Genomic DNA, 54,296 nt, shown 5'->3' on the forward strand with positions numbered 1-54,296 from the left:
GGCGATCCGGCACCCGGGCAGGGCGGCCCGCAGGTCGTGCACCGTCTGCGCGGGCAGGGCCTCCCCGGCCAGGACGACGGTGTCCGCGGTCACGGGGGCCGTGCCGCCCGCGAGCAGCCGGGAGACGACGGACGGCACGCCGCTGAGCAGACCGGCGCGCCGCGGGCCGGATCCGTCGGCGAGGGCCGGCAGGTCGGCGACCACCTCGACGGTGCCGCCGATCGCGGGCGGGCAGAGCAGTTCGAACACCGAGACGTCGAAGTTGAGGGAAGTGGAGGCGATCACGTGGGCGAGCCCCTCGGCACCGAACCGCTCCCCCGCCCAGCGGGCCAGGGCGGTGGCGCTGCGGTGGGTGACGACGACGCCCTTGGGACGGCCGGTGGACCCCGAGGTGTAGATGACGTACGCGGGGTGGTCGGGCAGCAGCGGCCGGAGCCGGTCCGCGTCGGTCAGGACGGTGTCGGCGACGGACGCGTCGGCGCACTCCTCCAGCAGCAGCGGCGTGTGGTCCGCCGGCAGCGCGGAGGCGGTCTCCCGAGTGGCCACGACGAGGGCCGGGCGGGCGTCGTCGAGCATGAGGCGGACGCGTTCGGCGGGATAGGCGGGGTCGACGGGGAGGTAGCCGGCGCCCGTGGAGAGCACCGCGAACAGCACGGGCACGAGGTCGGCGGAGCGCGGCAGGCACAGCGCGACGAGCCGCTCGGGGCCGGCGCCGTGCGCGACGAGCTGCCGGGCCAGCCGGTTCGCGCGCCGGGCGGTCTCGGCGTAGGTCAGCCGGTCCGGGCCGCAGATCACGGCGGTGCGGTCGGGGGTCCGGGCGGCCTGCGCGTGGAACAGCGCGGGCAGCGTGGCGGGACCGGTGTCGCGGGCCCGGTGGGCGGGCGGGTTCCAGGTGTCGACCAGGGTGCGCTGTTCCGCGGCCGAGAGCATGGGCAGTTCGGCGAGCCTGCGGCCGGGGCCGTCCGCCATGCCCTGGAGCAGGCGGTGCAGGTGGGCGGTGAGCCGGGCCACGGTGGCGGTGTGGAAGAGGTCGGTGTTGAACTCGGCGGTCAGCACGCAGTCGCCGTCGGCGCCGGGCGTGAACTCCAGGACCAGGTCGAAGCGGGCGGCCGGGCGGGGCAGGGGGTGGTCGGTGACGCGCAGCCCGCCGGAGAGCGGCGGCGCGGGCGGGGCGGTCTGCTGCACCACCAGCGCCTGCACCAGCGGGGTGCGGCTGGGGTCGCGGGGCGGGGCCAGTTCCTCCACCACGCGGTCGAACGGCACGCCGTCGTGGGCGAAGGCGTCCAGCACCGTCGTCCGCATCCGCTCCACGAATCCGTCCACGGTGGTCCGTTCGTCCACCTCGCCGCGGAGCACGACCGTGTTGGCGAAGAAGCCCGGCACGTCCTCCAGGTCCCGCCGGCCGCGCCCGGTGGTGACGGTGCCGAACGCGACGTCCCGCTGCCCCGAGTAGCGGGAGAACAGCAGCGCGGCGGCCCCCGCGAAGAGGGTGAACACCGTGGTGCCGCGCCCGGCCGCGAGCTGTCGCAGCCGGGTCACCAGCTCCGCGGGGAGGGTGTGCCGGTGGGCCGCTCCGGCGGTGGTGCGCACCGCGGGCCGCGGCCGGTCGGTCGGCAGCTCCAGGGTCTGCGCGCCCGTCAGGTGCCGTTTCCAGTAGGCCAGGTCGCGGGCGTCGCCGCCGGCGTCGCGCTGCCGGCGCTCCCACACCGCGAAGTCCGGGTACTGCACGGCGGGCTGCGGCAGCCCGTCCGGTTCGCCGGTGGCCTCCGCGTGGTAGAGGGCGGCGAGTTCGCGGGTGAGGATGCCCACGGACCAGCCGTCCGTGACGATGTGGTGCTGGGCGAGGAGCAGCAGGTGGTCCGCCTCGGCCAGCCGGACGAGCAGGGCCCGGGTGAGCGGACCGGCCGCCAGGTCGTGGGGGCGGCCCAGTTCCTCGGTGAGCAGCGCCTCGGCGGCCTCGGCGCGGCGCGTCTCCGCGACACCGGTGAGGTCCGCCGTGCGCAGGGGCAGGTCCGGTTCCGCCGCGACGCGCTGCACGCCCTGGCCGTCGGCCGTGGTGAACGTGGTGCGCAGGGAGGCGTGGCGGGCCGCGAGGCGGTGCAGGGACCGGCGCAGCGCGTCGGGGTCCAGCGGGCCGCGCAGCCGCAGGGCCACGCCGGTGTTGTACTCGGTGCCGCCGCCGGTGAGGTCGTCGAGGTACCAGAGCCGCCGCTGCGCGCTGGACAGCGGCAGGGCGCCCTCGCGCGGGGCGGGCGGGATCGGCTCCGGCGGCGCGGCGGCCGAGGGGTCGTCGAGCAGGGGGGCGAGGGCGGCGACGGTGCGCGCGGTGAACACGTCCCGCACGGTCAGCCGTACGCCCAGCTCCTCCCGGATCCGGGACAGGGCGCGGGCGGCGAGGATCGACTCCCCGCCGAGTTCGAAGAAGTCGTCCGTCACCCCGACCGCGCCGACGCCGAGGACGTCCGCCCAGATGCCGGCGAGGTCCCGCTCCCGCGCCGACCGCGGCGGTACGTGACCGGCGGCGGCCGTGCGCTGGGGGGCGGGCAGGGCCCGCCGGTCGATCTTGTTCTGGGGGGTGAGCGGCATCCGGTCCAGGACCATGACCGCGGACGGCACCATGTGCGCGGGCAACACGGCGGCCACGGCGGCACGCAGCGCCAGGGGGTCCAGTGCGGGGGCGGGGGCGGACCGGGGCTCGGGCGTCCGCGCGGGGGCGTCCACGGGAGCGACCGCAGCGCCCGAGGCCGCCGCACCCTCAGGCGCGGCCGAATCGTCGGACGGGACCGCACCGGCGGGGGCGGCCGGCCCTGCGGAGGCGGGCGCGGCCGGGCCCCCGGCCGGGGTGACGTAGCCGACGAGCCGCTGGTGGCCCGGCTCGTCCTCGCGGACCACGACCACGGCCTCGCCGACCCCGCCGGCCCGGCGCAGGGCCGCCTCGATCTCGCCCGGCTCGATGCGGAAGCCGCGGATCTTCACCTGCCGGTCCAGCCGGCCCAGGAACTCCAGCTCCCCGTCGGCGGTCCGGCGCGCCCGGTCCCCGGTGCGGTACAGGCGGGCGCCGGGCGGGCCGAAGGGGTCCGCGACGAACCGGGCGGCGGTCAGGCCCGGACGGCCCAGGTAGCCGCGGGCCACCGCGTCGCCGCCCACGAACAACTCGCCGTCCGCGCCGGGCGCCACGGGCCGCATCGCCGGGTCGAGGACGTACACCCGGGTGTGCGGCAGGGCGCTGCCGATCGTCGGCGTGCCGTGGCCGGCGGTGAGCGGCCCGGTCCAGGTGGCGACGATGGTGGCCTCGGTCGGACCGTAGGAGTTGATCATGCGGCGGCCCGGTGCCCAGCGGTCCACGAGCCCGGCCGGGCAGGCCTCGGCGCCCACGATCAGCGTGCGCAGGTGGCGCCCGGCCCCCTCCGCCGGGTCGGGCAGGGTGGCCAGCGCGGCGGGCGGTATGAGGGTGTGGGTGATGCGGTGTTCGTCCAGCACCGCGGCGAGTTCGTCGCCCAGCCAGGGACCGTCGGGCGGTACGACGAGCGTGGCGCCCGCCAGGACCGAGACGAACAGCTCCAGGACGGAGGCGTCGAAGCTCGGCGAGGAGAACTGGAGCACCCGGTCGCCGGGGCCGACCGCGTACCGCTCGGCGGCGGCCGCGGTGAATCCGCCGATGCCCCGGTGGGTGACCGTCACACCTTTGGGTGTACCGGTGGAACCGGAGGTGTAGATGACGTAGGCGGCGTTGTCGGGGCCGGCGTCGGCCGGGTGCGGCGCCGCGGTGCCCGGGGCCGGCTCCTCCTCCAGTACGGCGGCGAGCGCGACCGGATCGTCCAGGGTGACCGCGGGCGCGGCGTCGGCGAGCATCAGCGCGCGGCGCTCGGCGGGGTAGGCGGGGTCCACGGGCAGGAAAGCGGCGCCCGCGCGGGCCACGGCCAGTTCCGCCGCGATCAGCTCCATGGAACGCGGCAGCACCAGGGCCACCACCCGGTCGGGCCCGGCCCCGCGCGCCGCCAGGTGGGCGGCCAGCCGGTCGGCGCGGTCGGCCAGTTGGCGGTAGGACCAGGTGCGCCGGCCGTCGGTGAGGGCCGGCGCGTCCGGCGTGCGGGCCACCCAGGCGGTGAACAGCCCGCCGAGCGTCGGATACGCCGGGGCCGCGCCGCTCTCCGGCGTGCCGGCGGGGCCGGCCTGCGGCAGGGAGGACGCCGGTGCGGGCTTGTCGTGCAGGTCCGTCATGGGTGAAGTCCTTTGGAGAGCGGGACGATGCGGCGCGGAGGACCCCGGCCACCGCGGACGCGGTGCTCTGGACGGGGAGGGCGCACCGGGCGTGCGCGACGGTGCGGCGGTGCTTCTCGGGTGGGCCGGCCGGAGCCCCCGGGCCCCTGGGGTGCGGGGCGGCCGGGGGTGGTCCCGTCGGGCAGGGCGGCCGCGCCGGGCGGCGCTCCGGAAGTGGCGGTCCGCCGGGGGCGGTCGGCGTCTCCCGGGTCCGGGACCGGCGCGGGCCGTCACCCGGGCGGCGTCCGCCGGGGCCGGGCCCGGCGCGCCCCCGCCCCGGGCGGGGCCGGCGGGGGCCGTGGATCAGCCGTCGTCGGTACGGCGTGCCGTGCGCCCGGAGATCTGCACGCGGTCGATCCTGCCGGTGGCCGGATCCCGGTGGAACCGGCCGCCGGGTTCGGGGCGCCCGGTGGCCGGATCGAGCAGGTCGCAGGAGAGGTCCGGGTAGCAGACCAGCGGCAGGGCCAGGTCACCGTCGACGGAGAGGGACGGCGCGCCGTCCGGTCCGAGCGCGACGCGGTACGTCATCGAGCCGTTGCGGTAGGTCCCGGCGCAGTCGGGCACGGCGACGGGCCGGCCCCGGTCCGCGCCGGGCGTGTCGGCGGGTACCCGCAGGCCGGTGAGCCGGGCCAGTTCCTCGGTGAGGTCGCGCCAGAGGGCGGTGGCGCCCCCGGCGTTGCCCGTGAAGGCGACCACGGTCCCGCTCTCCGGGTCGGCCCGCAGGTGGCAGGAGGTGCCCTGGGCGTTGCCGTCGTGCCCGCACCACACGCGGCCGTCCCGCTGGTACAGGGCGAGGCCGAGGCCCCAGCCGTCGGCCAGCGTGCCCGGCCGGGCGGCGGGCTCGGGGCGGCGCATCTCCTTGGCGACGGCGGGCGGCAGCACGTCCGAGCGGCCGATCAGCGCGTTGCCGAACGCGGCCAGGTCCAGGGCACTGGCGAGCAGGGCGCCGGCCGGCGCCTCCAGCGGCGCGAGGTTCTGCCGGGCCGGAACGGCCCTGCCGGTCGCGGTGTTGACGGCGTGGCCAACGGCCAGGGGACGCACGGGTGCGGTGTCGCCGATGAACGCGGGCAGCACGCCGAGGGGTTCGAGGAGCAGCGCCCGGACGGCCTCCGCCCAGGGCAGTCCGGTGATCGCCTCCACCAGCCGGCCGGCCGCGACGTAGCCGGCGTTGGAGTACGAGAAGTCGGTCCCGGGCGTGAACAGCGCGTCGGAGGCGGTGCAGACGGTCGCGAGGTAGCGGGCGGCGCTCGTCGCGGCTGCGGTGTCCGAGTCGGGGCCGGTGGGCAGGCCGCCGGTGTGGCTGAGGAGGTGACGGATCGTCACCCCGGGTATGCCGCGCAGCTCCGGCAGGTGCTCGGCGGCGGGTTCGTCCGGGTCGAGGTCGCCGTCGTCGGCCAGGAGCATGACGAGGGCGGCGGTGTAGGGCTTGGTGAGCGACCCCAGGGGGACCGCGGTCCGGGCGGTGAAGGGGGCGCCGGTCGTGACGTCGGCGGTGCCGGTGTGCACGGAGACGGCCTCCGTGCCGGTGTCCAGAACCAGTTGGGCGCCGGGCACCCGGTGGGTCCGGGCGAGGGCGGCGAGCAGGTCCTCCAGCTCCCGGCGTAACAGGGACGGTGTGCGGGCGGCGGCCGGAGCGGCGGGGATGGTGTACGGCATGAGAAGGGGACTCCCGTTGGATGGGTCTCATGTGCGGGTGTGCCGGTCCGGTCCGTGAGCGGGCGGTGCGGGGCCGGCCGGGTGCGCTGGGCGCGCTGGGACTACGGTCTGCGGACCTCGACGGGCAGGTGCCGTACGCCGACGATGACGGCCGGGTTCTGGTATACGACCTCGTCGTAGGAGGGGACCGCCAGGATGCGGAATCGTTCATGCAACTTCCGCAGGGCGATCCGCGCCTCCAGCCGGGCCAGGGGTGCCCCGAAGCAGAAGTGGATGCCGTGCCCGAAGGTCAGATGGGGGTTCGGGGTGCGGGTGACGTCGAAGACGTCCGGCGCGGCGAAGCGGGCGGGGTCCCGGTTGGCGGCGCCCAGATGGGCCATGATCATGCTGTCCGCCGGGATGTCGTGACCGCCGAGGGTCACGGGCCGGGTGACGCGGCGGCCGAGCTCGGGGAAGGGCGGCAGCCAGCGCAGCACCTCCTCGACGGCGGCCGGTATGCCCGCGGGGTCGGCACGCAGCGCGGCGTCCGTGCCGGGGTGCCGCCCGAAGGTGACGACGGCGTTGCCCAGCAGAGCGGTGGTGGTGATGTGCCCGGCGACCAGCAGCAGGGCGACGAAGCCCACCATCTCCTGGTCGGCGAGCCGGACCCCGTCCACCTCGGCGGCGATGAGCCTGCTGGTGAGGTCGTCGCCGGGGTCGGCGCGGCGGGCGCGGATGTACTCCAGCATGTAGCCGTTCATCTCGCGCACCGTGGGGGCGATGGCTTCCAGCGCCCGCTCCAGGTCGGCCATGTCGGGCGCCTCGCCGAGCTGGTCGCCGCCGAACAGGACGCCGGCCCACTCCTGGAAGAGCCGGTGCTCCTCGGCGGGGATGCCGAGCAGTTCGGCGATCACGATGATGGGCAGCGGGTAGGCGAGCGCGTCGACCAGGTCGAACCGGTCCCGGTCGGCGACGTCGTCGAGCAGCCGGTCGCAGACGGCCTCGATGCGGGGGCCGAGCCCCTGGACGACCCGGGGGGTGAACGCCTGGCTCACGAGGGTGCGCAGTTTGCGGTGCTCCGGGGGGTCCATACCCACGAAGTTGCCCTGGGTGAAGGTCTCGAAGTCGGGCTGGGTGGGGGCCAGCGCCGAGAGGTCGGAGGAGTACGTCGCCGGGTCGGCGAGCACGGCGGCGACGGTCTCGTGGTCCAGCACCCGCCAGACGCCCTGCTCGTCGTCGTGACGCACCGGCCCGCCGTCGCGTAACTGCCGCCAGCGGTCGGGTAATTCGTCCAGGAGGGGCCGCGAGCCCGTCGCCTGTCTGCTGTTCACCTTGTCTCCTCGTTAGCGCGTGCGGGCATCCGGGAGTCACGCACGGGGGTTTGCCGGGGACCGGGGCCGTCGGGCCGCGGGGGTCCCGCGCACGGCGGTGTCGCACTGCCGGTGCGGGTGGACGGGAACGACGCGTGACCCGCGTAGCCCCGTGTGCGTGGCGGGCGTCAGCCGCCGCGGGACTGCCGTCGGGGAGGGCCGGGGGCCCTCAACGCATGCGGTGCGGGACGCCTCGGCCGCGCGGCCGACCCCGGCCCCGCGGCGAGCCCGGTCGTGTGGCGCGCCTACCCGACATAACCCCTCCCCCTCGGCGATACCTCCCGCGCGGCGAACGCGCGGGACCCTCCCGGCTCGTGAACGGACGGCGGGGTCCACGGACCCGACCGACCGAAACGCGGTGCGAAAATACGCAGTCTCAGGCCGTACCACCCCATGATTGGCATGATGCGTACCTCGCCACACCTTCGTTTCGATGGAACTCGGCCACAGTCTTCACGGTGAGTCACCCGCAAGCAACCCCCAGAAGCTTAACGGAGAGTACTCACCCGGTGCTTTTGCGTCACCATCCGGCCAATCCGCCAGGCCCCGCGGGCAGATGAGGCAGCGGCTGAACGGTCGCCACCGCGTGTGCCCCGAACCCTCGACCACAAACCGAGCGGCCGGGAAAAACACCCGGAAGAAACAGCCCCCGGGCGGCCGTCCGGTGCCACGCCGGTCCCCCGCGGCCCCGGTCCGGAGCCTCACCACACCCTTCGGCGAGCTCCCCGCGGCACCCCTGATCTGGGACGATTCCCGGGCTGCGGATGCGTCCGGATGCGGGGCCCGCGGCGTTCGTGCGACACGCCCGGGGTGCTTCCGGACCGGCCGCCGACACGCCCGGCCGCACCGCCCGCCCCTCCCCCGGTCTTTCGGCCACTCCGGGGCCCGGAGACCGCCGGCTCCCCACCGTGCGAACGGTTTCGGCCATCCTGACGCGAGGGGGCGCACGAGGTGCGGCCGCGCACCACCCGGGCCCCGCCGCCGGCCCGGCGCCCCGGCCGACCTGCGCGGCACCGCCCGGCGGAGAGCGCTCCCGGCACCTGCCGCGCGGGCCCACGAAACCGGCCGCCGCCCGCACCGGGCCGGACGACCGTCCGGGACCGGTCGCGGCCGGAGGAGCAGGCGAGTCGACCCGGCACGGGCGGGCCGACCAAGCCCACGCAGGGCGCCCGGCCAAGTGGACACGGCCCGCGGCCCCGGACGCGGGCCGCGCCCCCGCCCGGGGCCGGGCGCACGGCCGGAATTCCACGGCGGGCCGACGGGAACCGAGCCACGCGTCGCGCCGTGTAGGACCACCTCGTCCGCCAGCCGCTCCAGCGGCAGGTCGCCGAGGCCGGCCGGCGCGTCCTCGATGTCGACGCCGGGCGATTCCACCAGGCCGTCGGCGTACAGGACGAGCACCGAGCCGGGGCATGGGTCACCTCGGTCGTCGGGCGGACGGCCGAGGCGTCGATCCCGAGGAGCGGGCCCCCGGCCGGGTCCCGCCCCCGCGCCCGGCCGTCCGGGTGGCGCGGCAGCGGCGGCGGATGGCCCGCCCGCGCCCCCACCGCCCGCCCGCGGGCCGGGCGGCAAGTCCCCGCTGCTGCGCCTGCTCATCGGCTTCGACCCGCCGGTCTCCGGCGGTGTCCTGTACGACGGCTGGTCCGCCGCCCGCGCATCCTCTTCTTCGACGAGGCCACCAGCGCCCTGGACAACGACACCCAGCGCACCGTCATGGACAGCACCCGCAAGCTGAACGCCACCCGGATCGTCATCGCCCACCGGCTGTCGACGGTCCTGGACGCCGACCGGGTGATCGTGATGGAGGACGGCAGGATCGTCCAGCAGGGCCCCCCGGCCGACCTCCTCGCCGACACCCGGGGCCGCCTGCACGAACTGGTGCGCCGCCAGCTCGCCTAGAGCGCGTCCCCTCGACCGGGGGGCTTGGTCGGGGGTGCTCGGTCGCCGAGAGCGAGCCGGATGCCGAGGGCGGCGGTGACGGCCCCGGTGATCCGGTCGAGCGCGGTGTCGAGACCGGGGGTCAGCGCGCGGTGCCCGGGCCCCGGCCCGGTTCGGTGCCGCCTCCGTCCGGCTCGTCGTCGTGGTGGGACGGCATCCAGTGGTGCTCGGTGAACCAGCGGCCGAAGAGGGCTCCGCCGTAGATGACGAACCCGACGCCGATGAGCCAGGACTCGACGACGAGCACGGTGCCGACGGCGCCGTAGCTCAGGGCGTTGGTGACGATGAGCGGGGTGAAGACCAGGTAGGAGAAGGCCCGCAGGCCGACCAGGCCGATGACGGTGGCCAGGGCGCCGGGCAGCAGCGCGCGCCAGCGGACCTGGCCGCCGAGCAGGAAGCGCTGGCCCCACCAGAAGAAGAGCACACCGCTGACGGCGGACAGCGTGATCCGCTGGCCGCCGTGCAGCGTGGTCTTCGTCGCCGCCTCCTGGTACAGGTAGGCCGTCAGCACCACCAGCCAGGTCGCCTGCCGCCACACCCGGTGCCAGGGCCCGGCCGCCAGGCCCCAGATGCGCTCGTAGGCGTTCTGCACGCTGCCGCCGAAGGCCACGCCGAAGACGGCCAGCAGCACGGCGCTGAAGACGCTGGTGGTGCCGATGACCTTGCGCGGCGCGCTGATGATGTCCGTGAGGACGCGCGCGGAGCGGCCGGACAGCCCCATGCCGTCGGTGAGCCAGGAGGCGAAGCCGCCGCGCGCCAGGGGGTCGGCCGCGGCCACCACGATCAGCAGCGGCGCCAGCGTCACCAGGGCCAGGGTGGCGAACCCCATGGCCCGGTGCATCAGCTCCAGCTCCCGACCGTGCGTGAACAGGGCCCGAACGCGCAGCCACACCCACGCGCGGTGCAGGCCGTGCCGCAACCGCTCCACGGGTCCTCCGCTGCTCGCCGCCACACACCGTCCCGTACCGACTCGGCTCTTCCCGACCCGTCCAGCGTGGCACGCGCCGGGGGGCTCGCAGCCGGAGCGCGGGCACCGGCACGCGGCCGTGCCACGCACGGGTGATCGCCCGGCCGGGCGACACGGCCGGTGGCCAATCCGCCGTCCGGACGCCGCACCGGCGGAGAATCGGAGGCCGTGCACACCACCGACCACGCGGTCCCGGGCCGCCGGCGCCGAACCCTGATCGTGAGCGCGAGCATGGGAGCCGGTCACGACACCGTGGCCGCCGAACTCGCGCGCCGGGCGGCGGCCCAGGGGCACGAGGCCCATGTGACCGACGTCCTGCGGCTGCTGCCGTACGGCCTGGGCACGGGGCTGCGCCGCGGCTACCAGGCGTCCGTCCGGCACCTGCCCTGGGCGTACGCCGGGGTCTACGGCGCGCTGCTGCGCGAGGGGCGCGGTCCGCGGCCGAGCGGGGTGCCGCTGGCCCGGCTCGCCGGGGAGCGGCTGACGGAGCTGGTGGACCGGCTGGACGCCGACGTGGTGGTGCCCGTCTTCCACCTGGCGGCACAGCTCACCGGGCACCTGCGGGCCCGGGGCCGCCTGCGGGTGCCGAGCTCGGTGTTCCTGCTCGACTTCGCGGTGCACCGGCAGTGGCTGCACCCGGGCAACGACCGGTACCTGTGCCTCACCGACGCGGCGGCGGCCCAGGTCCGCCGGGCCGTCGCGGGGCCCGTGGTCACGACCGGGCCGGTGGTGGCGCCCGCCTTCCGCGCGCCGGCCCCCGGCGCGGACCGGTGGCGGGAGCGGTTCGCCGCGGTGGCCGCGGGCCGTCCCCCGGTGCTGCTGTCCGCGGGCGCCTGGGGCGCGGCGTCCCGGCCGGCCGCGACCGCGCGGCTGCTGGCGGCGGGCGGCTGGCTGCCGGTGGTGCTGTGCGGCCGCAACGAGCGGCTGCGCACGCGGATGGCGCGGGAGCCCGCGGCCCTCGCCCTGGGCTGGGTCGACGACATGCCCGGGCTGCTGGCCGCGTGCTACGCGCTGGTCGACAACGCCGCCGGGCAGACGGCCGTCCAGGCGCTCGCCGCGGGTCTGCCCGTGGTCGGCCACCGTCCGCTGCCCGGCCACGGCGCGGACGGCGTACGGCGGATGGCCGGCCTCGGCCTGTCCGAGCTGGCCCCGGACAGCCGCGCGCTGCTGACGGCGCTGGACGCGCTCCGGGAGGGCGGCCGGGAGCGCGCGGACCGGGTGGCCCGGGGCCGGGCGCTGTTCCGCCGGGACGCGCTGGAGTGCGCGACCACCTGGTGACCCACCCGCACGGTCCCCCGCCGACCAGACGGCACGGACCGGGCAGCCCCCGCGCCCGCCTCCCGGCACCGGGCGCAGCCGGCCGCGGGGCGGGCCCCGGCTCCCCGCACACGCCGGAACCGGACACCGGCCACGCGACACGGACCGGGCACACCCCCGCACCCACCTCCCGGCACCCGATGCGGGACGACCGCCGACCGGGCCCCGGGGCATCCCGCGAGCGCCCGCCCCGACTCCCCCGCCCGCACCGGAACCGGACACCGACCCCGCCACACGGACCGGGGGCGGGCGCCTCGGCTCCGGGTCATTCCGTGAGTGTTCGCTCCGGCTGCGCCGTTCGGGTGGGGGCCGGGGGGCGGTCGTGTTCGGCCAGCGGGCCCACCGTGAGGCCCGCCTCGCGGCAGTCGCGGACCAGGGCCGGCAGGGCGCCCAGCGCCGCGTGCCAGCAGCCGGGGGCCGCGTACCGGTCGGAGTCGTGCAGCAGGACCGTGCCGCCGCCGCGCAGGTCCGCGGCGACCCGTGCCCGTACGGACGCGGGCGTGGCGTCGGCCGCCCAGTCCCGGCCCCAGGCCGACCAGAGCACCGTCCGCAGCCCGGCCCGCCGGGCGGCCCGCAGGCGGCTCGTGGTGAGGATGCCATACGGCGGTCGGTACCACCGGGGCCGCCGGCCGGTGAGGTCGTGCACGGCGCGGACGGTCCGGGCGACCTCCTCGGCGTCACGGGCGAACGCGGGGAGCCAGGGCCGCTCGTGGCGCCAGCCGTGCACTCCCAGCTCGTGCCCGCGGCGCACGGTCTCGCGGACCACGGCCGGGTGGCGCGCCACGTGCTCGCCGACGACGAAGAAGGTGGCCCGCACCCCGAGAGCGTCCAGCGCGTCCAGGAAGCGCGGGGTCGACACCGGGTCCGGGCCGTCGTCGAAGGTGAGCGCGACGTGCCGGCGGTGCCCGGTGCCGGCGATCCGGGGGAAGAGCAGGGGCCGGGGGCCCGGGAGCCAGGTGGCCGCCGGGCCGATGTGGGCCGCGGCGGCACCCGCCGACAGCAGGACGGCGGCCGTCCGCCAGGAACGGCCGGACACGGGGGACATCGGTGGTCTACCTCCTCTGTGAGCGCGGGCCGGCGGTGCCTGAGCGGGGGGAGTCCGCCGGGTCCGTGGCGTCCCAGGCGCCGCCGGCCGACGACGCCTGGGCCAGGCCGATGCTGCCCGCCCCGATCAGGGCGACGCCCACCGCCTCCGGCAGCAGGCTCAGGCCCAAGTGGATCTCCTCGTCGAACAGCACCCAGCCGAGGACGACGCTGGTGAGCGCGTCGCCGAGGGTGAGCGCGGGTTGCGAGGCGGTCAGCGATCCGGCGGCGAGCGCGCCCTGGAGCAGCAGGAAGGCGACGAGTCCTGCGCCCCCCGTGGCGTACAGGGACCAGTGCGTGAACATCGCCGCGGGGCTCTCCTGGAACCGCCCCACCGCCTCCTTGAGCAGCGCCGCGGTGGTGGCGAAGGCGACCGCCGAGGCGAGACCGAGCAGCGCGGCCCGGGAGGCCCCCCGCACCGGACGCGCGGCCAGCACGAGCAGGACGACCAGCCCGAGCGCGCCGCAGCCGCCCAGCAGCCAGGCACCCGGCCGCGCGGTGGTGCGGCCGGCGGTCGGCGCCGCCGCCAGCAGGAACAGCGACAGCCCGCAGGCGAGGGCGGCGAACGCGAGCCAGGTCCGGGGGTCGGGGCGGCGCCGGAACACGACGCTGCCCACGGCCAGGGTGAACAGCAGCTCGGCGGCGAGCAGCGGCTGGACCAGGGACAGGCTGCCGGTGGCCAGCGCGCCCGCCTGGAGGACGCTGGACAGGGCCAGCAGCCCGGCGCCGGTCAGCCAGGACGGCCGCCGCAGCAGACCGGTGAACCGGCGCACGACCGATCCCGCTCCGTCGCCCCGGTCCGGCTCCTCCACCGCCGCCCGGCGCTGCAGCACCGAGGCGGACGCGTTGGACAGGGCCGCGAGCAGGGCGAGCAGGACCGTGACGGCGGTCATGACCGGCTCACCCGAAGCGGGCGGCGAGCCGCCGGTAGAGTCCGGGCGCGGCGCCGCGCACCAGGGCGGGCAGGCGCAGCCACCCGGGGACGTACACCTCGTCCCTGCCGTGCAGTACGGCGGCGTGGACCGCGTCCGCGACGCGCTCGGCGGGCACGGGCCGCGGCCAGGACCGCGTGTAGGGGATGCCCCGCCGGTCGAAGAAGGGGGTGTCGACCACGCCGGGGACGACGAGGCTGACGCCCACCCCGCTACCGCTCAGTTCGTAGCGCAGGGAGTCGGCGAAGGTGGCCAGGGCGGCCTTCGCGGCGGAGTAGACGGCCTCGCCGCGCACGCCCACGCTGCCGGCCAGGGACCCGATGAGCACGACACGTCCCGAGCCGGCCGCCACCATGTGGGGCAGCACGGCGTGCACCAGGCGCACGGTGGCCAGCAGGTCGACGCCGACGATCTCGTCGATGCGGGCGGCGGGCATGCCGGTGAAGTCCCCGGCCCAGCCCACGCCCGCGCCCGCCACGAGCAGGTCCAGCCGGCCGAGGTGGTCCAGGGCGAGGCCGGTGAGCCTGCGGTCGGCGCCCGGCCGGGTCAGGTCCGCCGGCAGCGCGACCGCGCCGGACTCCGCGGCCACCTGCTCCAGTCGGGTGACGTCGCGTCCGTTCAGGGCCAGTCGCCAGCCTCCCTCGGCGGCGAGCCGGCGGGCCACGGCCGCACCGATGCCGGAGGAGGCTCCCGTCACCAGGGCGGCGCCGCCGCGGCCCTGGCCGGGGCCGGTACGGAGGTCGGCACGGCGCTCCCGGGCCGGGGCCGGGGCCTGCCGGACGCCGTTCGACGGTCCTGCGCGGAACGGGGCATGGGACATGGTGGCGACCTCACTGCGGCGGCGTGCACGGGCTCGCGAAGTCCGGGACCGAACCCTCGCGGTGTATCCAGGGCGCCACACACTGAAACACCCCGCACGGCGGACCCCCGGCACCACACCCCGTCCCGACCGCGGCCGAGGGGGCCCGGCCGGGGGCCCGCGGGCGGCGAGGGCCGGCAAGGGACCGACCGGGAACGGCAGGGGCCCGCCACGCTTGGGAACGCCCCGACGGGTAACCCGCAGGGGAGATGATCACGACGGCGGAAGGAGACGTCATGCCGGGTGGGAAGGACCGTGAGGACCAGCCGCGTACGGCCCTGGAGGAAGTGTTCCACGAGGCCGAGGAGGCCGAGAAGCACGACGAGGACCGTACCGCCTCGGGCGAGGCCGGCGACGCCATCACCCCCAACACCGGGGCGCAGGAGCAGGCGAAGGGCGACTGAGCCGCCCGGGCGGCCCGCCCGCGGAACGCTCCGCGGGGCCCGGCACCGATCCGCGCCGTACGGGCCGGGCACCCCTCACGGGCGGCCCGGCCCCGCTGCGGCACCCGCACGCCTCCCGACCGGGTGCGCTCCGGCCCGATGGCCCCCCGGGGCGGTGTGACTCCCCCCGCACGGCCGGGACCACTGCTTTCGTACCGGCCGGGTACCCGAGCCCCATGAACGACCACCTGCGAGGACCCCAGCTACCCCCGTCCCGCGGCCCGCTCTCCGCGGCGGTCACCGCGTACCTGCGCGGCACGGGCGCCCTCCCCCGCCCGGCGGACGCGGACACCGCCGACCCCTACGGCGACGACCTCCAGCTCGCCCTCTACCTCTGCTACGAGCTGCACTACCGCGGTTTCGCCGGCGTCCCCGCGCGGACCGAGTGGGACCCGGACCTGCTCCGTGTCCGCGCCGCGCTGGAGGACCGCTTCCACGGCGCGCTGCGCGCCGACACCCCGGTCCACGACAGCCTGGACGACGCGCTCGCCGCCCTCCTGGTCGAGCCCGTCGAGGGCACGGGCGTCAGCCACTTCCTGCGCGCGCAGGGCGAGCTGTGGCAGGTGCGGGAGTACGCGGCCCTGCGCTCGCTGTACCACCTGAAGGAGGCCGACCCGCACGCCTGGGTGCTGCCGCGGCTGTGGGGCCGGGCGAAGGCCGGTATGGCGGCGGTGGAGTTCGACGAGTTCGGCGGCGGCCGGGCCGACCGGGTGCACGCGCGCCTGTTCGCCGACCTGATGACCGACCTCGGCCTGGACACCGCGTACGGCCGCCACCTGGACGCGGCCCCGGCCGAGATGCTGGCCGTGGTCAACCTGATGTCCCTGTTCGGGCTGCACCGGGAGCTGCGCGGCGCGCTGGTGGGCCACTTCGCCGAGGTGGAGATCACCTCCTCGCCCGGTTCCCGCCGGCTGGCCGAGGCGATGCGCCGCACCGGCGCGGGACCGGCCGCGGAGTTCTTCTACGACGAGCACGTCGAGGCGGACGCGGTGCACGAACAGGTGGTCCGGCACGAGGTGATCGGCGGACTGCTCGACGAGGAGCCGGAGCTGGCGCCGGACATCGCCTTCGGGATCGACGCGACCGAGTACCTGGAGGACCGGCTGGGCCGGCGGCTGCTGGCCGGCTGGCGGGCGGGGCGCTCGGTCCTGCGGACCCCCCTGGCACCGCCGCCGCGGCCGGCCGGGGACACGCCTCCGCGGTCTCCGGCGCCCCAGGAGATGTCCCATACATCCTGAATACCGGGGTACTCGCGGGCCGTGATCCCTTTCTTGCTACCGGGCGTGTACGCCCCTCAGGACGACACCGAGCTGCTGGCGGAGGTGCTCCGCGAGGAGACCTGGCCGGCCGGGGCGCGCGTGCTGGACGTCGGCACCGGGAGCGGTGCGCTGGCTCTGGAGGCGGCCCGGCGGGGCGCCCGGGTCACCGCCGTGGACGTGTCCCGGCGGGCGGTGTGGACCGCCCGGCTGAACGCGTGGCGGTCGCGGCTCCCCGTCCGCGCCCGGCGCGGGAACCTGTTCACCCCGGCCATGGACGGGACGACGTACGACCTCATCCTGACGAACCCGCCCTACGTGCCGGCGCCGGACGCCGGGCGGAGGCCGCGCGGCCGGGCCCGGGCCTGGGACGCGGGGACCGACGGGCGGCTGCTGCTGGACCGGATCTGCCGGGACGCGCCGCCGCTGCTCCGCCCCGGCGGGCAACTGCTGATCGTGCACTCGGCGCTGAGCGGGACCGACCGCACCCTGGAGCTGCTGCGGGCGGCGGGCCTGAAGGCGGCGGTGGTCCGGCGGCGCTGGATAGCCTTCGGCCCGGTGCTGCGCTCCCGGCAGGACTGGCTGCGCCGGCACGGTCTGCTCGCGCCGGCCGACGACAGGGAAGAGCTGGTGGTCATCCGTGCCGAACGACCCTGCTGACACCGTGCCGGGCGAGCCGCGGGACTCCGCGGCGCCCGAGCCGGGCGGCCCGGCCGCACCCGCGCCCGGCGAGCCCGGCGGCGCCGCGGCGGACGCCGCCGGGCGGGCCCGCCGGATCACCGTGCAACGGAACGGGCCCCTCCTCGTGGAGGGGCCCGTGGAAGTCGAACTGGAGGACGGGACCACGGTCTCCTCGGACCGGTTCCGCGTCGCTCTGTGTACCTGCCGGCGCAGCCGCCGCTTTCCGTGGTGCGACACCAGCCACCGGCGCAGGAGCTGAAGGCCGCACCGAAACCGCTTGTTTTCCGCCGCTCCCCGGAAGGCCCCCCACGGGCCTGTCCGGGGAGCGGCTGTGTGCCCGGGACGACGGGCGGCCCCACTCCGCCCGCCCGCCCCGGTGCGGGGTCGCAGGTCCCCGAACCAGGAGGCCGCACTCCCCAGTAACGGACCTGATCCGGTGTTCGCGGGGACCGTGCGACCCCGGTCTAGAACGCGAAGAGGCTGCCGCCGGCGGCATCCCTCGCGCACGCGTTGCCGAAGGAGCGCTCGTAGGAGACGCGCTTGCCCTGCCAGACGCCCTGGACGGTGACGACCACGGGGTCGTGGACCTTGGTGCACGCCACGTCGCCGGCGGCCTCGAGGGCGTCGAGGTCGCCGTCCAGACCGCGCAGTTCGGCGCAGGCCTCGGGTGCGGCCGGATGGGTGCCGGAGACCGTGGGGGCGCAGCTCAGGGTGACGGCGCGCTCCGGGACGGCCGTGGCCGCGTCACCGCCGTGGCCGGTGGTGAGGACCAGGGCCGAGGGGGCGTAGAGCGACGCCGGTGCGGCGCCCGGTGCGGCGACGGCCCCGGTCAGGGGTCCGCAGACGGCGGCGGCCGTGAGGCCGAGGGCCGCTGCCCAGCGCGCGGTGTTCCGCATTGTGTGCATCCTTCCGCTCGAACGGACGAGGTGCCGGCCCGGGCCCGGTCGGGGCGCGGCGGCGGCGATCGCCACTCTGCCGAGTCGGCGGCAGAAACTCACCTCGCACCCATGCGTTTGAGTAACCTTGCGTGTTGAATCAGTGGCGCGAAGTGACGGAACGCGCGTACGGCGCCCCCGCAACAGAGCGGTTGCCGCACCCCTGGAGCGGCGGGATGGCCGAAAATCAGCGCTTTGTTAATCGTCCTGAAACATTCACGATCCGCTCATGGAAGATCCCTTCATGACTCCCCGTGTTCATGAATTGATCACGAGGAGCGGGTGCCTCCGCCATCCGGCCGGGCGGGCGGCTCCCCCCGCGAGCTCCGCACGGCGGGTCCCGCCCGCACCCCCGTGTGCGGCGGGCACCCGCACCGGCCGTGCGCACACGCTGCCGGAGCGCGCGGACCGGTGGTGCACTGTGGGCCGGCCCTCCCCCAGGGCACCTCCCCCCGGCCGGCGTCCCCGGCGGCTTCCCCCGCCGGCCGGGGCGGGGCGTACCCCGGGCAGACGGTACCGGCGCCGCGCCGGGACCGGGGCCGGTGCGTCGGATCCGCCGGTCCCGCAGCCGGTCGGCGGCGTCGTCCACGTCGGCCGTCCCGGAGACCAGGCCGCGGGCGAGGCCGGCGGGCGCGCCGGGGGCGGATCGATGCCGGCCCCGCCGGCGGACAGGTGGGCCACGGCGGCCGCACAGGCGAAGCGGGCGTCGGCCGCGGGCAGCGGCCCGAGCACGGCGAGGGTGTGCGGCAGCACGGCGGCGCGCCAGGCGGCGCCGGACGCCACGCCCGGCCGGGGCGGGTCCACCCGGTGCCGGGCGACGGCGGCGGCCGGCGCGGAGAGGTCGCCCGCCGCGGGCTGTCCGGGCAGCGCTTCCCCGGACCGCCGGAGCAGCCACGGGACGTGGACGGGGAGGGCGGCGGGCATGCGCCCAGGCGGCCTCGCCCTCAGCGAGGGGTTCGTCGTCCGGAAAGGCCACCGCGCACTCCTCGGCGTGGCCGGCGAAGAAGCGGCGGAACACCTCGGCGCCCTCCTCCAGGGCCCGGTGCCGGGCGATGCCGGCGGCGGCCTCGCGCACCAGCGCCTTCCTCGACGTGCCGCGCTCCTCGGCGATCCGGCGCAGGCCGGCTGGTTCCCGCTCGACTCCACGTTGACGCCCGGCCTGCGGCACACGGTGGCGCCCGGGTGCTCACGCGTGAACATCCCCAGGTGGGGCCGTGTTCATGGCGGTACCCGCGGGAAGGAGGGCCGCGTCCGATTCCCGCCGGTGACGCGGGCCGCGCGGCAGCAGACTCGACGGCGGGGAACGAGCCGAGGAGGACCCATGGCCACGCACACCGCCCACCCCGACCACGACGTCCGGACCGACCGCGACGTCCACACCGTCCACGCGAGCCCGCTGGGCGAGCTGCTGCTGACCGGCGCCCTGTCCCCGTCCGGCGGCCTCGTCCTGACCTCGCTGTCCCTGCCCGGGCAGCGCGGCGCGCCCGGGCTCGGCGCCGGTGACCGGCAGGACGCGCCCTTCGCCGCCGCGCACCGCTGGCTGGACGCGTACTTCGCGGGCCGGCGCCCCCCGTCCGTACCACCCCTCTCGGCCGCCGGGAGCCCCTTCCAGCGGGCCGTGTGGCAGGCCCTGGAGGCCGTCCCGTACGGCACGACGACCACGTACGGCCGGCTCGCCGCACGGCTCGGCCTGCCCCGCTCCGCGCTCCGCCCGGTGGGCCGGGCGCTCGGCGCCAACCCGCTGCTGCTGGTCCGCCCGTGCCACCGGGTGATCGGCGCGGACGGCTCGCCGCGCGGGTACGCGGGCGGGGTGGAGCGGAAGCGGTGGCTGCTCGCCCACGAGGGCGCGCTGCGGTGAGGGCCGGGACCACGGCACCCGCCCCTGCCGAGGTCCGCCGCCGGGCGGACCGCACCGACTGGACCGCGCTGGCGGCCGAACTGGACGCGCACGGCAGCGCGTCCACCGGCGCGCTGCTGACCCCCGGCGAGTGCGCGGAGCTGGCCGCCCGCTACGACGAGCCCGGACTGTTCCGCACCACGGTCGACATGGCCCGGCACCGGTTCGGCGCCGGCGAGTACCGCTACTTCACCCACGACCTGCCCGCGCCCGTCGCCGCGCTGCGGGCCGCGCTCTACCCGCGCCTGCTGCCGGTCGCCCGCGACTGTGCGGCCCGGCTGGGACGCCCGGCCCCCTGGCCGGACTCGCTGGACGAGTGGCTGGCGCGCTGCCACGCGGCCGGCCAGGACCGGTCGGCGCAGATCCTGCTCAGCTACGGGCCGGGCGACTGGAACGCCCTGCACCGGGACGTGTTCGGCGAGCTGGTCTTCCCGCTCCAGGTGGTGATCGCGCTGGACGCGTACGGCACCGACTACACCGGCGGCGAGTTCCTCATGGTCGAGCAGCGCCCGCGGGCCCAGTCCCGGGGCTCGGCGAGCGTCCTGCGGCAGGGGCACGGCCTGGTGTTCACCACCCGGGACCGCCCGGTGCGCACGCGCCGCGGCTGGTCGGCCGGGTCCGTGCGGCACGGGGTGAGCACGGTGCGGTCCGGGCGGCGGCGGACGCTGGGCCTGGTCTTCCACGACGCCGTGTGAGCGGGGGCGCGTGCCCCGCTCACCGGGGCGCGAACGGACCGCCGGCCGTGCTCCGGCCCGTGTCCGCGCGCTGCGCCGTGTGCCGCGCGACGGCGCTCACGGAAGGGCCTGGGGCACTACGCTGGGGCGCGGGTGGTGTCACCCGTTCACTGTGAGTGTGTGCTGGGGAGCGGCGACGATGAGCCGGGTCTATCCGTTCGACGACGCATCGACGGCCCGGGCTGTCATCGACGACGACGGCACGCTGACGGAGTGGAACGAGGGCGCCCGCCGCCTGCTCGGCCATCCGGCCGACGCGGTCCTGGGCCGCCCCGCCGCCACGCTGCTGGCCGGCACCGGTCCCCCGGCGCCGCCCGCGGGCTCGCGCTGGCAGGGCACCGTCGGGCTGCGCCACCGGGACGGCCGCACCCTGTCGGTGTGGCTGCTGGCCCACCGCCGCCCGCCGCACGACGGCAGGCCCGGCCACTGGCTCGTCGTCACCCCGCTCGCCGGCCCGGAGCCGTCCGCCGGCGGCGACCCGCTGACCGAGGCGGGGCTGCTCCAGTCGCCCTGCGCGATCGCCGTGTACGACGACCGGCTGCGGCTGCGCCGGATGAACGAGGCGATGGCCGCCGTGGTCGGACTGCCGGAGGAGCGGCTCCGGGGCCTCAGGCTCGCGGAGATCGGCGGCCGGGCGCAGAGCGAGGAGCTGGAGCAGGGACTGCTCCGGGTGCTGACCTCCGGCCGGCCCCTGGACGTGCAGACCACGCTGCGCACCGGCGCCGAGGACCGGACCCACGCCTGGCTCGCCCGGATGGCACCGGTGCGGGACGGGACGGGCCGGGTGCGGGGCGTGTGCATGGCCGCCCACGACGTCACCGACAGCCAGCGGGCCCGGCAGCGGCTCCACCTGGTCAACGAGGCCGGCGCGCGCATCGGGACCACGCTCGACGTGACCCGCACCGCGCAGGAGCTGGCGGACCTGTGCGTGCCCGTGCTCGCCGACTTCGTCACCATCGACCTGCTGGACCCGCAGGAGTACGGCGGTGAGCCCCCGGCCCGGGTCACCGCGCCGGTGCGCCTGCGCCGGGCCGCCCACCAGTCGGTGCTGGCCGGGGCGCCGGAGGCGGTGGTCGGCCCCGGGCAGGCCGAGGAGTACCCGGACTTCTCCCCGCAGGCCGACGCGGTGACCGCGGGCCGCACCATCGCCACCTCCCTGGCGACCGGGGACATGGACCGGTGGCTGTCCTGGCACGGCGGGCGCGGCGGCCGGGTGCGGGACTTCGGCGTCCACTCCTCGATGTCGGTCCCGATCCGGGCGCGCGGGCTGACCCTCGGGGTCGCGGTGCTCACCCGGCACCGGCGCCAGGACGCGTTCACCGCGGACGACGTGCTGCTGGCCGAGGAGATCACCGCCCGGGCCGCCGTCTGCATCGACAACGCCCGCCGCTACTCCCGGGAGCGGGAGACGGCGCTCGCGCTGCAACGCAGCCTGCTGCCCCGCTCGCTGCCGCGCACGGCCGCGCTGGAGGCGTCCTCCCGCTATCTGCCGGCCGCGCGCGCCGGGGTCGGCGGGGACTGGTTCGACGTGATCCCGCTGTCCGGTATGCGGGTCGCGATGGTCGTCGGGGACGTGGTCGGGCACGGCATCCAGGCCTCGGCCACCATGGGCCGGCTGCGCACCGCCGTCCGCACCCTGGCGGACATCGACCTGGCCCCGGACGAACTGCTGACCCACCTGGACGATCTGGTGCTGCGCCTGTCGGACGAGTCCGGCGGCGAGGGCAGTCCCGGCGAGGTCGGCGCGACCTGCCTGTACGCCGTGTACGACCCGGTCTCCCGCCGCTGCACGATGGCCCGCGCGGGGCACCCGGCGCCCGTGCTGGTCCGCCCAGGCGGCCGGCCGCGCATGCTGGACCTGCCCGCCGGTCCCCCGCTGGGCCTGGGCGGCCTGCCGTTCGAGTCCGCCGAGGTGGACCTGCCCGAGGGCACCGTGCTCGCCCTGTACACCGACGGCCTGGTGCTGTCCCGGGAGCGGGACGGGGAGACCAGCCGCGAACTGTTGTACCGGGCGCTCGGCGAGCACGCGGGGTCGCTGGACACGACCTGCGACCGCGTGCTGCACGCCCTGCTGCCCACCGGCGGGGCCGCCGACGACGTGGCCCTGCTGGTCGCCCGCACCCAGGGCCTGCCCGCCTCCCAGGTGGCGACCTGGGACGTCCCCGCCGACCCGGCACTGGTCGCGCCGATCCGCAAGCAGGTCGCGGAGCAACTGGCCGCCTGGTCGCTGAGCGAGGTGTCGTTCACGGCCGAGCTGGTGGTCAGCGAACTGGTCACCAACGCGATCCGGTACGGCGCCCACCCGATCCGGCTCCGGCTGATCCACGACACGGCCACGCTGATCTGCGAGGTGTCCGACTCCAGTCACACCGCCCCGCACCTGCGCCGGGCCAAGGTCTTCGACGAGGGCGGCCGGGGCCTGCTGCTGGTCGCCCAGCTCACCCAGCGCTGGGGCAGCCGGCACACGCCCGAGGGCAAGACGATCTGGGCCGAACTGCCGGTGTACGGCGAGGACTCGGGCGGTTAGGGGGCCGCGGGCGGACCGGCGCCGCGGGCTGGTCTCAGGACGCCGTCAGCCAGGGCCGTATCCGTCTGCGGGCCTCGTGCAGACGGGACTTGAGCGTGCCGAGCGGGATGCCGGCGCGCTCGGCGGCCTCGGCGTAGTCCAGTTGGCAGATGTCCCGGTACACCAGTGGCGCGACCAGGTGCGGACGCTCCCGCTCCAGCCGTTCCAGGGCCTCCAGCAGATCCACCCGGGAGCCGGCGATCACGCTGGTGGTGCGCGGGTCGACGGCGTGCGCGGGCTCGATGGCGACGGGCTGCTCGACGGCCCGCCGCCTCAGCTCGCGGTACTTCTGCCGGCAGCAGTTCGCGACGACCGTGTACAGCCAGGTGCCGAAGCGGCTGCGGCCCTCGAAACCGGTGATGTGCCGGGCGACCTGGAGCAGCACGTCCTGGGCGGCCTCCTCGGCGTCCTCCCGGCACGGCAGGAAGCGCGCGCAGCGGCGCACGGCCTCGGGCCGTATCTCGGTCAGCAGCCGGTCCAGGGCCGCGCTGTCGCCGGCGGCGGCACGCCGGGCGAGGTCTTCGATCGGCGCCTGGTCCTGCACGGGCGGGCCCCCTCCGCGTCGGTCCGAGGCCAGGCATGATAGTCGTATGCAGCCCCCGGAGCGGATCGGCCGCCACCGCCTCGAACGGCACCTGGGCAGCGGCGCCTTCGCCACGGTGTGGCTCGCCCACGACCCCGAACTCCAGGCTCCGGTGGCGGTGAAGGTCCTCGCGGAGAACTGGGCGCACCGGCTGGACGTCAGGGAGCGTTTCCTGTCCGAGGCGCGGCTGCTGCGCCGGGCCGGCTCCAGCCGGGTGGTGCAGGTCTACGACATCGGTGAACTCCCGGACGGCAGACCGTACTTCGTGATGGAGTACGCCGCCGGCGGCACGCTCGCCGAGCTGCCGGCGGACGGCCCGCTGCCGGTGCGGGAGGCGCTCGCGCTGACGGCCGAGGCCGCGCGGGGCGCCGCCGCGCTGCACGAGGCCGGCATCGTGCACCGCGACATCAAGCCGACCAACGTGCTGCTGCACACCGCGCCGGACGGCTCCCGCCGCGTGCTGCTGGCCGACCTGGGCCTGGCCAAGAGCCTCGCGCAGGCATCGGTGCTGACCCTGGCCGCGGGGTCGGCGGGGTACCGGCCGCCGGAGCAGGCCGAGCCCGGCGGGGGCATCGACGAGCGGGCGGACGTCTACAGCCTGGGCGCGGTCGGCTACGAGCTGCTGACCGGGACCGTGCCGGGTCCGCCGGGCCGGGTGGTGCCGCCCCGGCGGCTGCGCCCGGAGCTGGGCGAGGACGTGGAACGGGCGCTGCTGCGCGCGCTGGAACCGGACCGGGAGCGGCGCTGGCCGGGCGCCCTGGCCTTCGCGCACGAACTGGACCGGCTGGCCGCGGGGCCGCCGGCCGGGCCCGGACGGCGGCTGGACGGGGTGCGCGGCCGGCTGGGCGCGCTGACCCTGGCGCTGGCCGCCGCCGTCACCGCCACCGCGGCGGCCCTCGCGGTGACCGTGGTGCCGCACCGGGGCGACGGCGCCGCGGACGCCGGGATGCGGATCGCGGACGGCACCGGCCGGGTGAGCGTGGTGGTGCCGGCCGGCTGGGGCCGCGAGGTGCGCGACTCCGGCTGGGACCCGCACGCGCTCGGGCTGGCGGCGGGGCACGAGCCGGGGCTGGTGGTGGCCGACGACCTGTCCCGCTGGCCCGACCTGGGGGCGGCCGTGAACGGGGTGTTCGCCGGCCTCAGCCCGCGCGGCGACGTCACCGCCCGCATCGGCCGGATCACCCACGCGGACTGCCGCTACACGGGCGCCCGCACGTTCACCGGCGCCGACTGGCGCGGCCGGGTCCGGTCCTGGCGCGACTGCCCGGACGGGGGTTCGGTCACCGAGGCCGCGCTGCGGCCGGCGGACGGCGGCCCCGGGCCGCAGGTGTACCTGCAGCTACGCCAGCGGAGTGACGGCGATGCCACCGACGGCGTACTCCGTTCGCTCCGGGTGGGCTGAAGGAAGCCTGCCGGGGCCGGGCCCGGGGAAGGGAATCCCACGAGTCCCGAACTATTCCGGCGGTGCGCGCATCGGACGGTGGTGACGGCGCACCCCGCGCCGCAGGCACGCGTCCCGGACGCGTGCCGTGACCTACCAGGAGTGTGGAGCGCCATGGTGTACATCCCCCGGTCCACGCGGCACGGGGCCCTGCTCGCGGGCACGGTCGCCGTGCTGGGCCTCGTGACCGGCTGCGGCGGCGGCACGGACGCCCAGGGCGGTCCGCCCGTCACGGCGTCCGGTACGGCCGCGCCCGCGCAGGACGGCAAGAGCGGGTCCGCGGCCGTCTCCGCCCCGGCCTCGCGACCGGTGCCGGCCGGCACCCCCTCGGCGCCGGCGTCCGCCCCGCCCGCGACCCGTTCGACCGCGGCCCCCACCCGCGGGGGCACGCCCCCGGCCGCGACGGTCGCGGCGAGTCCCCGCTGCCACACCTCCGAACTGGGCGCGACCGTGGGGCGCAACGACCCGGGCGCCGGCCAGGAGAACTTCCCGGTGGTCCTCACCAACAGGTCCGGCCGCACCTGCACGCTGCGCGGCTACCCGGGCGCGGCCTTCCTGAACGGCTCCGGCGGCCGGCTCGGCGCCGACCCGCGCCGCGAGCCGGGTTCCCCGGTGACGGTCACGCTCGCGCCGGGGCAGAGCGCCTGGGCGGGGCTGACCTTCTCCAACCCGGGGGTCAGCGGGGCCACGCCGGCCACCCCGGCCACGCTGCTGGTGACGCCGCCGGACGAGCGGGACCCGCTGAGGGTGTCCTGGGCGGGCGGCCCGGTGCCGGTCGCCGGGAACTCCTCGTCCGTCCGGCTGACCGTGTTCGGCCCCGGCACCGGTCCCTGAACCGGCCGGGCGGACCTCCCGGGCGCGATGGGCAGCCGGTCGTCGCGGGCGGTTCCCTGCCGTCTGTTTTCATGGGCGGGCACCTTGCGTTCGTTCGCCGGAAGGACCCGCCCTGAACACCCCGCTCGCCGAGGCCCTGTCCGCCGTTCTGCTGGCCGCCGTGCTGGCCTGGGCCGTCGTCCGGCCCTTCGGGTGGCCGGAGGCGGTCATGGCGGTGCCCGCGGCCGGGATCGCCGTCGTGTCCGGGGCGATCCCGCTGGACCACGCCCGGGACGAGGCCGTACGCCTCGGACCGGTGGTCGGGTTCCTGGCGGCGGTGCTGGTGCTCGCCCACTTCTGCGACGTGGAGGGGCTGTTCCGGGCGTGCGGGGCGTGGACGGCCCGGTGGGCGGGGGGCCGTCCGGGACGGCTGCTGACGGCGGTGTTCGCGCTGGCGTCTGCCATCACCGCCGTCCTCAGCCTGGACGCGACGATCGTGCTGCTGACCCCGGTGGTGTTCGCCACGGCCGCCCGTACCGGGGTACGGCCCAAGCCGCACGTCTACGCCTGCACGCACCTGTCGAACACGGCGTCGCTGCTGCTGCCGGTGTCCAACCTGACGAACCTGCTGGCGTTCTCGGCGAGCGGGCTGGGCTTCACCCGGTTCGCGGCGCTGATGGCACTGCCGTGGCTGGCCGCGATCGGCACCGAGTACCTGGTGTTCCGGTGGTTCTTCGCCCGGGACCTGGCGGCCGCCGCCCCCGCGGACCGGGACGAGGGGGCCGCACCGCCGCTGCCGCTGTTCGCGCTGGTGACCGTGGGCTGCACGCTGGCCGGGTTCGTGGTGGCGTCGGCGTTCGGGGTCGAGCCGGTCTGGGTGGCGGCGGCGGGCGCGCTGATGCTGGCCGGGCGGTCGCTGGTGCGGCGGCGGACGACCCCGGTGGCGGTCGTGCGGGCGGCGGCCCCGGCCTTCCTGGCGTTCGTCCTGGCGCTGGGCGTCGTGGTGCGGGCCGTGGTGGACAACGGGCTCGCGGACCTCCTCGGCCATGTGGTGCCGGGCGGCACCGGGCTGCCCGCGCTGCTGGGCCTCGCCGCGCTGGCCGCCCTGCTGGCCAACCTGATCAACAACCTGCCCGCGGTGCTCGTCCTGCTGCCGCTGGCGGCGCCCGCCGGGCCGGGCGCGGTCCTCGCGGTGCTGCTCGGGGTGAACATCGGCCCCAACCTCACGTACGCCGGTTCGCTCGCCACACTGCTGTGGCGGCGGATCGTGCACCAGCACGAGCACGACGTGGACCTCGGCGAGTTCACCCGGCTGGGGCTGCTCGCCGTGCCGTCCTCGCTGGCGGTCGCGGTGGTGGCACTGTGGGGGTCGTTGCGGGTTCTCTAGGACCGCGGGCCTCCGGGCCCGCGGGAGCGGACGGGAGGCCGAGGGATGCGGGTGGTCACCTGGCTGGTGGAGGGCACCTGGCCGGCCTGCGTGGACGCGGTACGGGCCCACGCGCCGGACGGCGCCGAGGTGGTGCTGCTCCATGTGAGCGGGCCGGACGTGCCGGCGGTGGCCCACGGGGCCTTCGCCGGACTGCTCGGCCGCGGTCGCGCGCCGGGGCAGCGCCCGGCCGAGGGCTGGGGGCGCGATCCGGGCGACCGGCTGGAGGGGCTCGGCGGTACGGCGGCGACGGCGCTGCTCGCCGCGGCGGCCGAGCGGCTGGGCCGGCCGTGTGCCCGCGAGGAGCGGACGGGGAGGGCCGAGCGCGAGGTGGTCGCCGCCGCCGAAGGGGCGGGGCTGCTGGTGCTGGCCCGGGACGGGGACCGGTCCCGGCTGGGCCCGCGCAGTCTCGGCCCGGCCGCCCGGTTCGCCGTCGACCACGCGCCCTGCCCGGTGCTGCTGGTGTGGCCCGAACCGGCCCCGGACCTGGGCACGATCCCGCCCCCGCCACCGCACCACCCCTGAGCCCGGTCCCGCCGGGGCCCCTCGGCCGGGCCGGGCGTGGCCGCTTCCGACCCGCCCCCGGCCCGGGGCCGCACGGCCCGCCCCGGTCAGTGGCCGCTGACGGCGCGCGCCGTGTACGGCCGCTCCAGCTCCTCGATCTCCTTGCCGGTCAGCTCCAGTTCGACGGCGGCGACCGCGTCCTCGATGTGGTTCGGCTTGGCCGCGCCGACGACGGGGGCGGCCACCGGGTCCTGGTGCAGCAGCCAGGCGAGGGCCACCCGGGCGCGGGGCACCCCGCGTTCGGCGGCGATACGGGTGACGGCCTCGACGATCGCGCGGTCGCTCTCCAGGTACAGCCGGCTGCCGAAGTCGTCGGTGGCGCTGCGTCCGGTGACCGTGCCCCAGTCGCGGGTGAGCCGGCCGCGGGCGAGCGGGCTCCACGGCAGCACGCCGACGCCCTGGTCCGCGCACAGGGGCAGCATCTCCCGCTCCTCCTCGCGGTAGAGCAGGTTGTAGTGGTTCTGCATGGACACGAACTTCGTCCAGCCGTGCCGCTCGGCGGTGTACTGGGCCTTGGAGAACTCCCACGCGTACATCGAACTCGCCCCGATGTAGCGGACCTTGCCCGCCCTGACCAGGTCGTGCAGCGCCTCCATCGTCTCCTCGACGGGAGTGCCGTGGTCGTAGCGGTGGATCTGGTAGAGGTCCACGTAGTCGGTGCCGAGGCGGCGCAGGCTGTGGTCGATCTCGGTCATGACGGCCTTGCGGGACAGGCCGCCCCCGTTGGGACCCGGCCGCATCCGCCCGTGCACCTTGGTGGCCAGCACGATCTCGTCACGGTCGGCGAAGTCGCGCAGGGCCTTGCCGACGATCTCCTCGCTGGTGCCGTCGGAGTAGACGTTCGCGGTGTCGAAGAAGTTGACGCCCGCCTCCAGCGCCTGCCGGATCAGCGGGCGGGACGCCTCCTCGTCCAGGGTCCACTCGTGCGTGCCGCGGTCCGGCAGCCCGTAGGTCATGCAGCCCAGACAGATCCGCGACACGTCCAGACCCGTCGAACCGAGCTTCACGTACTGCATCGTTGCTGCTCCTGCCTTCGACAGCGGTGGTCACGGGCGAGCCTACGTCGTGGCCCGGGCCCGACTTGACGACGGCGGCGTCCGGGCGATTTGATCCTGGGACGTGCCGCGCCGCCCGGCGTGGGGAGGATGGAGCGGACGTGCCCCCCATGGGTGTTCTTCGCGCCGCGGGGCCGCGCACGGCCCTGGGCGCCCTGGCGGCGGTGGCCGTCGTGGCGACGGCCCTGACCGGCTGCGACACCGGCGAACGAGCACAGGACGGGACCGGCTCCCCGGCGCCCGCCGCCCTCCGGCTGCCGCCGCGGGCCGCCGGGTTCGACTACCAGATCGGCGGCTCCTACCCCCCGCCCGCGGGCGTGCGGATCGTCAGCCGCGACCGGTCGGACTCCCCCGCCCCCGGCCTGTACAACATCTGCTACGTCAACGCCTTCCAGGCCCAGCCCGCCGAGCGATCCTCCTGGCCGGCCGACCTGCTGCTGCGCGACGCGCGCGGCGAGACCGTGATCGACGAGGACTGGAACGAGCCGCTGCTGGACATCGGCACGCCCGCCAGGCGGCAGCGGGTGGCGGAGCGGGTGAACCGGTGGGTCGACGACTGCGCCGACAAGGGCTTCGACGCGGTCGAGCCCGACAACTACGACAGCTACACCCGCTCGCACCGGCTGCTCACCGCGGCCGACGCGACCGCGTTCATGCGTCTGCTGTCCCGGCACGCGCACGCCCGGCACCTGGCCGTCGCGCAGAAGAACACCGCGGAACTGGCCGGGCGGCGCGAGCAGGCCGGGCTGGACTTCGCCGTGGCGGAGGAGTGCGGGCAGTACGACGAGTGCGAGGTGTACGCGAAGGCGTTCGACGACCGGGTGGTGGACGTCGAGTACACCGACCAGGGCCTGCGCGCGGCCCGCGCCCGCTGGGGCGGCCGGCTCAGCATCGTCCGCCGGGACCGGGACGTGTCCACGCCGGACAGCGCGGCCTACGTCCGCGCGGCGCGGTAGCCGCGCCGGTTCACCCGTCCGGCCGCCCCCGTCCGGCGGTACGGCGGCGGTCGCCGCCGTACCGCCGCGCGGTCAGCCGGCGCTGCCCCGGACGGTGATGGCGCTCACCGGGCAGGCGCGGGCCGCCTCCCGCGCCATCGGGTCGTCCACGCCCTCTTCGGTACCGGGGAGCAGTTCGCTGTACCCGTCGTCGTCCTGGGTGAAGACGCCGGGCGCGGCCAGCGCGCACTGTCCGGCGCCGATGCAGACGTCTTTGTCGATGTCGATGTCGATACGCATGGACCGAGCCTCTTACCAGGTCACGGGGAGTTCCAGCATCCCCTGGATCGTGTCGCCGGGTTTGAAGGGGATGTCCTTCGCCGGGGCGGCCAGCCGCAGCCCCGGCAGCCGGGTGACCAGGCTGCCGAGGGCGATCTCCAGCTCGGCGCGGGCCAGGTTCTGACCCAGGCACTGGTGGATGCCGAAGCCGAACGCCACGTGGTGCCGGTCGGCGCGGTGGAAGTCCACGCCGTCGGGGCCGTCGTACACGGCCGTGTCCCGGTTGATCACCGAGGTCGCGAAGAGGACGCCGTCACCGGCCCGGATCGTGGTGCCGCCGACCTCGATGTCCTCCAGCGCCACCCGTTGCAGCCCCTCCGCGATGGACAGCATCCGCAGCAGCTCCTCGACGACGGCGGGCAGCAGCGCGGGGTCGGCGCGCAGCTCGGCCAGCCGGTCGGGGTGCTGGAGCAGGGTGTAGACGCCCAGGGAGATCATGTTGGCGGTCGTCTCGTGCCCGGCGACCAGCAGGATCACGGCGAGCGAGACCAGGTCGGCCCGGTCGAGGTCGCCCTCGCGGAGCCGCTGGTGGACGAGGTCGTCCAGGATGCCGTCGCCGGGCGCGCTCTGCTCGGCCTTGGCGTCGATCAGGCCGCCGAGGTACCCCTCCAGCCGGTCGCGGGCCGCCACCGCGTCGGCCGCGGTCGCGCCGCGCAGCAGCCGGCGGGACTGCTCCTCGAAGAACTCGTGGTCCGCGTACGGCACCCCGAGCAGACCGCAGATCACGGTCGACGGCACGGGCAGCGCGAAGGCGGAGACCAGTTCGGCGGGCGGCCCCTGGGCGATCATCGCGTCCAGCAGGTCGTCCACGACCCGCTGGATCCAGGGGCGCAGCGCGGTGGCGCGCTTGACCGTGAACGACGGGATCAGCATGCGCCGCTGCCGGTGGTGCTCGGGGTCGTCCTGGCCCAGCAGCGCCACCCGGCGGTCGCGGCCGGCTTCGAAGCGGGGCGTGGGCACGGGGAAGCCGGGGCGGCGGCGGTCGGTGGACAGGCGGTGGTCGGCGAGCAGGGCGCGGGCCGTGGCCTGCGCGGTGACCAGCCAGACCTCGCGGCCGTCGTAGAGGGTGACGCGGGACAGGGGCCGTCCGTCCCGCAGCGGGTCGTAGCCGGTGGGCGGGTGGTAGGGGCAGGTGCGGTCCTGGGGGAAGGCGACGGGTTCGAAAGAGGCGGCCGGGCCGGTGGGGTCCGTCAGTTCCGTCATGGGAAGACCTCGCAGACGAAGGAGGTGCGTCGAGCCGATCTTCATTAGATGCCCCAGGCATCTATGGGTCGACCCGAAGTTCGGCCACTTCGGTGACCCCGGTGATCTGGCCGAAGCGGCACGGGTCCGGGGGCGGGAACCGGCCGCCGTCCCGGCTGCCCGGCACCGCCGGCCGTCCTCCTTCACATGATGCCGGAAGGCGGGCGCCGCGCGCGGCGAGGAGGCTTCCGGCGGCCTGCGGCGCCGGCAGTCGTGGTACAAGGTGCGGAACCGACGAAAGGACGGCGGACGATGCCTCTCCAGGGCGAGTACGAACCCAGCCCGACGCAGTGGGTGCGCGAGCAGGTCGAGCTGTACGAGGGCTCCGGCGGGACGGAGGGGACGACGCTGCGCGACACCGGGCTGCCGGTGATCGTGCTGACCACCCTGGGCGCGAAGAGCGGGAAGATCCGCAAGACGCCGCTGATGCGGGTGGAGCACGGAGGCCGGTACGCGGCGGTCGCCTCCGTCGGCGGCGCGCCCAGCCACCCGGTCTGGTACCACAACGTGAAGGCGCACCCGCACGTCGAGCTCCAGGACGGCCCCCGGAAGCGGGACATGCGGGCGCGCGAGGTCACCGGCGCGGAGAAGGCGGAGTGGTGGGAGCGGGCGGTGGCCGCGTTCCCGCCGTACGCCGAGTACCAGGAGAAGACGTCGCGGCAGATCCCGGTCTTCGTCCTGGAGCCCCTCGACGGGAGCTGACCGGGAGGCGGACCCCCGCGGGAGGCGGACCCCCGCGGGAGGCGGACCCCCGCGGGAGCCGGCCGTGGCCGGGTGGCGGCCCCTTTCGGCTCGATCCGCCGGCCGGGGCGTGTGAACCGGCTCCCGGGCGGGCACCCGTGCGTCAGGCCCCGCCGCGCTCCCCCGTCGCGGCGGGGCTTTCGCCTGCCTTGTCCGCGGGCCGGTCGGTGACGTCCAGGAAGATCTGGGCGGCCTCCGGGAACATCCGGGCGAGGGACCGCTTGATGCGCATGGCGACCTCCTCGACGCGCTCGCTGTCCAGGCCCGGCGCCAGGTCGATGCGGGCGGCGACCATGGTGGAGTCGAGGCCCATCTTCATGGTGAACAGCGCCTCGACGCTGTCGATCTCCGGCTGGGCCCGCAGCAGCTCCCGGATCCTGCCGCGCAGCTCGGGGTCGGCGGCCTCGCCGATCAGCTGGTCCCGGGCGTCCCGGCCGAGCCGGTAGGCGACGTAGACCAGCAGGAGGCCGATCGCCAGCGAGGCGGACGCCTCCCAGACGACCTGCCCGGTCACCATGTGCAGGGCCATGCCGATCATGGCGAGGGTGACGCCGAGCACCGCCGTGCCGTCCTCGGCGACCACCGTGCGCAGCGCGGGGTCGCGCAGCGCGCCGAGGCCGCCCCCCTGCTGGCGTACCTGGTGCAGGGCTCGCAGCAGCGAGATGCCCTCGGCCACCAGGGCGACCCCCAGCACCACCAGGCCCGCCACATAGCCGCTGAAGGACTCCTCGGCGCCGTTGCGCAGGGCCTCGACGCCCTGGAAGACGGAGAAGCAGCCGCCCATGACGAAGATGCCCACGGCGGCGATCAGGGACCAGAAGAAGCGCTCCTTGCCGTAGCCGAACGGGTGCCGGCTGTCGGCCGGGCGGCGGCTGCGGCTCAGGGCGGCCAGCAGGAAGACCTCGTTGAGGCTGTCGGCGACCGAGTGCGCGGCCTCCGACAGCAGCGCCGGCGAGCCGGCCAGGACACCGCCCACCGCCTTGGCCACGGCGATCACCAGATTGGCGCCGAGGGCGACCAGGACGGTGATCTTGGTGTGCCGGTCGTCCTTGGCGCCGCTGCCGGCGTCCTGATCGGTGCCTTCGTCGGTGCGGCCGGGCGCCGGTGCCGCCCGGCCGTCCGCGGTGGTGGGTGCCGGTCCCCCTCCGTCCTCCCCGGCGGCTGCCTGCGGCCCCTGCGGGCCGGAGGCGTGTGCCGGTCGTGTCGTTCTGCTCTCGGCCGTTCGTGCGGCCGTCTCCCGTTCCGAGGATGTCCCGCTCACCTTTCGCCGACTGCCCCCGACCGGACGGCTCACACCGTGCGGGCCGCGCCAAACGGGGAACGCGTGGGCAGGAGGACCCGGCACGAGGAGGAGACATGGGTGACGACGGCAACAGCGCCTACGGACACCGGGCGTTCAGCAGGTCCAGGAGCCACTTCGCCGACCGCATCACCGCCGACGGCCGCGACGGCTGGCCGGTGGAGGCGGGCCGCTACCGGCTGGTGGTCTCCCGTGCCTGCCCCTGGGCGAGCCGGGCGCTGGTCTCCCGCCGGCTGCTCGGGCTGGAGGACGCGCTGTCCCTGGCGGTCGCCGATCCGGTCCAGGACGACCGCAGCTGGCGGTTCACCCTGGACCCGGACGGCCGGGACCCGGTGCTCGGCATCCGGTTCCTGAGCGAGGCCTACGACAGGCGGGAGACCGGCTACCCGGGCGGGGTGAGCGTGCCCGCGGTCGTGGACGTCCCGAGCGGACGACTGGTCACCAACGACTACCAGCGCATCACGCTGGACCTGGCGACCGAGTGGACGGCCCTGCACCGCCCCGGCGCGCCGGACCTGTACCCGGCCGGGCGGCGCGACGAGATCGACCAGGTGATGGCCGAGGTGTACGAGGACGTCAACAACGGGGTGTACCGAGCCGGTTTCGCCACCCACCAGAAGGAGTACGAGGAGGCGTGCGCCGGTGTCTTCCGGCGGCTGGAACTGCTCGGTGAACGGCTGGCCGGGCAGCGGTATCTGGTCGGCGACACCCTCACGGAAGCGGACATCCGGCTGTTCACCACCCTGGTCCGGTTCGACGCCGTCTACCACGGCCACTTCAAGTGCAACCGCTGGAAGCTGACGGAGCACCCGGTGCTGTGGGCGTACGCCCGGGACCTGTTCCAGACGCCGGGGTTCGGCGACACGGTCGACTTCGACCACATCAAGCGGCACTACTACCAGGTGCACACCGGCATCAACCCCACCGGCATCGTGCCGCTCGGCCCGGACCTCGCCGGGTGGTCGGCCCCGCACCACCGCGAGGAGCTGGGCGGCCGTCCGTTCGGCGAGGGCACGCCGCCCGGGCCGGTGCCGGCGGACGAACGAGTGGCCCCCGAGGGACAGGCCGCATGAGGAACGACTGACGAGGAAGTAGTCACACATGTCCAAGAACAAGAAGAAAAAGCTCCCCCTCGCCTACCAGCCGGTCGGATTCGTTCTCAGCTGGGCGGGCGGTGCCCTGGCCGGAATGGCCTTCCGCAAGGCGTGGAAGGCGATCCGGCACGAGGACGACGCGCCCGACGCCCTGGACCCGGACCGCGGCTGGGGCGAGATCCTGCTCGCGGCGGCGGTGCAGGGCGCGATCTTCGCGGTCGCGCGCAGCGCGGTGGACCGCGCCGGCGCGAAGGCCATCGCCCGGCAGACGGGCGTGTGGCCGGTGACGGAGCCGGGCGGCCGGGACTGACGGCACGCGGCCGGCCCGGCTCCGCCGGGCCGGCGCGCACCCGGGCCCCGGGCCCGGCGGTCAGCCCTGTTTCGGCGCCGCCGGCCGCATGAGGCGCAGGGTGAAGGAGTGGCCGGCGGGATCGGAGTAGCCGCGTTCCTCGTACGGCCCCGCCGCGTCCCTCGTCTCGATCGGCCGGCCGCCGAGCCCCACCACCCGCCGCTCGGCCTCGTCCAGGTCCTCGACCAGGAAGTCGAGGTGCACCTGGAGGGAGTTCTCCGGGCGCGGCCAGCTCGGCGGGGTGGCGTTGGCGTCACGCCGGAAGGCGAGCCGGACGCCGTCGGCGCCCCGGATCTCGACCAGGTTGGCGGACGCGGCGGTCTGCTCGCCCTCCAGGAACTCCCTGTAGAACTCGGCGAGTTTCTCCGGTTCGGCGCAGTCCAGCACGACCACGCCCGCTTTGACCAGTGCCATGGATCCTCCTGGGATGTGTCCTCTCCCAGGCGGATATCCCGGGCCGCCGGATTCAGTCGGTGACGAGCCACTCCCCGTCGCGCATCAGTTCGCGCCCGCTCAGCTCGTCCGCCTCGCGCCAGGCCTGGATCCGCTGCGGGATGACGTTGAAGTACAGGTAGCGGGTGGTCAGTCGGCGCGGGTCGAACCCGGTCTTCCCGGCGAACACCTCGGCGTCCTCCTCGGGCAGGTCCTCGGGCGCGACCACCCGGACGATGCCCTCGACCAGGACGACGTCCCGCGTGGGTCCGATGCCGAGCCGGGCCCGGCCGGTGGCCTGGAGGTTGTGGCCGGTAGGGCTCTCCGCCGGGGTCGCGATCAGCAGCGCGGTGCCGTCCCACACGAACGAGAGCGGCACGAGGTGGGGGGTTCCTCCGTCGGGGCCGGCGGTGGCGACCCATGCGTCGACGTCGTGCTCCAGCCGGTGGAGGGTGTCCTTCTTGCGCTGCCCGGCGGAGCGGGCTGGGGGCGGGGTCATGCCGTACGGCCTCCTCGGAGTGGTCGTTCGCGTTCAGTGTGGCCGTGCGCCCCCGCTCCGCGCACGGAGTGCGCCGAGGTGTGTCCGGGTGGCGCGTGGCGGGCGGCCGGCTGTCCGCCCCCGTATCGCGGGCGGCCGGGAGCACCGTCCAGGGTGCTCCGGCGTACGGCTCGCGGCAGCCGGCGAGCGGTCCCGGACGGGAGCCGTGCCCTCCACCACCGGGTCCCGGCGGGGCCGGCGGCGCGGCCGGCCCCCGCCACCGCCGCGAGCCCTCCGCGCGTGGCCGTCCCCGTCCTCCCGTGCGCCGTCCGGCCCCCGGTACCGGGGCGGCCCGCACGTTCGGCCCGCCCACCGGCAGGTCGCGGCGCTCGGGGGGTGCCGGGCGGGCAGGCTGGGTGCCATGAGCGATGCGAACACGATGCGAGCCATCAGCCAGGACGTCCTGGGCGGTCCCGAGGTACTGCGGGAGGTCCGGGTGGAGCGGCCGGAGCCGGGTCCCAACCAGGTGCTGGTCCGGGTGCGGGCGGCCGGGGTGAACCCCACGGACTGGAAGCACCGGGCGACCGGCGGGTTCCTGGGCGAGCCGCCGTTCGTCCTCGGCTGGGACGTCTCGGGCGAGGTCGCCGCGACCGGCGTCGGCGTGGCCGCCTTCCGGCCCGGCGACGAGGTCTTCGGGATGCTCCCCTACCCCTACGGCCACGGCTCGCACGCCGAGTACGTGCTCGCCCCGGTCCGTGCCCTGACCCGCAAGCCGGCCGCGCTCGACCACGTTCAGGCGGGCGCGCTGCCGCTGGTGTCCCTGACCGCCTGGCAGGCGCTGACCGAGCACGCGGACGTCCGGCCGGGGCAGCGGGTGCTGATCCACGCGGCGGCCGGCGGGGTCGGGCACGTGGCCGTGCAGATCGCCAAGGCGCGCGGGGCGTACGTGATCGGGACGGCGAGCGCGGGCAAGCACGGCTTCCTGCGGGAGATCGGCGTCGACGAGCCGGTCGACTACCGGTCCACCGACGTCACGGAGGCGGTGCGGGACGTCGACGTCGTCCTGGACACGCTCGGCGGCGAGACGTCGGTGCGGTCCCTGCGGGTGCTGCGGCCCGGCGGTGTGGTGGTCTCGACCCTGCCGGTGGGTCCGGCGGACTTCCCCGAGGAGGCCGGGCGGCTGGGGGTGCGGGCGGTGCGGATGCTCGTGGACGCCGACCGCGCCGGGATGACGGCGATCGCGGGACTGGCGGAGTCCGGCGAGCTGAGGGCGACGATCGCCGGCACGTTCCCGCTGGCCCAGGCCGCGAAGGCGCACGAGGCGGGGGACACCGGGCGGACGACGGGCAAGCTGGTCCTGCTGGCGGACTGACCGGGAGCGCCGGCGACACGCGCGAAACTCGAAGACATATGTCATTCGAACATGCTCAAATTCCTTCTGGCGAGGGTAACTTGACGGTCGGCGAGCGTCGTCGGTGCGCGGGGTGGGAGGTGGGACCGAGGTGCGACACGAGCCCGTACCCCTCACCCGGCAACTGGGCGTGTACGACTACCGCGGGCACACGGTGCTGGAGTTCCGCGGCGAGATCGACATCGCCGCGGCGGCGGAGATCGGCCCGCACCTGGACCGGGTCACCGGCCGGGCCGGCGCCCGGGTCGTGATCGACCTGCGGCCGGTGGAGTTCTTCGACTGCTCGGGGCTGCGGCTGCTGTACCGGGCGCGCGCCCGGCTGCTGGAGCGCGGGGGGCGGCTGGACCTGGTGTGCACGCACCCGCTGACGCTGCGGGTCTTCCGGGTCACCGGTCTGGCCCGGCTGCTGCCGCCGCAGCCGGATCCGGACGCGGCCGTCGCCCGTTCGGGGGCCGCGTCCGGCTGCCCGTGAGCTGCGGCCCGGGCGGGCGGTCCGACTGACAGCCGTTCGCCCGACTCCCCGGCCTGTTCCGGCCGTTGGCGGGCATCCGGTCGGCAGAAAGGAGGACCGTCACGATGACGACTTCCGTCAGACGCCTGCCGGGCTGGGTCAAGGTCCTGGCAGCGTTCGTAGTGGTGCTCGCCGTACTGTTCGCCGGCATCAGGCTGGCCGTACTGCCGGGCATCAAGGACCTGTTCGGCACCGAGACGCACGACCGTTCCGGCCCCGCCGTCCTGCAGTCCGTGCAGGACATGAGCCGTTACGACGCGGCCTCGGGCAACTTCCAGGTCGTCGTGGACTTGGAGAAGGACGCCAAGTTCCTGCCCGACGCCATCCGCGGCACCCGCACCCTGTACGTCGGCGCGGGCACCGTGGACGCCTACGTCGACCTCGGACAGGTCGGCGAGAAGGACGTGACGATCGACGCCGACCGCACGTCGGCCACCCTGCGCCTGCCGCACGCGCGGCTGGGCAAGCCGGCCCTCGACCCCGACCACTCCTACGCCGTGACCAAGGAACGCGGTCTGCTGGACCGGCTCGGCGACCTGTTCTCGGGCAACCCGAACAGCGAGCAGGCCGTGCAGAAGCTCGCCGTCCGGCACATCGGGGACGCGGCGCGGAGCACCGGGCTGACCGCCCGGGCCGAGCGCAACACCACCGCCATGCTCCAGGGCCTGCTGCGTTCCCTCGGCTTCCGGGAGGTGTACGTCTCGTACGGCAGGTCGGGCTGATCAGGAGCCCAGCACCCCCGGCAGGGCCAGCGCCCCCAGCACGGTCGCGCCCATCAGCAGCCAGGCCACGTAGTCGCCCACGTGCCCGGACTGCAGGCGCCTGAGGGGCGCGGCCCAGCCGGGGGCGGCCGTCCAGTCCGGCCGGGTGACGGCGAGACCGGCGAGCGCCACCGCCAGCACCGTGGAGGCGACGCCCAGCAGCACCCCGGCCGCGGTCCAGTGGACGGCGACGTGGGCGCCGCCCGACCCCGCCTCGTTGACGGAGCGGGCCACCGCGGCACCGAAGCCGGGCACCACTCCGGCGGTGAAGGCGGCCGCGAGCAGCACGGCGGGCACGGTCGTCATGGTGTCCGGGATCCGGCTCAGCAGGCCGGAGGTCTCGGGCTCCTCGCCGGAGCCGCCGGTCTCGTCCGCCGCGTCCTCGGGCCGCGGCCCGAGGCCGAGGAAGACCCGGGCGGTGACCCGCAGGACCGCGCCCGCGGTGATCGCGGAGGCGGCCACGAACACCAGCGTGAGCGGTCCGCCGACCGCCTCCTCGGCGACGGACTTGCCCAGTGCCGTACCGAACGGCGGCAGCCCGGCGAGCCCGGCGGCGCCCACGGCGAACATCACCCCGGTGGCGCGCAGTTGTCGGGCCCGGCCGTGCAGGTCGTGCTCGTCGACGCTGCCGAACCGGTCCAGCAGGACGCCCGCGCAGGCGAACAGCGCGGCCTTCACCCCGGCGTGGCCGAGGATGTACAGGGCGACGCCGTCGTCCCCCTCGGGGGTGAGGACGCCGAGGCCGGTGAGGAACAGGCCGGTGTGCGAGACGGTGGAGTAGGCGAGCAGCCGCTTGATGTGCCGCTGGTACCAGCACATGACGGCGCCGACGACGGCGGTGAGGGCACCGAGCGTCACCAGGACCCGGGTGAGATCGGCGGCGGGGATGCCGCCGGGGCCGGCGAACACGGTGCCGTACACCCGCCAGACGCCGTAGGAGCCGAGTTCGACCATGATCCCGGACAGGAGCATGCACACCGGGGTGGGCGCGACGGCGTGCGCGTCGGGGAGCCAGAAGTGGAAGGGGACGGCCGCGGCCTTCACCAGCAGTCCGGTGAGCACCAGCACGAAGGAGGCGAGGACCAGCGCGTCCGGGCCGCCGTGCCCGGTGGCGTCGAGTCCGCGCCCGATCTTCGTCATGGCCAGCTCGCCGGTGCGCGCGTACAGCAGGGCGATGCCCGTCAGCAGGGCGTACGCGCCGAGGGAGTTGACGACGCCGAAGGTCAGGGCGCCCTGGACGGCCTTCGCCTCGTCGATGCGGTAGCCGGTCAGGGCGTACGCCACCACGCTCATCAGCTCGAAGAAGACGAACGCGTTGAACAGGTCCCCGGCGATGGCGAATCCGCACATGGCGCCCTGGAAGGCCAGCATCAGCGCGGTGAACGCGCCGCTGTGGCTGCCCAGGGGCTCGTCGAAGTAGCGCCAGGCGTAGGCGAGGGCGGCCAGGGTGAGCAGCGAGACCACCGCGGCCGTGCCGAGCGCCGGGCCGTCCCCGACGACGAGGATGCCGACGCTCTCGCCGCCGACGGGCAGCCAGCCGCCGACCCACTCGACCATCGGCGGACTGGAGTTCAGCAGCAGCGTGATCGCCAGGGCGGCCGTGGCGCCGGCGGCCGCGAAGCCGATGACCTCGGCCGCGGCCCGGGGCAGCACGCGGCCGGCGGCCACCAGCAGTGCGGCGCCGAGCAGCGGGATCACGGCGAGCAGCGGGAGCAGGTGGTGCATCAGCCGTGCAGCTCCCGCAGTTCGTCGGGGTCGACCGTGCCGTGCCGTTTGGCGATCTGGAGGACGAGGGCGAGCAGCAGCGCCGTGACGGTGGCGCCGACGACGATGTCGGTGAGGGTGAGGGCCTGCACCACCGGGTCCACCACCGGCCGGGAGCCGGGTGCGATGTCGGAGAAGACGGGCGCGGTGGCACCGTCGCGGTAGCCGACCGCCAGCAGCAGGATGTAGGTGGCGGACTGGCAGACGGAGAGACAGCCGACGGCGTGGACGAGGTTCCGGCTGGTGGCCATGCCGTAGCAGCCGGTCAGGAAGACGTAGACGGCGACCAGGTAGGGCAGGACGTGCATCACGGTTGTCAACTCCCTTGCTCCTCCTCGATCTCGACGGCCTGGTCGAGGAAGTGGGCGAGCAGGACGACGACCGCGCTGGCCACCTCCATGCCGATGGCCGCGTTCAGCAGGGGGACGAAGCCGCCGGAGGACAGCGTGTTGAAGGTGCCGTACGGCAGCAGCGTGTTGGCCAGGAGCGCGGTGCCGGCCAGCAGCGGGGCGAGGCCGAGCACGAGGTAGGCCGAGACGGCGACCGCGTCGGAGGCCTCGTAGCGGCCGAGCGGGCGGACGCGTTCGAGCGCCGTGTAGTCGGCGCCGAGGTAGAGCAGGTGCAGCGCGGTGGCGGCGACGACCCCGCCCTGGAAGCCGCCGCCGGGGCTGAGCTGGCCGTGCGCGACGATGTAGAGGCCGGTGACCAGCGTGACGGGCAGCACGAGCAGGGCGTAGCGGCGGACCGGAGGGGCCACCACGGCGGGCTCGGGCCGGGCGCGGCGCTCGTCGCGGGCCTGGCGCAGCAGCACCACGCAGCCGAGGACGGCGGCGAAGAGGATGCTCATCTCGCCGAGGGTGTCGTAGGCGCGCTGGTCGAAGTTGACGGAGGAGATGGTGTTGGCGGTGTGCCGGGCGAGGGAGGCCCGGACGGCGCGGTCGCCGTACGGGTGGCGCCGGCCGCCGAAGTCCGGCAGGTCCAGGCAGGCGGCGACGAGCAGGGCGGCCAGGCCGGCGCCGCCCACGGCCAGGACCCACAGCCGCAGCCGCTTCACCGCCGGTCCTCCTCGGCACGTCCGCGGCGCCTGATCTTGCGCACGGAGAGCATGATCAGCAGCGGGGTCAGCACGGAGCCGACGGCGAGCTGGGACAGGCCCACGTCCGGCGCCTGGTCCACGGTGAACAGCGCGGCCAGCAGCACGCCGAGGAAGGACAGCACCAGCGCCTGCCGGGCCGGGTCGCGCTGGGCGACGGCCGCGGTGGCGGAGGCGGCCATCAGCAGCAGGACGACGACGACCAGCGCGTCGGTCACGGGGCGCCTCCCCCGTCCGGCGGTCCGTCAGCCACCCCGCACCCCCCGGAACCCGCCCGCCAGCGCCCGTGAGGCGATGACGTTGCCGCCGATCAGCAGGGCGCCGACGACCAGCAGTTTCACCATCGCCCGGCCGGGCCCGACGGCCGCGCACACCGCGACGACGGCCGCCGCGCCCAGTGCGGCCGCCGACCAGGTCAGCGCCCAGGCCCCGGCGTGCTCCTCGGACAGGTCCTCGGAGAGCAGCCGGGCGAAGACGAGCGTGCCGACCGGTCCGAGCAGGGCCAGCAGCAGGGCGAGGTCGACGTAGGCCGGGCGGGCGTAGCCCTGGGACAGGAGCAGCAGGGCCGGGCAGACGGCGGAGGTGGTCATGTTCTGGGCGATCACCCGGCGGGCCAGGGGGCCGGTGGTCAGGCCCCACAGGGCCGCGGTCCCTCCGCCGGCCAGGGCGACGGTCGCCGCGAGGATCCAGCCGTTCACCGCCGGGCCACCGCCCGCCGGGCGAGCCGGGCCAGGACCGCGCCCGCGGCGGCGCAGCTCGCGCCGACGACGCGTTCCAGGGTGTCGACCGAGCTGATCAGCACCAGCCACAGCAGGCAGAGCGCCGCCCACCAGGCCAGGAGTTCACCGGTGGCGAGGAGGGCCGTCCGGTCGGCCGTACGGCGGATCATGCGACACCTCCTCGGTCCGTTGCGTCCGGGTACGCGGCGGTGTGTCCGGGGTGCCGCTGGGGGCATCCAAGCACCACCGGGCCCGGGCGGGAGCGGCGGCGCGCTGGGTCGTACGCGGAGTGCCCCGCAGGCGTGAACGGAACCACGGCTGTGTACCCGGCGGGCCGGGGACGGCGGCATCCGGGGTGCGATGCCGGGTAACCGCCCTGTGACCCGGTGAAGTTGAGGAGGAACCATGTCCCGTGCCGTCCCGCGTCTGCCCGCGGCCCTGCGCGCTCCCGGCAAGCGGGAGCGGACAGAGCCCGATCGTGCCACCCCGCGGCTGCCCGCGGCCCGGCGGCCCGAGGAACCGGCCGGCGAGCCGGTCGAGCGGCACGCGCTCCCCCTGCCCGTCCGGCTGCTGGCGATGCTGGCCGCCTTCGCGTGCATGGTGGCGTTCGCCGTGGTGCTGGCCCGCCTCACGCTCCAGCCGTCCCCCGCCTCGGTGTCGCTGACGCACAGCAACCTGCACCCCGGCCGCTCCCTCAACGCCTACGTGCAGCACGGGCAGTTCCGGGAGACGGTGAAGCAGATCGGCGGGAACGTGCTGCTGGGCGTGCCGTTCGGGGTGCTGGTGCCGGTGCTGGCCCCGCGGGCCCGGGGCGCGGGGCGGGTGCTGGCGCTGACGGCGCTGGTGATGCTGATGGTGGAGCTGGCACAGGGCGCGCTGATCACCGGGCGGGCCTTCGACATCGACGACGTCATCCTCAACACGGCGGGCGCGCTGCTGGGTTGGCTGCTGCTGGGGCGGCGGCTCGGGCGCGGGGTGCACCGCCGGGTGCGGCGGGCGCCCGCCGAGTGACCGTCCGGGCCCGGCGCGTGCCAGGCCCCGACGACCCCCTTGTGCCACTCCTTGCGTCAAGGGGCATCACTCTCCCCGCGGCTCGGCCGTCCGGCTCCGTGCCCGCACCTGCGGCGCCCTCCGGAAGCGGACGGTGCACCGAGCGGCCCGCTCAGTGCACCGTCCAGGTGTATTTGTCCCCGCCCACGAAGCGGACCACGTCCGGGTCGTCGAGGTCGTGGATGGTGATGCCGTGGGAGGCGGCCGTCTCCAGCACATCCGTGACGGTCCTGGCCTCGGCGACCACCTCGCCGTCGATCTCCATGATCCGGAAGGGCGGCTCGCCGTGCCTGCCCGGGCACACGCCCAGGACCATGACCCGCGGCCGGGAGATGTGGGGAGCTGCTTGTTCGGTCATGCAATCGAGGGTAGAACGCAACCCGCGCGGACGGGTCACCCGGCGGAGCCGTCCAGCAGGCCGAGGACCGCGGCCTCCACGGCGCCCTGCGTGGCGGGCCGCCCGAAGTCCCCGTGTTCGCCCAGCCGGGTGAGCGCGGGCGCGATGGTCTCCCCCTGCTCGAACAGTTCGAACACCCGGGGGTCGATGTACGAGGCCCGGCACACCGCGGGCGTGTTGCCCAGGTAGTGGCTGACCTCGCGGACCGCGCGGGCGGTCTGCCGGTGCCGGGCCGCGTCGGTGGTCCGGGCGCCGCGCGCGGTCACGGCGACCGCCACGGCGGCCAGCACCGTGGCGTGCCAGGTCCGGAAGTCCTTGGCGGTGACGTCGGTGCCGGACAGCCGGCGCAGTGCCTCGTTGAGGTCGTCGCCGTGCAGGTCGTGCCAGGCCCCGTGCTCGTGGAAGGCGAGGAAGCGCTCGCCGCCGCGCGGGCGGCGCAGCAGCGCGTGGCTGACCGTGCGCACCTGGTCGTCGACGAGCGCGCGCACCATCTCGACGCCGCCCTTGGCGGGGAAGCTGAACGTGATCTCGGCGCGGCCGCACCGGACGTGCTCGCGGAGCATGGTCGTCAGGCCGTAGGTCTCGCTGTTGCGGGTGTGCCGGTCGCTGCCGATACGGAAGAAGCCGAGGTCGAGCAGGCGGACCGCGCAGGCGGTGACCCGGTCCCGGCTGAGCCCGCGCCCCGCCAGGTCGCGGGCAACCTGCGCGCGCAGCTCGGGCAGGGACCGCGCGATCTGCCGCACGTGTGCGTGCTTGGCCCTGTCCTGCTCGGCCCGGAACCGCTCGTGGTAGAGGTACTGGCGGCGCCCGGCGGCGTCGGTGCCGACGGCCTGGAGGTGCCCGTCGGGCCGGCGGCAGATCCACACGTCGCGCCAGGCGGGCGGGATGGCCAGGGCGCGGATCCGGGCGAGCTGACCGGGGTCGGTGAGCCGCTCGCCGCCGGGCCCGGTGTAGCGGAAGCCCCGGCCGCAGCGCACGCGCCGGAAGCCGGGTTCGTCGCGGGAGCTGGTACGCAGTCGCACGGCGGCCTTCAGGGACGGCGCCAGTCGTCGGCGGTCAGGTGGGAGCCGGCCTGCGGTCCCATGCGCAGCATGCCGCCGTCGACGCTCCAGGAGGCGCCGGTGACGTACGAGGCGTCCGGGCTCGCCAGGAAGGCGATCACCGCGGCGACCTCGCGGGCGTCGCCGGGCCGTCCGAGCGGTACGCCGGGGCGGTGCTCGGTGTGCACATCGGTGTCCTCCTGGCCGGTCATCGGGGTGGCGATCTCGCCCGGCGCGACCGCGTTCACCGTGATGCCGTACTCGGCCAGCTCCAGGGCCATCACCTGGGTGAGCAGCCCGAGTCCGCCCTTGGCCGCGCAGTACGGGGCGGCGCCGACCCGGGGCTGGTGCTCGTGCACGGAGGTGACGTTGACGATCCGGCCGCCGTCGCCCTGGCGGATCATGCGCCGCGCCGCGCGCTGCCCGAGCAGGAAGGGGCCGACGAGGTCGACGTCGAGGACCCGGCGCACGTCCGCCAGCGCGAGGTCGAGGTAGGGGGTCATCGTGCCCGTACCGGCGTTGTTGACCAGGACGTCGATCCGGCCCAGCTCCTCGCAGAGGTCGTCCACGGTGTCGGCGGCCTCCGGCAGGCGGGTGAGGTCGAGCCGCGCCACGGCGGCCGCGCGGCCCGCGCCGCGGACCTCCCGCGCCGTCTCCTCGGCGCCCTCCTCGTCCTCGTGCCAGGTGATGCCGACGTCCAGGCCCGCCCGCGCCAGCCGGACCGCGGTGGCGCGTCCGATGCCGGAGTCGGCGCCGGTGACGATCGCTGCGCCCGCCATGTCCGGCTCCTCTCGTGTGTGTGCGCGTCGCAGTACCCGGGAGCGGGTGGGGCAAACGGGTCCGGCCACGCGGCTCCGGCGCCCCTCGCGGGGCGAACGGTGTGAACCTTGTCCCATGGAACCCGTCGCCGCCCTGGAGCGGATCGCCTTCCTGCTGGAGCGGTCGCTGGCGCCCACCTACCGGGTGCGGGCCTTCCGGACCGCCGCCCGGGTGCTCGCCGGGCTGCCCGCGGACGAGGTCGCCGGGCGGGCCGCGGCGGGGACGCTGGAGTCGCTGAAGGGGATCGGGCCCAGGACCGCGCAGGTGGTGTCGGAGGCGCTGGCCGGTGAGGTGCCCGGCTACCTGCGCCGGCTGGAGGCGGAGTCCGGCGCGCCGGCCGGCGCGGACGCGCCCGGCGCGTCCCTGCGGGCGCTGATCCGCGGGGACTGCCACACGCACTCGGACTGGTCCGACGGCGGCAGCCCGATCGAGGAGATGGGCCGGGCGGCGGCCGGGCTGGGGCACGAGTGGACCGTTCTCACCGACCACTCGCCGCGGCTGACCGTGGCCCGCGGGCTGTCGGCCGAGCGGCTGCGCGAGCAACTGGAGGTGGTGGCGGAGCTGAACCGGCGGTGGGCGCCCTTCCGGCTGCTCACCGGCATCGAGTGCGACATCCTCGACGACGGCTCGCTGGACCAGGAACCGGAGCTGCTGGAACGACTGGACGTGGTCGTGGTGTCGGTGCACTCCAAGCTGCGGATGGACGCCCGGGCGATGACCCGCCGGCTGGTGACCGCGGTGCGCGATCCGCACGCGGACGTCCTCGGGCACTGCACCGGGCGCCTGGTGACGGGCCGCGGGCGGCCGGAGTCGCGGTTCGACGCGGAGGAGGTGTTCGCCGCGTGCGCCGAGGCGGGGACGGCCGTCGAGATCAACAGCCGTCCGGAGCGGCTGGACCCGCCGCGGCGGCTGCTGCGCCGGGCGGTCGCGGCGGGGACGCTCTTCGCGGTCGACACCGACGCGCACGCGCCCGGCCAGCTCGACTGGCAGCTCCCGGGCTGCGCGCGGGCCGAGGAGTGCGGGGTGCCGCCCGAGCGGGTGGTGACCACCTGGTCGGCCGGGGAACTGCTCGGCTGGACCCGCGAGGGCCGGCTGCCGGCGCGCGCGGTGGGTTCCCGGAGCGCCCGGCGTGGTACCCGGTGACGAGCCGACGCCAGAAAGGACCCCCATGCAGCGAGCCGCCGTCTTCGACGTCGACGGAACCCTCGTCGACACCAACCACCTGCACGTCGTCACCTGGTGGGAGGCGCTCCGCCAGGCCGGGCACGACGTGCCCATGCACGCCGTGCACCGGGCCATCGGCCTCGGCTCCACGGACCTGATCGCCCACCTGCTCGGCGACGACCGCGACCGGGACCGGGACGGCGAACTCAGCGCGGCGCACAAGGCGCTCTACGGCCAGTACTTCGACCGGCTGCCCGCCCTGCCGGGCGCCGGGGAGCTGCTGCGGCGGCTGCACGGGGACGGCTGGACGGTGGTCCTCGCCACGTCGGCGAGCGGCTCCGAACTGGGCGCCCTGCGCCGGGCGATCGACGCGGACGACGCCATCACGGACACCGCGAGCGCCGACGACGTGCGGGAGGGCAAGCCCGCCCCGGAGCCCGTGGAGCACGCGCTGGAGCTGGCCGGGGTCCCCGCCTCCCGGGCGGTGTTCGTCGGGGACACCGTGTGGGACATGCGGGCGGGCAGCAAGGCGGGGGTGCGCTGCGTGGGCGTGCTGTGCGGCGGGATCCCCCGGGCCGACCTGGAGGAGGCGGGTGCCGGGGCGGTGTACGCCGACCCCGCCGACCTGCTGTCCCGGCTGGCCGGGAGCCCGCTGGCCTGACCCGCCGCCCGGTGACGCAGGTCACGGGAGGGGCCGGAACACCGGGAGGTGGTTGCCCGTTGAACCGATCGTGGGTGCGGAGGGGACAGTGTCCCCGGGCCTCACCTTCCGCCCACAGGGACGATCGTCCGGCTGAAGCCCTGTGGAGCCCCTCGCCGCGAGGCGACCGCCCTGCGCGCCCACCACCCGACCGCCCCGGTCGTGATTCCCCCGTCACGGCCGGGGCTCTCCATGCCCCGCACGCCCATGTCCCCGGGTGCCCGCCTCCCGCGGTGCTCGCGCCCCGGGTGCGGCCGGCGCCGCGTGTGCGGGTCCGGCGCCCGGGTACCCGGCCGCTCGTCGCAGCCTCCGCCGCGCCGACGAGAGGAGCCGAAGGTGAGCAGCTCAGCAGGGACCAGGGTCGTCGTGACAGGCGCCACCGGCAATGTCGGGACGAGTGTGGTGCGCCTGCTCTCGGAGGACCCCGACGTGAAGTCGGTGCGGGGGCTGGCCCGGCGGATCCCCGGGTGGTCGCCCGAGAAGACCGAGTGGGCCGCCGTCGACATCGCCTCGGACCAGGCGAACCTCGCCGAGCAGTTCGAGGGCGCCGACGCCGTGATCAACCTGGCCTGGGCCTTCCAGCCGACGCACGATCCGGCCACCACCTGGCGGACCAACGTGCTCGGCGGCATCCGGGTCTTCGAGGGGGTCGCCGCGGCCCGGGTGCCGGTGCTGGTGCACGCCTCCTCCGTGGGGGCGTACTCGCCGGGGCCCAAGGACCACCCGGTGGACGAGTCCTGGCCGACGCACGGCTGGCCGGACGCCGCGTACTGCCGTGAGAAGGCCTACCTGGAGCGCACTCTCGACGTGTTCGAGCGCGACCACCCCGAGGTGCGGGTGGTCCGGATGCGCCCGGCGTTCCTGTTCAAGTGGCAGTCGGCGAGCGAGCAGCGGCGCATCTTCGGCGGGCGCTTCCTGCCCGGGCCGCTGGCCCGGCCGGACCTGCTGCCGTTCCTGCCGGACGTCCCGGGACTCAAGGTGCAGGCCCTGCACACCGACGACGCCGCCGAGGCCTACCGGCTCGCGGTGCACTCGGAGACCGCCCGGGGCGCCTACAACCTGGCCGCCGATCCCCCGCTGGACGCCGGTGTGCTCGCCGAGCTGCTCGGCTCCCGGGCGGTGCGGCTGCCGCGTACGGCGGCCCGCTCGGCGATCGCCGCCGCCTGGGGGCTGCACCTGCTGCCGGCCTCCCCGCATCTGTTCGACGCCGTGCTGCGGCTGCCGATGATGGACTGCGCCCGGGCCCGCACCGAACTGGGCTGGCGGCCCCGGCGGACGTCGACCGAGGTGCTCAAGGAGTTCCTGGACGGCCTGCGGCAGGGCGGCGGGATGGACACCGAGCCGATGCGCGGGCGCAAGGTCGGCTGAGCCGGCCGCGGCGCCGGCGCCGCGGCCTACGAGGAGACGAGGGACGGAGGACGGCATGACGGGCAGCAGCGGTTCCGGAGCCGGGGGACGGCCGGTCCCCCGGGACCTGCCGGACCAGCAGGCCGACACCGGCGAGGACCCCTGGGACGTCGCGGCGGGACACCCCGGCCACGGCGGGGCCGAGGAGCAGGACGGACCGGACGCGCCCGGCACGGACGAGGCGGGCAGCGGCCCCCGGGGCGCGCCGCAGTCCGGCACGGTGCACCCCGAGCACCCCGACGCCGAGGAGCCCTCGGACTGAGGCCGCCGCCCCCGGGGCCCCGGGGGCGGACCGGTGGTCCTGGGCCGGGTCGGTGCGGGGCGCGCTGCCGCAGGGCGGCACGCCGGGCGGGCAGCCGGTCCTCGGCGACCGGTCCGGGGCGACGGCCGCCCGCGGAGAACCCGGCCGGCGGCAGGACGGCGGCGCCGACCGTGACCGCGTCCGGGCCGAGCCGGCCGAGGCCGATGGTCACCCTGTCGGCCGGGGGGCGCAGCGCGTACGTCGCCGCGTGCCGGCGGACGCCGGGCGGGAAGCGCGTGCCGAGCCGGAGCCCGGCCCGGCCGCCGGTGAGGACCCGCTCGGGCTGGAAGAGGTGGATCAGGTCCGACAGGCCGGCGCCCGGGTATGCGGCGGTCTCCTCCAGGACCGCCGGGGCGGCCCGGTCGGGCTCGGCGTCCCCGGGCGGGTAGGCGGCCGCCGGCATCGCGGTGAGCGCGGTCTCCCCGTCGGTGCCCTCCGGTGGCCCGCCGCCCTCCTCGCGCCGGCGGGCGAGCAGCGACTCCGCGCCCGCGTAGGCCTCCGGGCAGCCGGGGCGCCGCAGCGGCAGCGGCGACCGCGCACCCGCACCCGCACCCGCACCGTCAGGTGGCCTCATTCCACGGCCCGCCGTGTTCCGTCTCGGGGGTGACCAGGCAGGCGTCGGCGCCGAAGAGCACGACCACGGCGCTGCGGGCGCCGCACCACGTCCCCGCCTGGCCGAGCGTCTTGGCGGCGTTGTCGATGAGGCAGGGCACCGCGCCGGGAGCCCTGCGGCCGAGCGGAGCAGCCGCTCCAGCGGGACCGCGTCCCAGCCGATGTCTGCCCGTGGACGACGGCGCCCCGGTCCGGGGTGTGCTCCACGATGCCGGGCACGCCGACCCCGACACCGAGCAGCCGGCCGGGGTCGGTCCCCTCGGCGGTGAGAATCTCGGCCACGCCGTCCCGGAGGTGGCCGGCGATAACGTCGACGTCGTGGCCCTGCGGCGTCGGGGGGGCGCTCGGCGCACACGATCTCGGTCAGTGCGAGGTCGAACAGTTCGACGCGGTCGCGGGTCTCACCCACGTCGACGCCGATCATCCGGCCGCCGTGCGGGGCGATGCGCGGCAGAGTGCGCGGCCGGCCGCCGTCGGAGTCGACGCTGCCGGCCTCCTCCACCAGGCCGTCGGCGATCAGGTCCGCGACCACGTTGCCGACCGGGCCGGAGCCGAGTCCGGTGGCCGGGCCCGGTGCGAAACGGCTGAGCGGGCCGTCGAGATTCAGCCGCTGGAGGACCATCCCGGCACGGCGCGCGGAACGCCCGCGGGCGCCGGACGGACGGCGCCGGCCCCCCGGAAATTCGCTGGCCGCCCCCCGCCCGGCTACATACGATAGGCGCAACCCTAGGGGTCTTAGGCAATGGTCGGCCACGAGGCCGACGACGGAACCGACGAAGGGACTCCCCCATGATCGCGCTCACCGAGCAGGACATCCGCGCCTCGTTCGTCAACTGCTCCAAGGGCGAGGCCAAACGGCTGCCCGTCCCGCGCGACCTCGACGAACGCCCCTGGGACGACCTGGACTTCCTCGGCTGGCGCGACCTGGGCGCCCCCGACCGGAGCTATCTGGTCACCGAGCGGGAGGGCCGGGCCGTCGGCGTCACCCTGCGCTTCCCGGCCTCGCAGCGCGGCTTCCTGCACCGCAGCATGTGCTCCCTCTGCCTGACCACGCACCGCGGCGGCGGGGTGTCGCTGATGACCGCACGCAAGGCGGGCACGGCGGGCCGCGAGGGCAACTCGGTCGGTCTGTACATGTGCACGGACCTGGCCTGCTCCCTGTACCTGCGCGGCAAGAAGGTGCCGGCCTCCGGCGCCCGCTTCGAGGAGAGCCTCACCCTGGAGGAGCAGATCGCACGGGCCGGGAACAACCTCTCCGCCTTCCTCGACAAGCTGTACGTGTGACTCCCGCCGTACGCACCGATCCCCCGGAAGTGGCCGGATTTCCGCCGCGCATCCGGGTCACCGCCGTGCCGTGAACCCCCGAGGCCGAGGAGGGGGACCTCGGCCACCTGGCCTTACGTGAACATGTGCGGTCGGCAACAGACCGCGGACGGCCACGTTCGAGGTACCCGGGGAACGGGAACAGGCCACACGATGTTCGACGTACGAGAGTGGACCTCGGGCCTGCTGCGCCTGCTGAAGCGACGCCGGGAGCCGGTGGTCGTCCAGACGCTGCGCTCGACCGCGGCCGCGACGGTCGCCTACGTGATCGCGCTCCGGCTGAGTCCCGAGCCGGCCCCGCTGACCGCGCCGCTGACGGCGCTGCTGGTCGTGCAGGTGACCTTCTTCGCCACGCTCACCAACGGCATCCGCCGGGTGAACTCGGTGGTCGCCGGCGTGCTCGTGGCCATCGCCTTCAGTGTGCTGGTGGGCCTGACCTGGTGGAGCCTCGCGCTGCTGATCGTCGCGTCCCTGGCCGTGGGCCACCTGGTGCGCGTCGACGAGTACGTGGCCGAGGTGGCGATCAGCGCGATGCTGGTGCTCGGGGTCACCGCGCACGGGTTCACCGCGTGGGCGCGCATCGTGGAGACGCTGATCGGCGCGGTCGTCGGCACCGCCTGCAACCTGCTGCTGCCCCCGCCCGTCTGGGTGGACAAGGCGGGCCAGTCCATCGAGGACCTGGCGCGGCGGGTGCGGCAGCTGATGCTGCGGATGGGTGAGGAGGCCGCGGGCCGGACCCCCTGGCAGCGGGCGGCCGAACGGCTGCACGAGGCCCGCCGGCTGGACCACGACATCGTGCGCGTGGACGCGGCACTGCGGCAGGCCGAGGACAGTCTGCGGCTCAATCCGAGGGTGCGGGAGGGACTGCTGCACCGGGTGGTGCTGCGGACCGGCCTGGACACCCTGGAGATCTGCACGGTGGTGCTGCGGGTGCTGGCCCGTTCGTTCACGGACCTGGCGAAGGCCCGGGATCCCGACGACCTGTTCCCGCCCCGGGTCGGGGCGACCGTGGAGCAGCTGCTGTCGGAGATCGCGGACGCGGTGGTCAGCTTCGCCGTGCTGGTGACCACGGATCTGAGCGAGAACGCCGAGTCGGCGGAGGCCCGGCTGTCGGCCGAGCTGCACACGGCGGCGGGCACCCGGGACCGGCTGGCCGAGCTGCTCCGGGAGGAGATCGCCGAGAACTGGGCGGACTGGCAGTTGCTGGGGGCCGTGCTGACCGAGACCACCCGGATCATCGACGAGCTGAACACCGAGCACCGCACCCGCCGCCTGCTGGAGGAACTGGACCGGGTCTCACGCGAGCAGCGGGCGAAGCTGCCCCGGATGGCCCGGCTGCGCGACCGGCTGGGCGTCCAGGAGGAGCTGTGGCGCAACCGCGCGGGGTTCGGTGAGCGCGACCGGTGAGGCGGACGTCGGCCCTCCGATCCGGCGTTGCGCTCTGCGCAACAGACGTTGCCCGTCTTGCCCTCGACGGCCGGGGCGGGCCAAGGTGTCTGTCACGAGCAGGGCGACCGACGACCTGGGGTGCGTATGGACACGGAGGCACGGACGGACGGCGGGGGCTCCGCCCCGCGGCGGGACGGGGGGCGGACCGGCGGCTGGACCAGGCGCCGGTTCGTCGGGGCGGCGGCCGGGACGGCGGCCGTCGTGGCGGTGCCGTCCCCGGCGGCCCCGGCCACCGGCGGCGGGAGCACGGCACGCGCCCCGGAGCCGGCCGCGCCGGCCCGCGGGCCGTCAGGACGGTCCGGACCCCGCCCGCTGTATCTCGGCACGTACACCTCCGCGCCGGGCGGCGGCACCGGGATCGGCCTGGCGTCGTACGACCCGGGGACGGGCCGGATCACCGGGGCGGGCACGCTCACCGGGGTGCCCGACCCCTCGTACCTCGCCGTGCACCCGGACGGCCGCACGCTGTACGCGGTGGACGAGCGGCAGGACGGCGCCGTGACGGCCGTGCGGCTGGCGGACCGGCGGATCCTCGGCACCCGGAGCACGGGCGGCGCGAGCCCCTGCCACCTCTCGGTGCACCCCGGCGGGCGCTGGCTGCTGAGCGCCGACTACGGCTCGGGCAGCGTGACGGTGCACCCCATCGACGCCTCGGGCGCCCTGGGCGAGCGGACCGACCGGGTCACGCACACCTCCCCGCCCCCCGGACCGGGTCAGTGGGGCCCGCACGCGCACCAGTTCCTCACCAGCCCGGACGGCGGGCACGTCCTCGCCGTGGACCTCGGCACCGACACCGTCTACACCTACCGCCTCGACGCGGCGAAGGGCACGCTGGCGGAGGTGGCGCGGGCGCGCACCCGGCCCGGCGCGGGGCCGCGCCACCTGACGTTCCACCCCGGCGGACGGTACGCGTACCTGGCCAACGAGGTGGACGACACCGTCGCCGTCTGCGCCTACGACCCGGCGACCGGCCGGCTGGACGTCGGCGGGCCGCAGCCGACGGGCTCGGGCGGCGGCACCAACTACCCGGCGCAGTTCCTGGTGACGGCGGACGGCCGGTACGCCTACCTGGCCAACCGGGGGCACAACAGCCTCGCCCGGTACGCCGTCGAGGCGGACGGGGCCCGGCTGCGGCTGCTCGGCACCGTCCCGGTGGGCGGGGACTTCCCGCGGCAGATCGCGTTCTCGCCCGACGGCCGGCTGCTGTTCGCGGCCAACCAGCGCTCGGGCACGGTCACCGTCTTCCAGGTCGACGCGGCGGACGGGCAGTTGCGGCCGGCCGGTGCGCCGTTCGCGTCACCCGTCGCCGTCTGCGCGCTGCCGCTGTAGCCCGCGGGGGCAGGCGGCGGCGCCGGCCCGCGCCAGGAGGGCGTGGACGCGCTCGGTGAGGCGGGCGACGTCGTCGGCGGGCGCGTGGAAGGGCAGCCGTACGTCGCCGTGGGCCCGGGTGCGTTCGATGCGCAGGGTCAGCCCGTGCCGGTCGACGGCGAGCGGCACCACCCGGGTCGCGGCGTGCAGGCTCTCGGGCCGCACCAGCCGGGTGAGCCGCTCGACGGCGTCGGGGTGGGCGTCGGCGAGGTGGGTGAGCAGCCGGGCCTCGGCGCCGGCGAGGGGGTCGGGCCGGGCCGCGGAGAAGTCGTCCGGGTCGACGACCACGGGACCGTCGGCCTGCCGGAGCACCACCCGGGTGGGCCGGAACAGCAGGCTGCCCCCGGCGGGGGTGAACCAGCCGGAGAGCAGGAGCCGGGCCCGGACGCGGTTGCGCACCGGCACCGGGGCCACGTCGGCGAACTCCAGCAGGGCGGAGGGTTCCCGGCGCGGCGCGCACCGGGCGGCGGCGAACAGAGCGCTGTCCCCGGGCACGGACAGGCGGACCGCGCCGTCCTCGGTCACGGTGTGCGCGCCGACGTACTCCTCGCGCACGCCGTCCGCGGTCACCGCGCACGACCACGCGACGGCCAGCACCGAGCGCGCCCGTTCCGCCGCGCCGGGGGCGGCCGTCCAGTCCCGAGTGTCACCCATCCCGAACCTCCTTAGGTAAGCCTTGCCTAACCTATAGGAGTCCGGCGCGCACGCCAACCACGCCGCCCCCGTGACCGGGGCGGAAGCG

At 76.0% G+C, this 54,296-nt stretch carries 52 protein-coding genes and 5 pseudogenes (1 of these 57 cut by a window edge); 28 read left to right on the top strand and 29 right to left on the bottom strand.

What is annotated here, in order from left to right; genetic code table 11:
- The 4 genes and pseudogenes from ACZ4K2_RS00910 to ACZ4K2_RS00925 form a co-directional block, all read right to left on the bottom strand.
- Positions 1–4,221: the 5' portion of a non-ribosomal peptide synthetase gene (locus ACZ4K2_RS00910; RefSeq protein ID WP_467472794.1), read on the bottom strand. It extends 14,541 nt beyond the left edge of the window; the window shows 4,221 of its 18,762 coding nt (coding positions 1–4,221); its start codon is at positions 4,219–4,221; the stop codon falls past the left edge of the window.
- 342 nt (positions 4,222–4,563) lie between these two features.
- Positions 4,564–5,916 carry a serine hydrolase domain-containing protein gene (locus ACZ4K2_RS00915; protein WP_467472792.1) on the bottom strand — a complete coding sequence of 451 codons (1,353 nt, stop codon included), beginning with the start codon at positions 5,914–5,916 and terminating at the stop codon, positions 4,564–4,566.
- Between the two features lie 101 nt (positions 5,917–6,017).
- Positions 6,018–7,226 (bottom strand): cytochrome P450, encoded by a 1,209-nt coding sequence (locus ACZ4K2_RS00920; protein WP_467472790.1) that lies wholly within the window; start codon positions 7,224–7,226, stop codon positions 6,018–6,020.
- Positions 7,227–8,543: 1,317 nt separating this feature from the next.
- Positions 8,544–8,830 (bottom strand): annotated as a pseudogene (locus ACZ4K2_RS00925) (SpoIIE family protein phosphatase); the annotation flags it as partial.
- Between the two features lie 73 nt (positions 8,831–8,903).
- On the opposite strand from ACZ4K2_RS00925, the pseudogene ACZ4K2_RS00930 reads away from it, so the two are divergent.
- Positions 8,904–9,164, top strand: a pseudogene (locus ACZ4K2_RS00930) (metal ABC transporter permease); the annotation flags it as partial.
- Between the two features lie 121 nt (positions 9,165–9,285).
- On the opposite strand, the gene ACZ4K2_RS00935 reads toward ACZ4K2_RS00930, so the two are convergent.
- The gene (locus ACZ4K2_RS00935) at positions 9,286–10,122 is read right to left on the bottom strand and encodes a ribonuclease BN (protein WP_467472841.1); all 837 of its coding nucleotides are present in this window, start codon (positions 10,120–10,122) and stop codon (positions 9,286–9,288) included.
- A 216-nt stretch (positions 10,123–10,338) separates the two neighbouring features.
- Between ACZ4K2_RS00935 and ACZ4K2_RS00940 the strand changes: the two genes are divergently transcribed.
- Positions 10,339–11,448 carry an MGDG synthase family glycosyltransferase gene (locus ACZ4K2_RS00940; RefSeq protein ID WP_467472788.1) on the top strand — a complete coding sequence of 370 codons (1,110 nt, stop codon included), beginning with the start codon at positions 10,339–10,341 and terminating at the stop codon, positions 11,446–11,448.
- Between the two features lie 304 nt (positions 11,449–11,752).
- Here the strand turns inward: ACZ4K2_RS00940 and ACZ4K2_RS00945 are convergent, their stop codons facing one another.
- Genes ACZ4K2_RS00945 through ACZ4K2_RS00955 form a run of 3 tightly spaced genes read right to left on the bottom strand, consistent with a single transcriptional unit; the run spans position 11,753 to position 14,322 of the window.
- A complete protein-coding gene (locus ACZ4K2_RS00945; RefSeq protein ID WP_467472786.1) occupies positions 11,753–12,532 on the bottom strand; it encodes a polysaccharide deacetylase family protein in 780 nt (259 codons plus the stop codon).
- Positions 12,533–12,539: 7 nt separating this feature from the next.
- The gene (locus ACZ4K2_RS00950) at positions 12,540–13,463 is read right to left on the bottom strand and encodes a DMT family transporter (protein ID WP_467472785.1); all 924 of its coding nucleotides are present in this window, start codon (positions 13,461–13,463) and stop codon (positions 12,540–12,542) included.
- A gap of 7 nt (positions 13,464–13,470) precedes the next feature.
- Positions 13,471–14,322, bottom strand: coding sequence for an SDR family NAD(P)-dependent oxidoreductase (locus ACZ4K2_RS00955; protein WP_467472783.1), 852 nt, complete (start codon positions 14,320–14,322; stop codon positions 13,471–13,473).
- Between the two features lie 275 nt (positions 14,323–14,597).
- Here ACZ4K2_RS00955 and ACZ4K2_RS00960 point away from each other — a divergent pair, with 275 nt between their 5' ends.
- The 4 genes from ACZ4K2_RS00960 to ACZ4K2_RS00975 all read left to right on the top strand — a co-directional run bounded on the left by ACZ4K2_RS00960 (position 14,598) and on the right by ACZ4K2_RS00975 (position 17,000).
- The gene (locus tag ACZ4K2_RS00960; RefSeq protein ID WP_467472781.1) at positions 14,598–14,765 is read left to right on the top strand and encodes a hypothetical protein; all 168 of its coding nucleotides are present in this window, start codon (positions 14,598–14,600) and stop codon (positions 14,763–14,765) included.
- 215 nt (positions 14,766–14,980) lie between these two features.
- Positions 14,981–16,042 (top strand): iron-containing redox enzyme family protein, encoded by a 1,062-nt coding sequence (locus ACZ4K2_RS00965; protein ID WP_467472778.1) that lies wholly within the window; start codon positions 14,981–14,983, stop codon positions 16,040–16,042.
- A 45-nt stretch (positions 16,043–16,087) separates the two neighbouring features.
- Entirely contained in the window at positions 16,088–16,720 is a 633-nt protein-coding gene (locus ACZ4K2_RS00970) for a HemK2/MTQ2 family protein methyltransferase (RefSeq protein ID WP_467472776.1), read from the top strand.
- Between the two features lie 115 nt (positions 16,721–16,835).
- Entirely contained in the window at positions 16,836–17,000 is a 165-nt protein-coding gene (locus tag ACZ4K2_RS00975; RefSeq protein WP_467472839.1) for a CDGSH iron-sulfur domain-containing protein, read from the top strand.
- A gap of 205 nt (positions 17,001–17,205) precedes the next feature.
- On the opposite strand, the gene ACZ4K2_RS00980 is transcribed toward ACZ4K2_RS00975, so the two are convergent.
- The 3 genes and pseudogenes from ACZ4K2_RS00980 to ACZ4K2_RS00990 all read right to left on the bottom strand — a co-directional run.
- Complete coding sequence (locus ACZ4K2_RS00980; RefSeq protein ID WP_467472775.1) at positions 17,206–17,637, bottom strand: subtilase-type protease inhibitor; 432 nt, start codon at positions 17,635–17,637, stop codon at positions 17,206–17,208.
- A 589-nt stretch (positions 17,638–18,226) separates the two neighbouring features.
- A pseudogene (locus tag ACZ4K2_RS00985) lies at positions 18,227–18,600 on the bottom strand (toxin Doc); the annotation flags it as partial.
- Between the two features lie 13 nt (positions 18,601–18,613).
- Positions 18,614–18,844, bottom strand: a pseudogene (locus tag ACZ4K2_RS00990) (hypothetical protein); the annotation flags it as partial.
- Positions 18,845–18,997: 153 nt separating this feature from the next.
- Between ACZ4K2_RS00990 and ACZ4K2_RS00995 the strand changes: the two are divergent.
- The 3 genes from ACZ4K2_RS00995 to ACZ4K2_RS01005 all read left to right on the top strand — a co-directional run bounded on the left by ACZ4K2_RS00995 (position 18,998) and on the right by ACZ4K2_RS01005 (position 22,834).
- Complete coding sequence (locus ACZ4K2_RS00995; protein ID WP_467472773.1) at positions 18,998–19,534, top strand: methylated-DNA--[protein]-cysteine S-methyltransferase; 537 nt, start codon at positions 18,998–19,000, stop codon at positions 19,532–19,534.
- Positions 19,531–20,268 carry a 2OG-Fe(II) oxygenase gene (locus ACZ4K2_RS01000; RefSeq protein WP_467472772.1) on the top strand — a complete coding sequence of 246 codons (738 nt, stop codon included), beginning with the start codon at positions 19,531–19,533 and terminating at the stop codon, positions 20,266–20,268. The genes ACZ4K2_RS00995 and ACZ4K2_RS01000 overlap by 4 nt, the downstream gene beginning before the upstream one ends.
- A 178-nt stretch (positions 20,269–20,446) precedes the next feature.
- The gene (locus tag ACZ4K2_RS01005; RefSeq protein ID WP_467472770.1) at positions 20,447–22,834 is read left to right on the top strand and encodes a SpoIIE family protein phosphatase; all 2,388 of its coding nucleotides are present in this window, start codon (positions 20,447–20,449) and stop codon (positions 22,832–22,834) included.
- A gap of 34 nt (positions 22,835–22,868) precedes the next feature.
- Here ACZ4K2_RS01005 and ACZ4K2_RS01010 read toward each other — a convergent pair whose 3' ends face one another.
- Entirely contained in the window at positions 22,869–23,417 is a 549-nt protein-coding gene (locus tag ACZ4K2_RS01010) for an RNA polymerase sigma factor (protein WP_467472768.1), read from the bottom strand.
- A 46-nt stretch (positions 23,418–23,463) separates the two neighbouring features.
- Between ACZ4K2_RS01010 and ACZ4K2_RS01015 the strand changes: the two genes are divergently transcribed.
- The 4 genes from ACZ4K2_RS01015 to ACZ4K2_RS01030 all read left to right on the top strand — a co-directional run bounded on the left by ACZ4K2_RS01015 (position 23,464) and on the right by ACZ4K2_RS01030 (position 27,661).
- Positions 23,464–24,858, top strand: coding sequence for a serine/threonine-protein kinase (locus ACZ4K2_RS01015; protein WP_467472766.1), 1,395 nt, complete (start codon positions 23,464–23,466; stop codon positions 24,856–24,858).
- 153 nt (positions 24,859–25,011) lie between these two features.
- Entirely contained in the window at positions 25,012–25,731 is a 720-nt protein-coding gene (locus tag ACZ4K2_RS01020; protein WP_467472765.1) for a DUF4232 domain-containing protein, read from the top strand.
- Positions 25,732–25,843: 112 nt separating this feature from the next.
- Positions 25,844–27,097: an SLC13 family permease gene (locus ACZ4K2_RS01025; RefSeq protein ID WP_467472836.1), complete on the top strand. Its 1,254-nt coding sequence runs from the start codon at positions 25,844–25,846 to the stop codon at positions 27,095–27,097.
- A 45-nt stretch (positions 27,098–27,142) separates the two neighbouring features.
- Positions 27,143–27,661, top strand: coding sequence for a universal stress protein (locus ACZ4K2_RS01030; RefSeq protein WP_467472763.1), 519 nt, complete (start codon positions 27,143–27,145; stop codon positions 27,659–27,661).
- Between the two features lie 86 nt (positions 27,662–27,747).
- Here ACZ4K2_RS01030 and ACZ4K2_RS01035 read toward each other — a convergent pair whose 3' ends face one another.
- Positions 27,748–28,716, bottom strand: a complete 969-nt coding sequence (locus ACZ4K2_RS01035) for an aldo/keto reductase (protein ID WP_467472761.1) — start codon at positions 28,714–28,716, stop codon at positions 27,748–27,750.
- A 149-nt stretch (positions 28,717–28,865) separates the two neighbouring features.
- Here ACZ4K2_RS01035 and ACZ4K2_RS01040 point away from each other — a divergent pair, with 149 nt between their 5' ends.
- Positions 28,866–29,711, top strand: coding sequence for an endo alpha-1,4 polygalactosaminidase (locus ACZ4K2_RS01040; protein ID WP_467472760.1), 846 nt, complete (start codon positions 28,866–28,868; stop codon positions 29,709–29,711).
- A 72-nt stretch (positions 29,712–29,783) separates the two neighbouring features.
- Here ACZ4K2_RS01040 and ACZ4K2_RS01045 read toward each other — a convergent pair whose 3' ends face one another.
- Complete coding sequence (locus ACZ4K2_RS01045) at positions 29,784–29,984, bottom strand: ferredoxin (RefSeq protein ID WP_467472834.1); 201 nt, start codon at positions 29,982–29,984, stop codon at positions 29,784–29,786.
- Positions 29,985–30,002: 18 nt separating this feature from the next.
- Positions 30,003–31,232, bottom strand: coding sequence for a cytochrome P450 (locus tag ACZ4K2_RS01050; RefSeq protein WP_467472758.1), 1,230 nt, complete (start codon positions 31,230–31,232; stop codon positions 30,003–30,005).
- Positions 31,233–31,523: 291 nt separating this feature from the next.
- Here ACZ4K2_RS01050 and ACZ4K2_RS01055 point away from each other — a divergent pair, with 291 nt between their 5' ends.
- Positions 31,524–31,973 carry a nitroreductase family deazaflavin-dependent oxidoreductase gene (locus ACZ4K2_RS01055; protein ID WP_467472756.1) on the top strand — a complete coding sequence of 150 codons (450 nt, stop codon included), beginning with the start codon at positions 31,524–31,526 and terminating at the stop codon, positions 31,971–31,973.
- Between the two features lie 142 nt (positions 31,974–32,115).
- Here ACZ4K2_RS01055 and ACZ4K2_RS01060 read toward each other — a convergent pair whose 3' ends face one another.
- A complete protein-coding gene (locus tag ACZ4K2_RS01060; RefSeq protein WP_467472755.1) occupies positions 32,116–33,273 on the bottom strand; it encodes a cation diffusion facilitator family transporter in 1,158 nt (385 codons plus the stop codon).
- A 95-nt stretch (positions 33,274–33,368) separates the two neighbouring features.
- Between ACZ4K2_RS01060 and ACZ4K2_RS01065 the strand changes: the two genes are divergently transcribed.
- Together ACZ4K2_RS01065 and ACZ4K2_RS01070 are read left to right on the top strand one after the other, a co-directional pair.
- Complete coding sequence (locus ACZ4K2_RS01065; RefSeq protein ID WP_467472753.1) at positions 33,369–34,385, top strand: glutathione S-transferase family protein; 1,017 nt, start codon at positions 33,369–33,371, stop codon at positions 34,383–34,385.
- A gap of 28 nt (positions 34,386–34,413) precedes the next feature.
- A complete protein-coding gene (locus ACZ4K2_RS01070; RefSeq protein ID WP_467472750.1) occupies positions 34,414–34,716 on the top strand; it encodes a DUF4235 domain-containing protein in 303 nt (100 codons plus the stop codon).
- A gap of 60 nt (positions 34,717–34,776) precedes the next feature.
- On the opposite strand, the gene ACZ4K2_RS01075 is transcribed toward ACZ4K2_RS01070, so the two are convergent.
- Entirely contained in the window at positions 34,777–35,169 is a 393-nt protein-coding gene (locus tag ACZ4K2_RS01075; RefSeq protein WP_467472748.1) for a VOC family protein, read from the bottom strand.
- 52 nt (positions 35,170–35,221) lie between these two features.
- Positions 35,222–35,686, bottom strand: a complete 465-nt coding sequence (locus ACZ4K2_RS01080; RefSeq protein WP_467472747.1) for a pyridoxamine 5'-phosphate oxidase family protein — start codon at positions 35,684–35,686, stop codon at positions 35,222–35,224.
- 400 nt (positions 35,687–36,086) lie between these two features.
- On the opposite strand from ACZ4K2_RS01080, the gene ACZ4K2_RS01085 reads away from it, so the two are divergent.
- From ACZ4K2_RS01085 to ACZ4K2_RS01095, 3 genes are all read left to right on the top strand, one after another.
- Positions 36,087–37,037: an NADP-dependent oxidoreductase gene (locus ACZ4K2_RS01085; RefSeq protein ID WP_467472745.1), complete on the top strand. Its 951-nt coding sequence runs from the start codon at positions 36,087–36,089 to the stop codon at positions 37,035–37,037.
- 130 nt (positions 37,038–37,167) lie between these two features.
- Positions 37,168–37,548 carry an anti-sigma factor antagonist gene (locus tag ACZ4K2_RS01090; protein WP_467472744.1) on the top strand — a complete coding sequence of 127 codons (381 nt, stop codon included), beginning with the start codon at positions 37,168–37,170 and terminating at the stop codon, positions 37,546–37,548.
- A 104-nt stretch (positions 37,549–37,652) separates the two neighbouring features.
- A complete protein-coding gene (locus tag ACZ4K2_RS01095) occupies positions 37,653–38,309 on the top strand; it encodes a DUF4230 domain-containing protein (protein WP_467472742.1) in 657 nt (218 codons plus the stop codon).
- Here the strand turns inward: ACZ4K2_RS01095 and ACZ4K2_RS01100 are convergent, their stop codons facing one another.
- From ACZ4K2_RS01100 to ACZ4K2_RS01125, 6 genes are read right to left on the bottom strand one after another with little or no spacing between them, the layout of a single operon-like run.
- Positions 38,310–40,073 carry a complex I subunit 5 family protein gene (locus ACZ4K2_RS01100; RefSeq protein WP_467472739.1) on the bottom strand — a complete coding sequence of 588 codons (1,764 nt, stop codon included), beginning with the start codon at positions 40,071–40,073 and terminating at the stop codon, positions 38,310–38,312.
- A complete protein-coding gene (locus tag ACZ4K2_RS01105) occupies positions 40,073–40,420 on the bottom strand; it encodes a sodium:proton antiporter (protein ID WP_467472832.1) in 348 nt (115 codons plus the stop codon). The genes ACZ4K2_RS01100 and ACZ4K2_RS01105 overlap by 1 nt, the downstream gene beginning before the upstream one ends.
- Positions 40,421–40,428: 8 nt before the next feature.
- Positions 40,429–41,166, bottom strand: a complete 738-nt coding sequence (locus ACZ4K2_RS01110; RefSeq protein WP_467472737.1) for an MnhB domain-containing protein — start codon at positions 41,164–41,166, stop codon at positions 40,429–40,431.
- Positions 41,163–41,423, bottom strand: coding sequence for a Na(+)/H(+) antiporter subunit B (locus ACZ4K2_RS01115; protein WP_467472735.1), 261 nt, complete (start codon positions 41,421–41,423; stop codon positions 41,163–41,165). The genes ACZ4K2_RS01110 and ACZ4K2_RS01115 overlap by 4 nt, the downstream gene beginning before the upstream one ends.
- Positions 41,424–41,450: 27 nt before the next feature.
- Entirely contained in the window at positions 41,451–41,903 is a 453-nt protein-coding gene (locus ACZ4K2_RS01120; RefSeq protein ID WP_467472733.1) for an MrpF/PhaF family protein, read from the bottom strand.
- Positions 41,900–42,094, bottom strand: a complete 195-nt coding sequence (locus tag ACZ4K2_RS01125) for a hypothetical protein (protein WP_467472731.1) — start codon at positions 42,092–42,094, stop codon at positions 41,900–41,902. The genes ACZ4K2_RS01120 and ACZ4K2_RS01125 overlap by 4 nt, the downstream gene beginning before the upstream one ends.
- A 235-nt stretch (positions 42,095–42,329) precedes the next feature.
- Here ACZ4K2_RS01125 and ACZ4K2_RS01130 point away from each other — a divergent pair, with 235 nt between their 5' ends.
- Positions 42,330–42,935, top strand: coding sequence for a VanZ family protein (locus ACZ4K2_RS01130; protein WP_467472729.1), 606 nt, complete (start codon positions 42,330–42,332; stop codon positions 42,933–42,935).
- Between the two features lie 151 nt (positions 42,936–43,086).
- Here the strand turns inward: ACZ4K2_RS01130 and ACZ4K2_RS01135 are convergent, their stop codons facing one another.
- The 3 genes from ACZ4K2_RS01135 to ACZ4K2_RS01145 are packed head-to-tail and all read right to left on the bottom strand — an operon-like array spanning position 43,087 to position 45,190.
- Positions 43,087–43,332, bottom strand: coding sequence for a hypothetical protein (locus ACZ4K2_RS01135; RefSeq protein ID WP_467472727.1), 246 nt, complete (start codon positions 43,330–43,332; stop codon positions 43,087–43,089).
- 35 nt (positions 43,333–43,367) lie between these two features.
- Positions 43,368–44,393, bottom strand: coding sequence for a DNA topoisomerase IB (locus tag ACZ4K2_RS01140; RefSeq protein WP_467472725.1), 1,026 nt, complete (start codon positions 44,391–44,393; stop codon positions 43,368–43,370).
- An 8-nt stretch (positions 44,394–44,401) separates the two neighbouring features.
- Positions 44,402–45,190, bottom strand: coding sequence for an SDR family oxidoreductase (locus tag ACZ4K2_RS01145; RefSeq protein WP_467472723.1), 789 nt, complete (start codon positions 45,188–45,190; stop codon positions 44,402–44,404).
- Positions 45,191–45,305: 115 nt separating this feature from the next.
- Between ACZ4K2_RS01145 and ACZ4K2_RS01150 the strand changes: the two genes are divergently transcribed.
- The 4 genes from ACZ4K2_RS01150 to ACZ4K2_RS01165 all read left to right on the top strand — a co-directional run bounded on the left by ACZ4K2_RS01150 (position 45,306) and on the right by ACZ4K2_RS01165 (position 48,763).
- Positions 45,306–46,373, top strand: coding sequence for a PHP domain-containing protein (locus ACZ4K2_RS01150; RefSeq protein ID WP_467472722.1), 1,068 nt, complete (start codon positions 45,306–45,308; stop codon positions 46,371–46,373).
- Positions 46,374–46,398: 25 nt separating this feature from the next.
- Positions 46,399–47,055, top strand: coding sequence for an HAD family hydrolase (locus tag ACZ4K2_RS01155; protein WP_467472720.1), 657 nt, complete (start codon positions 46,399–46,401; stop codon positions 47,053–47,055).
- A gap of 375 nt (positions 47,056–47,430) precedes the next feature.
- Positions 47,431–48,462 (top strand): SDR family oxidoreductase, encoded by a 1,032-nt coding sequence (locus tag ACZ4K2_RS01160; RefSeq protein WP_467472719.1) that lies wholly within the window; start codon positions 47,431–47,433, stop codon positions 48,460–48,462.
- Positions 48,463–48,517: 55 nt separating this feature from the next.
- Complete coding sequence (locus ACZ4K2_RS01165; protein ID WP_467472830.1) at positions 48,518–48,763, top strand: hypothetical protein; 246 nt, start codon at positions 48,518–48,520, stop codon at positions 48,761–48,763.
- 52 nt (positions 48,764–48,815) lie between these two features.
- Here the strand turns inward: ACZ4K2_RS01165 and ACZ4K2_RS01170 are convergent.
- A pseudogene (locus ACZ4K2_RS01170) lies at positions 48,816–50,036 on the bottom strand (ROK family protein); the annotation flags it as partial.
- A gap of 167 nt (positions 50,037–50,203) precedes the next feature.
- Between ACZ4K2_RS01170 and ACZ4K2_RS01175 the strand changes: the two are divergent.
- The 3 genes from ACZ4K2_RS01175 (at position 50,204) to ACZ4K2_RS01185 (ending at position 53,515) form a co-directional block, all read left to right on the top strand.
- Positions 50,204–50,698: an FBP domain-containing protein gene (locus ACZ4K2_RS01175; RefSeq protein ID WP_467472717.1), complete on the top strand. Its 495-nt coding sequence runs from the start codon at positions 50,204–50,206 to the stop codon at positions 50,696–50,698.
- 192 nt (positions 50,699–50,890) lie between these two features.
- Entirely contained in the window at positions 50,891–52,144 is a 1,254-nt protein-coding gene (locus ACZ4K2_RS01180) for an FUSC family protein (RefSeq protein ID WP_467472716.1), read from the top strand.
- A 126-nt stretch (positions 52,145–52,270) separates the two neighbouring features.
- Positions 52,271–53,515 carry a lactonase family protein gene (locus ACZ4K2_RS01185; RefSeq protein WP_467472715.1) on the top strand — a complete coding sequence of 415 codons (1,245 nt, stop codon included), beginning with the start codon at positions 52,271–52,273 and terminating at the stop codon, positions 53,513–53,515.
- Here the strand turns inward: ACZ4K2_RS01185 and ACZ4K2_RS01190 are convergent.
- Positions 53,483–54,208: a DUF2470 domain-containing protein gene (locus ACZ4K2_RS01190; RefSeq protein WP_467472712.1), complete on the bottom strand. Its 726-nt coding sequence runs from the start codon at positions 54,206–54,208 to the stop codon at positions 53,483–53,485. The genes ACZ4K2_RS01185 and ACZ4K2_RS01190 overlap by 33 nt on opposite strands.
- Between the last annotated feature and the right edge of the window lie 88 nt (positions 54,209–54,296).

Source organism: Streptomyces sp. NPDC025833, from assembly GCF_055558055.1.

Excerpts from the sequence above, each read along its gene's own strand:
- ACZ4K2_RS00915 (WP_467472792.1), bottom strand. The coding sequence starts at position 5,916 with ATGCCGTACACCATCCCCGCCGCTCCGGCCGCCGCCCGCACACCGTCC.
- ACZ4K2_RS00945 (WP_467472786.1), bottom strand. The coding sequence starts at position 12,532 with ATGTCCCCCGTGTCCGGCCGTTCCTGGCGGACGGCCGCCGTCCTGCTG.
- ACZ4K2_RS00950 (WP_467472785.1), bottom strand. The coding sequence starts at position 13,463 with ATGACCGCCGTCACGGTCCTGCTCGCCCTGCTCGCGGCCCTGTCCAAC.
- ACZ4K2_RS00955 (WP_467472783.1), bottom strand. The coding sequence starts at position 14,322 with ATGTCCCATGCCCCGTTCCGCGCAGGACCGTCGAACGGCGTCCGGCAG.
- ACZ4K2_RS00960 (WP_467472781.1), top strand. The coding sequence starts at position 14,598 with ATGCCGGGTGGGAAGGACCGTGAGGACCAGCCGCGTACGGCCCTGGAG.
- ACZ4K2_RS00965 (WP_467472778.1), top strand. The coding sequence starts at position 14,981 with ATGAACGACCACCTGCGAGGACCCCAGCTACCCCCGTCCCGCGGCCCG.
- ACZ4K2_RS00980 (WP_467472775.1), bottom strand. The coding sequence starts at position 17,637 with ATGCGGAACACCGCGCGCTGGGCAGCGGCCCTCGGCCTCACGGCCGCC.
- ACZ4K2_RS00995 (WP_467472773.1), top strand. The coding sequence starts at position 18,998 with ATGGCCACGCACACCGCCCACCCCGACCACGACGTCCGGACCGACCGC.
- ACZ4K2_RS01005 (WP_467472770.1), top strand. The coding sequence starts at position 20,447 with ATGAGCCGGGTCTATCCGTTCGACGACGCATCGACGGCCCGGGCTGTC.
- ACZ4K2_RS01015 (WP_467472766.1), top strand. The coding sequence starts at position 23,464 with ATGCAGCCCCCGGAGCGGATCGGCCGCCACCGCCTCGAACGGCACCTG.
- ACZ4K2_RS01020 (WP_467472765.1), top strand. The coding sequence starts at position 25,012 with ATGGTGTACATCCCCCGGTCCACGCGGCACGGGGCCCTGCTCGCGGGC.
- ACZ4K2_RS01030 (WP_467472763.1), top strand. The coding sequence starts at position 27,143 with ATGCGGGTGGTCACCTGGCTGGTGGAGGGCACCTGGCCGGCCTGCGTG.
- ACZ4K2_RS01035 (WP_467472761.1), bottom strand. The coding sequence starts at position 28,716 with ATGCAGTACGTGAAGCTCGGTTCGACGGGTCTGGACGTGTCGCGGATC.
- ACZ4K2_RS01040 (WP_467472760.1), top strand. The coding sequence starts at position 28,866 with ATGGGTGTTCTTCGCGCCGCGGGGCCGCGCACGGCCCTGGGCGCCCTG.
- ACZ4K2_RS01050 (WP_467472758.1), bottom strand. The coding sequence starts at position 31,232 with ATGACGGAACTGACGGACCCCACCGGCCCGGCCGCCTCTTTCGAACCC.
- ACZ4K2_RS01055 (WP_467472756.1), top strand. The coding sequence starts at position 31,524 with ATGCCTCTCCAGGGCGAGTACGAACCCAGCCCGACGCAGTGGGTGCGC.
- ACZ4K2_RS01065 (WP_467472753.1), top strand. The coding sequence starts at position 33,369 with ATGGGTGACGACGGCAACAGCGCCTACGGACACCGGGCGTTCAGCAGG.
- ACZ4K2_RS01070 (WP_467472750.1), top strand. The coding sequence starts at position 34,414 with ATGTCCAAGAACAAGAAGAAAAAGCTCCCCCTCGCCTACCAGCCGGTC.
- ACZ4K2_RS01075 (WP_467472748.1), bottom strand. The coding sequence starts at position 35,169 with ATGGCACTGGTCAAAGCGGGCGTGGTCGTGCTGGACTGCGCCGAACCG.
- ACZ4K2_RS01080 (WP_467472747.1), bottom strand. The coding sequence starts at position 35,686 with ATGACCCCGCCCCCAGCCCGCTCCGCCGGGCAGCGCAAGAAGGACACC.
- ACZ4K2_RS01085 (WP_467472745.1), top strand. The coding sequence starts at position 36,087 with ATGAGCGATGCGAACACGATGCGAGCCATCAGCCAGGACGTCCTGGGC.
- ACZ4K2_RS01095 (WP_467472742.1), top strand. The coding sequence starts at position 37,653 with ATGACGACTTCCGTCAGACGCCTGCCGGGCTGGGTCAAGGTCCTGGCA.
- ACZ4K2_RS01100 (WP_467472739.1), bottom strand. The coding sequence starts at position 40,073 with ATGCACCACCTGCTCCCGCTGCTCGCCGTGATCCCGCTGCTCGGCGCC.
- ACZ4K2_RS01105 (WP_467472832.1), bottom strand. The coding sequence starts at position 40,420 with ATGCACGTCCTGCCCTACCTGGTCGCCGTCTACGTCTTCCTGACCGGC.
- ACZ4K2_RS01125 (WP_467472731.1), bottom strand. The coding sequence starts at position 42,094 with ATGATCCGCCGTACGGCCGACCGGACGGCCCTCCTCGCCACCGGTGAA.
- ACZ4K2_RS01130 (WP_467472729.1), top strand. The coding sequence starts at position 42,330 with ATGTCCCGTGCCGTCCCGCGTCTGCCCGCGGCCCTGCGCGCTCCCGGC.
- ACZ4K2_RS01135 (WP_467472727.1), bottom strand. The coding sequence starts at position 43,332 with ATGACCGAACAAGCAGCTCCCCACATCTCCCGGCCGCGGGTCATGGTC.
- ACZ4K2_RS01145 (WP_467472723.1), bottom strand. The coding sequence starts at position 45,190 with ATGGCGGGCGCAGCGATCGTCACCGGCGCCGACTCCGGCATCGGACGC.
- ACZ4K2_RS01150 (WP_467472722.1), top strand. The coding sequence starts at position 45,306 with ATGGAACCCGTCGCCGCCCTGGAGCGGATCGCCTTCCTGCTGGAGCGG.
- ACZ4K2_RS01155 (WP_467472720.1), top strand. The coding sequence starts at position 46,399 with ATGCAGCGAGCCGCCGTCTTCGACGTCGACGGAACCCTCGTCGACACC.
- ACZ4K2_RS01165 (WP_467472830.1), top strand. The coding sequence starts at position 48,518 with ATGACGGGCAGCAGCGGTTCCGGAGCCGGGGGACGGCCGGTCCCCCGG.
- ACZ4K2_RS01175 (WP_467472717.1), top strand. The coding sequence starts at position 50,204 with ATGATCGCGCTCACCGAGCAGGACATCCGCGCCTCGTTCGTCAACTGC.
- ACZ4K2_RS01180 (WP_467472716.1), top strand. The coding sequence starts at position 50,891 with ATGTTCGACGTACGAGAGTGGACCTCGGGCCTGCTGCGCCTGCTGAAG.
- ACZ4K2_RS01185 (WP_467472715.1), top strand. The coding sequence starts at position 52,271 with ATGGACACGGAGGCACGGACGGACGGCGGGGGCTCCGCCCCGCGGCGG.
- ACZ4K2_RS01190 (WP_467472712.1), bottom strand. The coding sequence starts at position 54,208 with ATGGGTGACACTCGGGACTGGACGGCCGCCCCCGGCGCGGCGGAACGG.